The sequence below is a fragment of the Azospirillum sp. P4_B5 genome (assembly GCF_056402275.1).
On sequence record NZ_JBFUHT010000011.1, the window covers coordinates 57672 to 115342 of the forward strand.

Here is a 57671-nt window from a genome sequence, read left to right on the forward strand (position 1 = left end):
CCTCGAGGCGTCTGTGCCGGCTGCTGCGGCGGATCGCCCTGAAGAAGGCGTGCGCCGACAGCCGCTATGTCCTCCTCCTTGCCGGCCGTAACGACGACAGTTTCGCGAACGCCTCCTACCTGGAAATGGAAACCATCCTTGCGTCGACCGGCGCCACTGTCTGTCGGGTCGAGGCGCTGAAAGACCATGAGCCGGGCGAGTTGGTGCGGACCCTGATCGAGGGAATCGACGAGACCGCCACCGCCCGCATCCTCGCGCTTTCAGGCACTACGCCGAACGCCATCATCCAATGCATGGAGTATCTGCTGGATGCCACCCTCATCAGCATCGCGTCCAGCGGAACCCTGTCGATAACCCACCCGCCCTCGTTCCTGGCACGGCTCCAGGAACTTCCAACCTCGATGAAGCGGCTCTACGCAAAGCGCTTCCAGCTGCTGGGCCACTGGACCCATGGCAGGGAGGCCCAGGAGGCGCTGCTGGCGGCGACCTTCTTTGGGACCAATCCACCGGCCGAGGTCTGCGGACCGTCCACATCCCCCCAAGCGGCGGCCGTGCGAGAGGAGCTGAAACGTCGGCGGCTGCTGGCGGAGCCGCCGATGGCAAGCCGCGAATCGGCCCCGGCCCCCGGACCGGCGCTGGCATGGAGCCATGAGTCGATCCTGCTGTTCTTCAGCAACCTGTTGCGCGACACCATCCAGGAGGTTCCCGCATCCTCATCCGAGATCGCGGCCATCCTCGCGCGTTTTCCGGCAACCGCACGACGGCTCCGCCACGATCGGCCGCTGTTCGATGCGCTTCCACCGCTGGTCCAGGGAGCCGTGGCGGTGTTGGCTGACGACCGCGAGACGGCCTACCAGCGCTTTGCCCCGATGCTGGATACCGTGCGCCGGATAGAAAGCTTCTCCACCATAACCATCCCCACCGACTACTACGATGCGATCGATTACGCGATCCGGCTGGTGCGGACCGGGTCCGACCCCGTCCCCCGGCTTCTCTCCCGGCTGATCCCCGCGAAGGCCTACATCGGCGCATTCCACAAGGCGTTGCCCTATGCTCTGCTCGCGGATCGGTTCGGGAAGCGGCTGCTCGACGGCAATTGCCTCACCGGTCCCGAAGGGGAATGGTGCCGGTTCTGGCTCGACACCCTGACCGCGCACGTCCTGATGGACGCGGGCCAGTCGGGCGAGGCGCTTCGACGGTATCATGAGCTTCAGATCCTGGTGCGCGTTCTTCCCGAGATACGGAGTGACCAGCGGCTGTCGTTCGAGATCCACAACGCATTGCGGCTCCTCCACACCTACACCAACTTTCGCAACCTGGCCGAGCTGCATGGCCGCATAGCCGAAGAGGCGGCGTTGGCATGCGATGCCGAGGCTATTGGCACGTCCGCCGGCCGGGCGGAGGCGGAGCGGGGCCGCGCCCAGGAACTGTTTGGCATGGGCTTGGGCGACGAGGCATTGCGGTTCTTCCTTCCCAACCCCGACCACTGCCTCGAGCTCAACCGCATGGGGTTCCGGGCCAGTTGCAAGGGCCGCACGGAGCGGCACAAGCGGCACGGAATCGCCAGTCTCATCGCCTGCAAACTCAAGGCACGGGGCCTCGGCGGAGCCGGTCGCAACGCCGGGGATCACCGGAAGTGGCTGCGTTGCCAGGCAACGGTCATTGCCCGGCTGGTGGAGCAATGCAGAAATGCGAGATATCGTTCGATCCTGCCGCGCCTTCACTTGTTGCAAGCCACCATCGCCTATCTGCAGGGCGTGGCGGCGGAAGCGCCGGGCACCACCAACGCCAACGCCACGGCGTTCTTCGATGCCGCGCAGGCTTTCAGTGACGACGGCAAAGCCTCCTGTATCGACAATGCCATCGGCTACATCCATTGGCAGCTCCACAATCTGGACGCCGTGATCGCCAAACGCCGGGGTGAGGACACGCAGGCCGTGAAATCACTGCGTTCGGCGGTGGACAGCATGATGGGAGAAGGCCTCGGCTTCATGGGCGACGACGCCGTGATCAGTCCTGGGCCGGTCATCCTGGCCAATGTCATCAAGGCCCAGTTGGAAGTGGATGCCCGAATCCGGGAGACGCTCGGCAGGCTTCGCGGCTTCCACCCCTACTGCTGGAACCGGGACGAGGACTTTCTTGAAATCCAGAAGCACGCGGAGCGATACCACCACATCATCCGCAGCGTCCCGAGCAAGCCGCCCGGCCTGATCATCGACAAACCGACGAAGCTCGCCGTGGTCTGCTGGTTCTGACCGTGGCGGGTCACACGGCGGTGGGATCGGCGATGCCGCCGCAGGCCTCGCGGAACGTTTGGTTCCATGCGAGAACCGACACCGGCATCCTGTCCTCCATCACGGCTGCAAGTTGAGGAATGAGGTTGTGAAGCGGGTGTCCGCCGTTTCCGAAGGAAGAGGCGGACAAAGCAGCCTTCACATTGTTCTCGTACCGATAGTTGTGCGGCCTCACACCGTTCCTCACGTTCTTGCCGATCCGTCGCAGGAGTTCGGATGCCCTTCTTTTGTCATACAGGTGCGCCAGTTCATAAAAATCGGCCTCCAGGCAATTTACATCCGAAAGAGGGTAACCGCGCGCGCGCTTGAGCCAATAGGTGGCATCCTTTATTCTATCCGCTGAGAACAAATATCCAGAAATATTAACGATGGAATTGTAGTCCATTGGATTGAGCGTGATCGCTCTGTTAAGGTATTCTTCCGGCCCAATGGATTTTATATACTGAGGATGTTGGATCAGGAAAGAAGCGTACATCGCGTTAGCGCGTGCATTTTCTTGATCGAGACGCAGCGCCCATCGATAGTGAAAATTTGCTTTATCAAGGTCGATGTTATGGTCAAAGAAGATGTGTGCACAGTACATTCTGAAAGGACTTATCACCGCGAAAATGTGCATTCTTTTTTCTATTATCAATTTTGCATTATCAAGATCGCCAGCTCGTGCAAATCCAAGCGCCTTATGCAGAACGTGGAACCAATCCTGAAACCGATTCGACAAATGAACGACATCCTCATTTTTTCTCTTTTTGTCTTGCAGCCTCTCGAAAAAATAATCGTGATAGCTGTCAATGTGATCCATCAGGCGGCAAGGTGATGGGTGTCGGACCTCGGTGAACCTGAGAATTTTCGCCATCAGATCGTCAAATGTGACGGAATCGACATGATAGACCGTCGCGCCTTTAAAAGCTGCCTCCATCTCGGGTCCTGGAGGATTCGGATTGATCCAGAAGATGCGAGAGAAATCCCTTTCCTGAATGCATCTGGCGATCAAGGACGCGGCTCCGGAGTCATGGCCGCTGTATCCAATGATTATGAGATCACTGTTGTGTATAATTTTTGAAATACGAGATTGAACATCGGGTGAGAGCGATTTTGTTGAGGGGCCGTCAGTATATGGCAGAAACCGATAATCGCCATGCAGCTTTATGATGCATCGAGACGAGGTCGAATAGTCGATCAGCGCGTCATGCGACACAACCACAGGCACAACCGGCGTGTGGATCAGAAAAGCCCGTTCCAGCAAGTCATCGAAGTTGGTCGTGAGAACGACCGGCGACAGCTGTTCATCCCGGCAACTCCACTGCGTGCTCTTGTGGATGAGTATGGCCAGGGCGATATAACCGAAGCTGGGCCTGGCATCGCGCATGATGCGGGCCAGCTCCTGCTGCTTGAGCATTTCGTTCAAGCCGAACTTGGCCTCGACAATCTTGTTGTAGAACGCGCCTGCGCATTCGTCGGAATAGTCCGGCACCAACTGCCTCTGGTCGTCATCCATGCCGTCCCACCACATGCGCGCCAAGCCGGCTGCCCCCTGGATGCCGGAGCTGATGGAGCAACCAGCCCCCAGGAAAAATGTGAGCTTCGGCGGATGATCGCGGCCGGATTGCTCCGTTTTGCAGATATGCCTGAGGAAGCTTTCGACGCTCATCTTCTGCAGCGGCATGAGGGACTCCTCCTCGATTCAGGGTCTTTCGAGACGCGCAATGAAGTCTTCGCAACGCTCCCGGGCGACGGCATCCGGGAGCTGCACGGGCGGAGATTTCATCAAGTAGGCGCTCACCTCCTCCAGCGGACCGGCAATGCCACGGCGCAATGCGAGGGCGGCGCAACGGACGGCGTCGATCACCACCCCGGCGCTGTTCGGCGAGTCCTGCACCGACAGGCGCAGTTCGACCTCGACAGGTTGACCACCGAAGCCGCGCCCTTCCATGCGCAGAAAGCACACCTTGTTGTCCTTCTGCCACGGCACATAATCCGAGGGGCCGATGTGCACGTCCTCCGGCGCAAGGGGAACGTCAAGTTGCGATTGGACCGCCTGGGTTTTCGAACGCTTTTTCGAGGTCAGGCGGTCGCGCGCCAACATGTTCAGAAAGTCAGTGTTGCCGCCGGTGTTCAACTGATAGGTGTGAGCCAGCACGATGCCCCGGTCGGCGAACAGGCGTGTCAGGACGCGGTGGACGATGGTGGCTCCCAACTGGCTTTTGACGTCGTCGCCGATGACCGGAAGTCCGGCGGCCTGGAAGCGCCCGGCCCAATTGGGATCGCTCGCGATAAAGGACGGGACGCAGTTGACCAGGGCGCATCCGGCATCCAGACAAGCCTGGGCATAGGCGGCGGTGGCACGGTCTGCCCCCACCGGCAGATAGCTGACCAGCACCTCCGTTCCGGTATCGCGCAGTGTCCGCGCGAGATCGGCGGGTTCGGCCTGCGCCTCGCGGACGGCGAGATGGTCCGGATAGTCCATCATGTGCGGGGCCACCCCGTCGAGCACCGGCCCCATGCTCACGGTCACGCCACCCGGCAGCGGACCGGACCAGAAGCGTGCGGCACAGTTGGGCAGCGCCAGCAGCGCCTCGCCGAGTGGACGGCCAACCTTCCTCGCATCGACGTCGAAGGCGGCGACCACCTCTATGTCGGCGCAGGAGATTCCGCCGATGCGCTCATGCATGAGGCCCTCCGCGGCGGCACCGTCATGCCCATAGGCGCACAGGCCCTGCACCAGTGCGCTCGCGCAATTGCCGATCCCCGCGATTGCCAGGCGCACGGGCGCCTCGGGGATAAGGGAAGTCATGGCGTTATCTCCGGAAAGGAAATCATGAGACGCCGAACTCTGCCGGGACGACAAGGGATCGGGATGGTGCCGCGATGGAAAGTACGCCTTCCACCACCGGCACCACATGGGTGTGCAGGCGGCGTTTGTATTCGAAGTCTTCCTTGCCGAGGTCGATCTCGTGGAGGCCCAGCCCCGGTGCCGCCTTGATCATCTCGACCAGCATCACGTTGCCCGGCGAATAGCGGGCGAAGCCATCGTCATAGACCGTCGTCCAGTAATGCCACACCGCGCGCGAGCGCATCCCGATGTGCATGGCGAGCGGCCGTCCGGCAGCACGGAGCACCGACAGCATGCCGGCAAATCCCGGCGTCTGCGTGTCGAGCAGCCGGTGCATCAGCCGGTGCTCCCAACAGGTGGAGAAACGACCCGGCCAGCCGCTGCGCGCCCACTGGGCGGATTTGCGGGCCAGCAGGCCGTCCAACAGATCATGGTCGCCGACATGGGCGTCGAAGGTCACCGGGCCGAGTTCACGCTCCATCATACGCAGCTTTCGGCGCGTCTCGGCGACCGGACGATGCTTTCCATCGCGCAGCCAAGTGTCGTAAACGGCGAAACCCTGCGACAGGTCGATGGACCAGGATACGTCGCGCCGTTGTATGTAAGGCGCAAATGGAGTTTGCACGGCCAAGAGATGATCAAAGCGCCATTGCTCCAGACCCAGCCCTGCCAGCAGCCCCTCCACCGTCCAGTCCACCCCGCGCCGGGCGATGACGGCCTGATAGTCGCAGAAGACGGACCCCACTGGCCGCGCCTTCCCGGGACCCTCCAACTCGTAGGGGAACACGCCGACGAGCGCGCCGTTCTCCCAAATCAGGCCGACCATCACTCCATCCACGCATTGCGCCACGAGGCGGACATATCCCGGCGTGAAGAACGGGCTGGCGTAGACCGGTTCGTCGGCAAGAATGGCTTCCCAGCCGGCGAGTTCCTCGGGGCTGAGGTCGAGAGCGGAGCGGACGGTGATGGTGAGCGGTGCCGATGGACTGCGGGACTTGGTCATGGCCCCTCCGTCAGATGCCCGTATCGGGAAGGGGATGCAGGCGATTGTCGCACGCGGTGCAGATGCCCCCGGCTCCGGCCCGGTCGCCCGCCTCAAGCCGGCGGCGGACATCCTGGAAGCCTCGCGAAAACCAGACATCGGCGAGACGGGTGTCGCGCAGATCGCCCATCACATGGCGCGACGCGGCATCCTCGTGACACAGCACGACCTGCCCCGTGTAGCGGATCGTCATCATCTCGCCGGGGGCATAGCATGGCAGGGTCCAGGCGCGGTCGTTGCCGTCGACGATTCCGCCACGCCCTGAAAGCATGAAATCCCCAGGGCGTTGCACCGTCTGGAAGGGCCGCTCGGGGAAGTCGCCACCATCGTGGCGTGTGACCAGGAAATGATCAATGCCGGCGGAAAGCAGCCTTCCATGGCGACGGTCGTCGAGCAGGTCACCGTTGGTGTAGAGAACGAAGTAGGCGAACGGCAGACGCCCGCGCGCATGCTCCACCAGGACATCGAGGTCCTTGCGCAGCAATGGCTCGTTGTAGAGATGGAAGCCGAGACGCCCGGAAAAGCCGACCTCCGCAAGCTGCCCGATGATGGAGTCGAAGAGGGCGCGCTCCATCCGCTGCTCCGGACCACGATACCAATCGAATGCCTGTGGGCAATAGCCGCAGCGCCGATTGCAGCGTCGGCTCACCTCGATCTCGACGACCGAGAACCAGGCGTCCGTCTCCCGCGCTCCGCAGCGGTCCGTCATGGCGACGCTCACGTGCGGAACGCCTGGGCGCCGTGGCTCGGTCGCCGGGACAGGTCTTCGAGGGCATCGGCATTGCGGTGGATCTTGCGCAGTGCGGTGGCGATGGTCTGCACGTCGATTTCCCCGCCCATCAGGCAGGGGTGCGGCAGGGCCACGGAAGAACGCCAGACGGCTTCGGCCTGGGGCAGCGAGAAGCGTCCTGGTCGGAAAAGCTCGACCGCATCGGCATTGCGCGCCACCAGGGGTGAGGTTTCCGGCCGGTAGAGCGGCGACCGGTTCAGGGGCCAGTCGAGCGGTTCCACCGGCAGCCTGAGTTCGGCGGTCAACGCCCGCGCAAGCAACTCCGGGCCGATCCTCAGGAGGCGCTCTTCTTCGATGCGCAACGGGATCTTATAAAATGTCGCGCCGTCGCGAGGGTCCAAACGGTCCCGCACCACGCTGACCCATCCCAACCCGCCGACGGCCTCTTCCAGCACGGTCGCCATCCGGAGCCGGTGCGCATTCTCCACATCGAGCCGCCCCAGTCCCTCCTGCAGCAGGACCGCCTGGAATTCCGACAAGCAGAGGTTGCGACCGAGGATTTCGCCGCAAGCGACCAGTTCGCTGAAGGCCGGGGCCATCGGGGCCGGTCCGGCATAGGCGCGCCCATCCGCTCTCAGTTGCTGCATACGCTGGAAAAGCCGGTCGTCGTCGGTGACGGCGATACCACCCTCGCCGGCGGTCAAGAGTTTCGATTGTTGAAAGCTGAAGATCGAAATGCTGCCGAATGTTCCCGCGCGCCTGTTACCGATCGTCGCTCCATGCGCCTGGGAGGCGTCTTCGATCAACGACAAGTTGTGGCTGGCGCAGAGCGTCTCGAGAGCCGGCAGGTCGGCGCGCGAGGCGTACATATGGACGCCCAGCACGGCCCTGGTCCTGGCACCGAGCCCGGCCTCAATGGCCGCGATGGACGCGCAGAGGGAATCGGGATCGACGTCGACCAGCACTGGGATGCCGCCGAGATTGACCACAGCGGACGCGCAGGCGACCCAGGTTAGCCCGGGCACCACCACCTCGTCGCCCGGTCCGATCCCCAGCGCCTGCAAGGCGATCGTCAGCGCCGCGGTCCCCGAACTGCAGGAAACGCCGTACCGACGCCCTACGAAGCCGGCGAAGCTTTCCGCAAAGAGCCTTTCCTGAGACGGCATGACCGATGACCGTCCAGACAGGGTCCATTTGCCCGAATGCAGAACATTCAACAGGCCCCGCTGGGCGATACGCCCTGCCCTTGGCCAAGTCGGCCATTGACCGACATGGACCGGCGGTCCGCCAAGAATGGCGAGCGGCTCCCGATCCTGATCGACACAACCATCCGCGAGCCGTTCCATGACACCGATAATTAGTAGTTATCGACCTCCCTTCATGCGGGCAGCGGCCCGACCGATGGCCGCCTTCAGGCTCGTATCGGTGACCGCGGTGTAGATCTCCGTGGTTGAGATGCTCTGGTGCCCGAGCAGCCTCTGGACAAGGCGAATATCGAGGCCGTTCTCCAGCAGGCGCGTTGCCGCGGTGTGGCGCAGCATGTGTGGAGTGATCCGGCGGGAGATGCCGGCTTCTTGCGCCGTGTCGCGCAGGAGGGACCGTACGAACTGCGTCGTGCCAGGGACGCCAGACGCCGTCACGACGAACCCGTCGTGCGCACCGCGCCGTGCAGCGGTGGCAGCGCGGTAGGCCGAAACCAGAGCCGCCGTTTCGTCATCAGGCAGAAAGACCCGGCGTTGCCGGCTGCCCTTGCCCATAATCGTGATAACACGCTCGATCAGATCGATGTCCGCCACGCTGATGCTCACCAGTTCGCCGACGCGCAGGCCCGTGCACAGCAAGACCTCCAGCACGACCAGCGCCGTAAACGCATTGGGATCGGTGCGCTTGGCGACCCGCAACGCCTTGGCTTCGGTGATGCGCCCGGACAGGCCCACCCGCTCCAGGGCGGTGCGGCGCAACCGTCGAACCTCGTCCTCGGTCAGATTGCGCGGTAAGCGCTTGGGCAGGCGGATGCGCACGTCCAACCGATGGAAGGGGCTGATCGGAATCGCCTCGTCCAGCTCCAGCCAGCGGAACATCACCTTCAGGCAAGCCATTCGGCGTTTGACGCTGGTCTCTTTCAGCCGCCGGGTTTCGAACAAGTGGCTCAGGTAACGGCGCAGTTGCTGGCGGTCGATGGCGGCGATATCGGATTCGGGGCTGACAAACCGCTCGAATTCCTTCAGGTCGATGCCATAGGCCCGCAGGCTGTGCGCCGACAGGTTCTTGGCCACCCGGCAATGGGCAAGGAAATCGACACAGGCGCGAGCGACGTTCATGAACGGCCATCCGATGGCACGGGGCATGGCTGTGCGTCCTTGTCCGGCGAGGCGCGCCTCACTCGGCATACGTCCGCGTGCCGTTGACGCCCATGTGATTAGATTACGAATGAATTTTGCGCAAGGCCAAGCTGACGCTTTGAGCCCTCTCATCCTTGACTGTGGTGCAGGGAGGGGTCGCGCCGCCTACCCGGAGGACTGCTCGCTTCGGTCACGCAATCGTTCGCGTGTTCGGTCGGCTTCGGCCGAGAGCCGCACGGCCTTGTCGGCCTGGTGAAGCAGGGCGGAGAGCGCTGGCGACAGCCCTCAAGAATGTTGGACAGGTGGCCCGACCACGTCGGAGGTGCAGCGATTCCGCAAACGCCGCCCCCGCGAGATGGATCGCAAGCGCCTGCGGCAGCACCGTCCGCCAGCCAGCGATCACGTTTCTGAACGAGCTGTCGGAGCCTCGACGCCGCAAGATGCCGATGGAGTTCCGGTACTGTCTGACCGGCCAGTTCCGCCAGAAGCGGAAGCTCGCCCCCCTCCCCTTCCAGAACCTTGCCGTCGAAGGAACAGACAAGCGCACAAGCCTTGGCCGCGTGCAGCAGTGCATGGTCCTTGTCCAGGGCTGCTGGGCGCAGACGGTGGGAGAGCCCACGCTTGGGCAGGCGGGCTTGGGCAGGCGGGCGACGCTTTCGCCGCGCCCGATGGTAACGGCTAGCGCGAGCACCAGCCGGTCGTGGCCGACCAGTCAGTGTAGAGCTGCCAGTCGTTCCGCCGGCTGGCCCTGAGGCACATCACCGTTGGCACCCACCGGAACACAGACCCGGTTGCTCTGATAACGGACGGGGGTCATGCGGCAGGGGGATATGCGCCGCCTCAGCGCTTCCGCCACCTTAGCGGCGGCCTCGGCGTGCTCGGACAGCCCCGTCGAGGACAGGCGCGGACAACGGCCGATTCGGTCGAGCAGAACGGAGCCCACACCGAACAGGCCGCGCAGCTCCGGAACGGAGCTCCACATGGGCATGCCGCTGTGCAGAAGACTGACAAATGGTCGGCCGCACCGCGACATCGAGCGGCGGTTCGGGCATCGGAACCGGCGCGGTGCGATATCGCACCCTACCCTCCTTCTTCAGATTGGAAGTCAACACCCTGGTACCGGCGGCCACGCGAATTCCCGTTTCGTATCGCCGGTATAGGACTGCCCGCCGGCCCATCGTGTTTCGGTGAGGATCAGAGTGACGAAGCGCGGACTGTTCCCGCCCGCCGCGTTGATTTCGATCTGTGGCAGGAAGTCCCAACAGGTCAGCGGCCCGGTGCCGAGCCGTGCGTACGGTGGCCGCCGAGCGGGACGTGGGCCCAACGGGGCCTATGGCGCGTCGGCCACGCGTCGTCCCGCTCCGCCGGCGCTCCCAGCCGGAAACGGGGATACGTACCGGATCCTTCCCCTCCCCTGCCCTCGCCTCCTCATGCCGGCCGCGATAAGCGTCGAGGCGCCAACCTCCACCGCCCCGTTCCTGACGTTCGTCAAACAGGTTTTCCTCGCCGCCTTGAAGCCGGACAAAACCGCCGCCGTGGCTGTCCGCTTCCTGCCGCGCCTCTCACCCGCCCCCTCCCCATCGAGCCGGGCTGGTCCAAGCTCAAGGCCGTCTTGCGAACATAGAGCCTGTTGATCCTTGAGCCATTCAGAGGCAGCGGCGAGACAGAGCACGCCATGACGGAGTTTGCCGTTTTCTCGTAGCGGGCGGCGATGGCCCGCCACCCCTTGATTTTGGCCCACAGGCGCTCGATGATGTTGCGGTTGTTGTAGATCCGGGCCGGAACAGCTGGGCGAGCGCCAAGATCCCAGACGTGTTGGCGCAGCGCATCTGATGCGTACTCGGGTTGGCAACGATCCCGGCGGGAATGTCGGGCTGAACCTCCAGCAGACCCGAGGCGAGCGGCAGTTCGTGGGCTTGCCCCGGTGCCAGGGCAAAGCCGAGCGTGTGTCCAGCGTCTCCACAATCATGCAGGCCTTCGTACCATAGCCGCCACGAGAGCGGCCAAGGCCCCCACGCAGGTCTCGCTGTGCCCCGGATAACTCCCTTTCTGGGCGCCACCGCAACCTTGGGATGTGCCCAGATCGCGGTGCCACCCAGGAGCGTCGTGCCGAGCGCGACGTCGCGCGCGACCGGCGCCCGCCTCTCGCGGGAACAGAGTTCCCGCTGGCGGCAGGCGGATGCCATCGGCATCCGCTGAGAGCCGGCGAATGAGGCGATCTGAGTCTAAAGCGAACAAAAGTTCGCTTTAAGTGCGAGCATCAAGGCTGAGCTGTTTACCGAAAAGAAGGGAAGGGAAGGGCGCCAACACGAGTGGCCCCTGGTGCGATGTCGCACCATCGCGCGTCACTCCGCCAAAAGAGTGTCGATGCGTTCGCGAAGCTCCCTCAGAACGCCTCGCTGATCATCATCCAGGGATGCTCCCTGCTCCCGGACGGCGTCGATGGCCTTGAAGGTCTTCCGGACGCTGGTCACCATGCGGCTCACGACAGGGGCCGAGGTTCGGGAAAGCCCGCCGTCAGCTGCGCTGGCCTCCCCGCTGGCGCCCGCATCGACCGCAATCTCCTTCCGTGCGGACCGGAGCGCCGCAACGGTGGCGCCGCCCTTGGCCATTTCCCACATCCGAAGCTGAAGCGTCGGATCGTCAGCGTCCACCATTTCAAACAGCGCGGATTTGCCGATGCTCCGGCGATGCGCCGGGTATTCCTCAAGGATCGGAGAGGGCAGGGCGAGGATGCCAAGCGTCCGCGTCACTTCGGTTTTCCCAAGTCCGCTAGCGGCGGCAAGCTGCTCATGCGTGTAGCCGTGCTGCTCCCGCAGCGCAGCAAGCCCGGCGGCGGTTTCCACGGCATCGAGATCCTCGCGTTGCAGGTTCTCGACCAGCGCCAGTTCAGCGCCGTTCCCATCCTTGACCAACAGCGCGTAAATCGTGCTTTTGCCCGCCAACCGGGAGGCCCGGACGCGCCGCTCTCCCCAGACCAGCGTACAACGTCCGCCCTCGCCCTTACGGACGCCAATGGGTTGCCGGACGCCAACGCGGTGGATGGACTCGGCGAGCGCCTGCAACGCCACCTCGTCGAAATGCCGGCGCGGCTGGTGCGGGTTCGGGTCGATCCTGTCGAGGTCCAGTTCCACGACCTCGGGGTGATCCGCGGACACCCGGAAACGCGGGTCGCTCGACACGGCTTCGGACGCGCCGGTCACGGCCTTCGTCAGCATTTTCGACTTCGTCGCTTGGGCAAGAAGCTTATTGGACATGGGGCGTCTCCTCACGCTTGGCGCGCAGCGCGATGAGCGCATCCGCGACTTCCTGATAACTTTGGGCGCCGGGCGCCGTGGGGATCGCCTCCAGGGTCGGGCGACCGGCCGCCGATCCTTGCGGGTATTGGGTGGACGAGGGAACCGGGGAGAAAATGCGGGTCTTGGCGCCGTACAGATCGTGCAGTTGCGCCAGAGTCAGCCGGTCCATGGAATGGCGCTCCGCGTACATGGTCGGCAGGATGCCCAGCACTTCCACGCCCGGATTCACGCGACGGCGCACCTTGGTCAGGGTGTTGTCGATCAGCATCGGCACGCCAAGCGCGGCCATCGGTTCCGTCTGGACGGGTACCAGCACATAGTCGGAGCAGTTCAGCGCGTTGATGGTGACCTGCCCCAGGTTCGGAGGGCAATCCACCACGATGGCGTCATAAGCGGTGTCGATGTCGCCCAGTTTCTCGCGCAAGGCAAGATTGCTGTTGGGGTCCCCCGCCATCTCTCCATCGGCCTGGGACAGGGTCAGGCTCGACGGCAGCAGGTCGAACAGCCCACCGCAGACCGCGACGATGGTCTTCTCGATCGGGCGGTCCTTCAACAGCACATGGTAAAGCGTCGCCCCGTCACGGTCGAGCGCGTAGGCGTCGACGCCCAGATGCATGGTCGCGTTCGCCTGCGCGTCGGCATCGATCAGCAGCACCCTCATCCCCGCTTTCGCCAGCAGGAAGGCGAGGTTGACGGCGGTTGTCGTCTTCCCGACGCCGCCTTTCTGATTGGCGACGGATATCTTCGTCGCGGTCCGCGGAGAGCCGGGTCCGCCGCCGCCGACCGTTCCACTGGGAAGGCCCTTCGGTCCGGCGGTCATCTTGTCGCTGACGGATATCAACTGCGCGACGATCTGTGGAATCCGCTCGCTGCCATTCTCCCAGCGGCTGACCCTGTTTCGGTCGTAACGCCGACTGAGCTGGCCGTTCAGCCATTCCGCCATCTCTTGCTGACCCATGTTCCGGCCTTCGCGGAACGCCCGCAGTTGCTCACCCTTGATGGATATTGAAATCACGGCACCAACCCGTTCTGGGACTATCGGGGCCAACTTGTCGGCACGTGACAAAATCGTCAACTCGTCACGGTGACGTTGTTGGTGATTGCCCGCGCTCAAGCATGGAGTGCGCCATAATAGCCACACCCCGGCTTTGCCGACGGCATGGCACCGGATGAGAAGGTGGCGGCCGAGCTTCGCCGAGATGCGGATAATCTGAGATGGCATTTGTGCTGGAAAACGCGGCGTCGCCACTCGCATATTTGGCAAATTTATGAAAGGAAGGCAAAAAATACAGAAACCATACAAAGGTATTATTTTGCGCTATATTGAAATCTCTCTCATAATATTGCCTGTAAAGATTCTATTAAGAGTTAACGATCAGCATTACTCCTGCAACAACAAAAAAGAATTCATTCTCATGCTTGACGACGCCATGCGACCTCGCATGACGGTGGAGGAGTTCGTTCGCAAATGGGAGCGATCCACACTGGGCGAGAGTCAGGGAGCACAACAACACTTTGTCGATCTTTGTCATGTCTTGGGGGAAATGGCTCCGGCCGATGCCGACCCGACCGCCACGGACTATTGCTTCGAAAAGGCCGCGGCCAAGACCGATGGGCGGCCCGGACGCGCCGATGTCTGGAAACGCGGCTGTTTCGCCTGGGAATACAAGGGACCCGGACGCAATCTGGAAACGGCCTACGCGCAGCTCCAGCGCTACGCGCCGGCGCTCGACAACCCGCCTCTGCTGATCGTCAGCGATATGGTCCGGATTCGGGTGCACACGAACTGGACCAACGCCGTCACGGAGAAGCACGAGATCGGCCTGACCGATCTGCGCGATCCCGACCGCCTGAACATCCTGAAATGGGCCTTTGCCGCTCCGGAACGGCTGCGGCCCGGACAGACGCGGGCCATGCTGACCGAGGAGGCGGCTGGGCGCTTCGCCGCCTTGGCCGCCCGGCTGGTAAGGCGCGGGCACGACCGCTGGACGGTGGCGCATTTCCTGATGCGGCTGGTCTTCTGCATGTTTGCGGAGAATGTCGGCCTGCTGGGCGGGCGGATGTTTACCCGGCTGCTGGACGCGGCGGCTCGCGAACCGGTGGAGTTCGTTTCCCTGGCGGAGCAGCTGTTCCGGTCCATGCGCCACGGTGGGCGGGTCGGGTTCGAGAAGGTCGAGTGGTTCAACGGCGGCCTGTTCAACGACGCCGACGCGCTGCCCTTGGAGGCAGGCGACATCGCGATGGTGCGCGAGGCGGCGCGGTTGGACTGGTCGGACATCGACCCGACGATCCTGGGGACCCTGTTCGAACGCGGGCTGAGCCCCGAACGGCGCACGGCTCTGGCGCGCGCGGTGGTGCGCCGCGACCGCGACGGTCTCTCGCAAGGGGCGGTCGGCGTCCACTACACGCCGGAGCCCACCATCCTGAAGCTGGTGGAACCGGTGGTCAGCCGCCCCCTGCGCCGGGAATGGGCGGTGGCGCGCGACCGGATCGTCGCCGTTCTGGACAAAGCCAAGTCCGCCGCGCCCAGGGAACGCGAGCGCCTCCGCCGGCAGGCGAGGGCGCTGTACGACGGCTTTCTCCAGCGGCTGCACCGTTTCCGCGTGCTGGACCCAGCCTGCGGTTCCGGCAACTTCCTGTATCTGGCGTTGCGCGCGCTGAAGGACCTGGAGCACGAGGTGGTGGTCGAGGGCGAGGGCTTCGGCTTCCCCCGCCAGCTGGAGCTGGACCTGAAGGGCAATGAACGGCCGAAGACCATCGGGCCGGAGGCGGTGCTGGGCATCGACGTCAACCCGCTGGGCGTCGAGCTGGCCCGCATCTCCGTCTGGATCGGCGCGATCCAATGGATGCGCCGGCACGGCTACGACGTGCCGCGCAACCCGATTCTGCAAAGCCTGACAACCATCGAGCAGAAGGACGCGCTGATCGACCTGATCGGTGGCGAGACCCGCTGGCCCGACGCCGGGACCCTGGCCGCCGGCGAGGAGACGGGCGGGAAGGACGCGGAGCCGTACCGCGTGGTCATCCTCGGCAACCCGCCCTTCCTCGGCGACAAGTCCATGCTGGGCGAACTGGGCGAGGATTATGTGACGCGCCTGCGCCGCCTGTTCGCCGGGCGGCTTTCCGGGAACGTCGACCTCGTGTGCTACTGGTTCGAGAAGGCCCGCACCTGCCTGGAGGAGGGCAGGGTGGAGCGCGTCGGCTTCGTCGCCACCAACTCGATCCGCGGCGGGGCCAACCGCAGCGTGCTCGACCGCATCCGCGCGAGCGGCACCATCTTCGACGCCTGGTCCGACGAGCCCTGGCAGGTCGAGGACGGCGCGGCCGTCCGCGTGTCGCTGGTCTGCTTCGGCCCCAAGGGCATGGACGAGACGCCCCGGCTGGACGGAGAGGAGGTCCCGGAGATCTTCGCCGACCTGACCGGGGGCGGCGTGGATCTGACGACGGCACGGCGGCTGGTGGAGAATGGCGGAGTGTGTTTTGAAGGCATCAAAAAGTATGGATCGTTCGATGTTCCCGGCGCCACGGCTCGGGATTGGCTGGCTGGGCCGTTGAACCCAAACGGACGTCCGAATTCCGATGTTCTTCGTCCTTGGCTGAACGCGATGGATCTGGTTCGGTGCTCTTCGGATACGTGGGTAATCGATTTCGACGGCTTGGACGAGTTGGAGTCCGCGCTTTATGAGGCGCCCTTCGAGCATGTGCTGCGTCATGTGCAGCCTGAACGGGCCAAGGACCGTAACGCGCGGACCCGGCAACTGTGGTGGCTGCACGAACGCTCCCGTCCGGAACTGCGCGCCAGTCTGTCAGGGCTTGTCCGGTGCATCGTCACGCCGGTGGTCGCCAAGCACAGAGTTTTCGTCTGGCAGCCGGCAAGTGTGCTGCCAGCCAATCTTTTGGACGTTATCGCGCGGGACGACGACACGACGTTCGGCATTCTGCACAGCCGTTTCCATGAGTTGTGGGCATTGCGCTTTTGCACTTGGCTCGGCGTCGGTAACGATCCGCGCTACACGCCGTCCACGACCTTCGAGACCTTCCCCTTTCCGAACGGTCTAACCCCCGACCGTCCGGCGTCGGCCTATGCCGACGATCTCCGCGCCAAGGCCATTGCGGCGGCTGCGGCGCGGCTGAATGAGTTGCGGGAGAACTGGCTGAACCCGCCCGACCTCGTGGTGGAGGTGGAGGAGGTGGTGCCGGGATACCCGAAGCGCCGGTTGCCCCGCGATGAGCGGGCCGCCGCGATCCTGAAGACCCGCACGCTGACCAACCTTTACAACCAGCGTCCGGCGTGGCTCGTGCAGGCCCATGCCGCCCTCGACGCCGCTGTTGCCGACGCCTACGGCTGGCCGGTCGATCTGTCGGACGAGGAGGTGCTGGAGCGTCTCCTCACCCTCAACCACGCAAGGCCGGCGGCGAGCGGGAAGAAGCCCCGGAAGAAGGTGAGCAAGTTGCCCGACCCCCAGGCACCGCAATTCTTCTACTCGTTTCCCAGAGACAAGGCGGAGGCGTCAGTTTCCAGGGAATCCGGCTCGCCCGACGAAGCGGCCCCCCCTTCCGTTCAGTCGGGTCGATCACGGAAGTTGAAAAGGACGGGTTGATCGCAGTTGCAGTGGGCAGAAACAAGAAGGGGCAGGCCATGGCCTGCCCCGCATCTTGTGCCCGCCGGAGCGGGCTTGTTAACGGCTGGACCTCGGTTTCCCATCGGCTAAAACAGGTATCGTTTCCAGCTGCCGAGAGAGTAGCAGAACCCTTCATGCGGTCAAGAGCCGTGATATGATCGACCATGAATGGTGTTCGATAAACCGACCCTAGCCGAACACGCGAGTATTCCTACTTGGGGAGCGGCCCGATCCCATGCAGCCCTATCGCCTGTCCCTTGACCTCGGCACCAATTCCCTTGGCTGGTGCGTGCTCGATCTCGACCATGACGGACAGCCGAAGGGCATCCGGCGCATGGGTGTCCGTATTTTCACCGATGGGCGCAACCCCCAGGACAAGAGTTCTCTCGCCGTGGCGCGGCGAATCGCGCGGCAGATGCGGCGGCGGCGCGACCGGACGCTGGTGCGGCGCAACCGGCTGATGGCGGCGCTGATCCGCTTCGGCCTGATGCCCGGCGACCGGGCGGCGCGCAAGGCGCTGGAAACGCTCGATCCGCTCGACCTGCGCGCGCGCGGGCTGACCGAGCGGCTGGAGCCCCACGAGATCGGCCGGGCGCTGTTCCACATCAACCAGCGCCGGGGCTTCAAGGCGATGCGCGGCGCCGGCGACGAGGAGGAGGCGGGCAAGATCCGCACCGCCATCGACAAGCTGGACGTCCAGATGGCGGAGGCCGGCGCCCCGACCCTCGGCGCCTTCTTCGACTGGCTGCGCGCCAACGGGCGCAGCGTGCGCGCCCGGATGGTGGGGCGGGGCGCCAAGGCCGAATACCCTTTCTACCCGGCCCGCCCGATGCTGGAGGCGGAGTTCGACCGGCTGTGGGCGGCCCAGGCGCGTCACCACCCGGCCTTGCTGACGGAGGACGCGCGCGCCACCCTGCGCCACCGCATCTTCCACCAGCGCCCGCTGAAGCCGCCGGCGGTCGGCAAATGCTCGCTGTTCCCGGACGATCCCCGCGCCCCGCGCGCTCTGCCCTCGGCGCAGCGGTTCCGGTTCTGCACCGAACTCGCCAACCTGCGGATCATCGCGCCGGACCGCAGCGAACGGCCGTTGACCGTCGAAGAGCGCGACCTGATCCTGCGCGCGGCGAAGGCCAAGCCGACCCGGAAAGCCATCACCTTCAAGGACATCCGCAAGGCGCTGAAACTCGGCTCGGATGTGGAGTTCTCCCACGAATCCACCCGCCGGCCGGAACTGGCGACCGACGAGACCTCGGCCCTGTTGTCCGACAAGAAGCGCTTCGGCCCGCGCTGGGCGAGGCTGACCCTGGCCGAGCAGGACGAACTGGTCGAGCGGTTGCTGTCGGAAACCGACGAGGGCGCGCTGATCGACTGGCTGGTCGCCCGCTGGGAGCTGGAGCCCGAAGCCGCCGCCCGCGTCGCCGACGCGCCTCTGCCCGACTTCCACCTGCGCATCGGTCGGAAGGCCCTGGCCGTCCTGTTGCCGGTGCTGGAGCGGGAGTCGCGGGAGGGGCGCCCGATCCGCTACGACGAGGCCGTTCCGGTCGCCGTCCCCGGCGCCCACCATTCCGACCGCCGGCCGGGGGAGCGGCTCAACACGCTGCCCTATTACGGCGCGGTTCTGGAACGCCACGTCGCCTTCGGCACCGGCGACCCGCAGCATGGGGAGGAAAAGCGGCTCGGCCGGCTCGCCAACCCGACGGTGCACATCGGGCTGAACCAGTTGCGGCTGGTGGTGAACGGGCTGATTGAACGCTATGGCCACCCGCACGAGATCGTCGTGGAACTGGCCCGTCCGCTGAAGCAGACCCAGGAGGCCCGTCGCCGCAACGAGAAGGAGCAGGCGGAGAACCAAAGGAAGAACGACGACCGCAAGGCCCTGCTGCGCCGCGTCAACGCGCCGGTCAACGGCCGCAACCTGATGAAGCTGCGCCTGTGGGAAGAGCAGGGGAGCGGCATCAACCGCCGCTGCCCCTACACCGGCGAGACCATCGGGCTGGAGCTTCTGCTGTCGGAGAAGGTGGATATCGACCACATCCTGCCCTTCTCCCGCAGCCTGGACGACAGCGCCGCCAACAAGGTGGTCTGCCTGACCGCCGCCAACCGCGAGAAGGCGAACAGGACGCCGTACGAGCGCTGGCACACGGACGAGGCGCGCTGGTCGCGGATTCTCGGCTGCGTGGAGGACCTGCCGCCCAACAAGCGCTGGCGCTTCGCCGAGAACGCCATGAACCGCTGGGACGAGGAGGGCGGTTTCCTCGCCCGGCAGATCACCGACACGCAATACCTCGCGCGGCTGGCGCGGGAGTATCTGCGCCACGTCTGCCACCCCGACCGGGTGCGCGTCTCGCCGGGGCGGCTGACCGCCCTGCTGCGCCGGCGCTGGGGCGTCGATTCCATCCTGCGCGACCACAACCGCGAGGGCGGCGATCCGCCGATGGACGCGACCCACGCCAAGAACCGCGACGACCACCGGCACCACGCGCTGGACGCCGCGGTGATCGGCTGCATCGACCAGGGCATGGTGCAGAAGGTGGCCCAGGCCGCTTCCCGCGCGGAGGACCGCGGGATCGACCGGCTGATGGACGATCTGGAGGACCCCTGGGACGGCTTCCGCGACGAGCTGGCCGCGCGGGTGCGCGGGCTGACCGTCTCGCACAAGCCGGAACACGGCACCGGCGGCCGCCTGCACGAGGACACCGCCTATGGCCCGACCACCGAGAAAGAGCGGGAGAAGGGCTTCAACCTCGTCTACCGCAAGCCGTTGGACGGCCTGACGGAGAAGGAGATCGCGCGCATCCGCGACCCCGACCTGTGCCGGGCCATGCAGGACCGCGTCGCCTTCCACAAGGCCGGCCCCGACCGGCTGGACGTCAAGCAGGCGGTGGCGAAGGCGGCGGAGGATCTGGCGGCGACCGCGCCCTGGACCGGCATCCGCCGCACCCGCCTGCTGGCCAAGGAGGCCGACCCGATCTGGCTCAACGGGCCGGACGGCGGGCCCTACAAGGGCCTGATCGCCGGCGACGTGCACCACATCGACATCGTGGCCCTGCCCGATGGCCGCTGGACCGGCCGCGCCGCGACCCTGTTCGAGGCGCACCGCACCGCCCTGCCCGACGGCCGCGCCGCCCCTTACGTCCCGGCACAGGGCGAGCGCTTCGTCATGCGCCTGCACAAGGGCGACCTCGTGAAGCTGATGCATGACGGGCGCTTGCGCATCATGCGCGTGGCGCGGCTGGAGCCCGCCAACAACCGCGTCCGCATGGCCGAGCATGTCGAGGCGGGCGAGTTGGACAAGCGCCATGCCGACCCGGACGATCCGTTTCGCTGGCTGATCGTCGCCTTCAGCATGCTGCGCCAGCGCGAAGCGCGACGGGTGACGGTCGATCCGCTGGGCCGGGTGCGCGACCCCGGCTTCCCGAAATGGGCGGTGTTGCCGCCTGATCTGGAGACGGCTTCATGACCGGCCGCATCGTCGAGATCGCCGAGGACGGCCGGCACCTCTCGCTGTCGCGCGGCTTCCTGGTGGTGGAGGCGCGTGGCGCGGAGATCGGGCGGGTCCCGCTGGACGACATCGCCTCCGTGGTGGCGAACGCGCACGGGCTGACCTATTCCAACAATTTGCTTCTGGCCTTGTCCGAACGGGGCGTGCCGGTGGTGCTGTGCGGGCCGAACCATGTGCCGGCGGCCTTCCTTTGGCCGGTTGACGGCCACCATGTGCAGGCCCAGCGCATGCGTGCCCAGCTCGACGTGTCGGTCCCGCAGACGAAAAGGCTGTGGCAGATCCTGGTGCGCGCCAAGATTCGCCAGCAGGGCGCGGTGCTGGAGGCGAGGGGCGCGCCCTCCGGCGCCTTCGAGGCTTTGGCCCGCAAGGTGCGTTCCGGCGACCCGGACAACATCGAGGCGCAGGCCGCACGCCGCTACTGGCCGCTGCTGTTCGGCGACGACTTCCGACGCGACTCGGATGCGGGCGGGGTAAACGGGTTGCTGAACTACGGCTATGCGATCCTGCGTTCCACCGTGGCGCGCGGGGTGATGGGGGCGGGGCTGCATCCCACACTGGGGCTGTTCCACCGCAACCGAGGCAACCCGCTGTGCCTGGTGGATGACCTGATGGAGCCGTTCCGCCCCTTCGTTGACCTTGCCGTGCTGCGGCTGACCGAGGCCGGGCATGAAGCGGTGACTCCGGAGGCCAAGCGCTTCCTGGCTCTCGTGCCGTCGCTCGACCTGCCAACGGCCGAGGGCACGACACCCCTGTCCACCGTGGTGATGCGGGCGGCGACATCACTGGCTCAGGCCTATGAGAGTGGGGAAGCCACACTCGATCTGCCGGCGGGCGAAGGGAGCAAGGCGTGGGCGCCGATGCCGCTGGAGTGGCCGGCGCCTCCGAAGGTGCCGCAACCGGCGTGACGGGGCAGGTTCACAGAGAGGCGATCAAGCGGCGTCGATGCTGAGCGGGTACCGGATCATGTGGATGATGGTTCTGTTCGACTTGCCGGTGCTGACCAAGCGCGAGCGCAAGGCCGCCACGACCTTCCGCAAGTTCCTGCTCGACCAGGGTTTCGAGATGTCGCAGTTTTCCGTCTACCTGCGCCACTGCGTGGGCAAGGAGCAGGCGGAGGCGCTAACCCGGCGAATCGAGAAGGCCATTCCGCCCACCGGAAAGGTACATATCGTCTTCATCACGGACAAGCAGTATGAAACCATCCTGTGCTTCGACGGCCGCGTACGCCAGCCGTCCCGGAAAAATCCGGAGCAATATGTGCTGTTCTGACCCGCGCGAAGAGGGATTCCATACCGAAAAAGGGCGGGATAAAGCTGCCTTTTCAGTGCCTTATCCCGCCCCCTAGTGTAGCCGATGGGAAACTGAAGTCCAGCCGCAACCGCGTCGGCTTCGATGGTCAGGAGATCCGCAGTGTAGCCGATGGGAAACTGAAGTCCAGCCGCAACCTCGAGGCCGACGACTGGCGTTTGGTGAAGAGTGTAGCCGATGGGAAACTGAAGTCCAGCCGCAACCTGTGGGCCAATCGGCCGCTCGTCGTGAAGAGTGTAGCCGATGGGAAACTGAAGTCCAGCCGCAACCAGAACGTGTTGGTCTTCGTCAAGGGCGACAGTGTAGCCGATGGGAAACTGAAGTCCAGCCGCAACCGCCCTGGTGGCGTGGGAGATATCCTTCGTAGTGTAGCCGATGGGAAACTGAAGTCCAGCCGCAACATCTGGCGAGGCGCCGCATTGATTTCGGTGAGTGTAGCCGATGGGAAACTGAAGTCCAGCCGCAACTCGGTGATCGTGCTGGTCGCCTTCGGCTAAGTGTAGCCGATGGGAAACTGAAGTCCAGCCGCAACACGTCGGTGATGCGCACGATGTCGGCAAGCAGTGTAGCCGATGGGAAACTGAAGTCCAGCCGCAACCCCGATGGCGCCAAGGCGTTCGATCACGGCAGTGTAGCCGATGGGAAACTGAAGTCCAGCCGCAACAATGTCGAGGGAAACGACGCCCTTCGCCGAAGTGTAGCCGATGGGAAACTGAAGTCCAGCCGCAACGTCTCGTGCCGCAGGTTGTTGATGGCGTTCAAGTGTAGCCGATGGGAAACTGAAGTCCAGCCGCAACAAGGGATTGTCCCACCCGACAGTGCAGGTCAGTGTAGCCGATGGGAAACTGAAGTCCAGCCGCAACCTGCGCCCGGCGCTGCGCGAGGACCTGATAGTGTAGCCGATGGGAAACTGAAGTCCAGCCGCAACCGGGATCGTGTAGTCGCCATCCTGGTTCCAAGTGTAGCCGATGGGAAACTGAAGTCCAGCCGCAACAAGACCATGCGGATGTTCGTGCGCGGCGGCAGTGTAGCCGATGAGAAGCCGAGGTCCAGCTGCAACGACATCGAAACTGGCTGCTTGGCACCGTCAACTTGTTGGTAGCCGGGCGGAGCGAAGCCTGATTTGGCCGGGAGGCTGATGGCGCTCCGGTGATCACGCCGCCAGCGGCGCGCCGGCGACCTCGGCCCGGACCTGAATCTCAAAGACCTCCSGTTGCGGTGCAATCCACCGCAACCGGAGGCCTCATCGAACCGTGCCAAGCCCCGATGAACGCCCGACACTCAACCCGCCCCGCCGAGCACGAAATTCCGGACACTTCCGTGGCGATCAGCGGGCCTCACCCTCGATCCTGCCGGCAGGCTCACAAACGGAGGCGTCCTTCCCGTCGGGTCCCTGAAGATCGCCGTCGATACGGCGCCACAGGTTCAGCGGGTTGCCATCCTGAACCGCCTCGGGCAGCAGCGCCGCCGGAACATCCTGGTAACAGACGGGCCGCAGGAAGCGGCGGATCGCCAGGGCCCCCACCGAGGTGGTCCGGCTGTCGGAGGTCGCCGGAAAGGGGCCGCCGTGGACGATGGCATGGCACACCTCGACCCCCGTCGGCCAGCCGTTGAACAGCACCCGTCCAGCCTTCCGCTCCAGTGTCGGGAAGAGGTGGCGGGCCAAGTCGGCGTCCGCGTCGTCGGCGTGCACGGTCGCGGTGAGTTGGCCCTCCAGACGCTCGGCCACCGCACGCATCGTCGCCACCTCGGGGCAGCGGATCACCAGAGAGGCGGAGCCGAACACCTCCTCCTGCAAGCCGGGGTCGGACAGGAAGGCCGCGGCGTCGGTGGCGAACAGCGCCGCCTGGCCCTGGTTCGGTCCAGCGCAGGCCTGCCCGCGCGCGACCGTCCGCACATCCGAACGAGCCGTCAGCCGGCGCACGCCTTCGTCATAGGCGGCGTGGATGCCCGATGTCAGCATGGTGGCCGCCGCGCTCTCCCGCAAGGCTGCCGAGGCCGCCTCCAAAAAGCGGTCCAGGCCGGGGCCGTCCACCGCGAGGACGAGCCCCGGATTCGTGCAGAACTGACCGGCGCCCATGGTCAACGAGGCGGCGAACGCCTTGCCAAGCGTTTCCGCGCGCGTCTCCAGAGCGGCAGGCAGCAGGAATATCGGGTTGATGCTGCTCATCTCGGCATAGACGGGGATGGGCTCCCGCCGCGCCGCCGCGACGTTCATCAGCGCAACGCCGCCCCGGCGGGAGCCGGTGAAGCCCACGGCCTTGATGCGCCGGTCGGCGACCAGCGCGGTTCCGACCGCATGCCCGGAATCGAACAGCATGGAGAACACGCCGTCCGGCAGGCGGCACTCGGCAACCGCAGATTGAATGGCGCGTCCGACCAGCTCCGATGTGCCGGGATGGGCGGGATGCGCCTTGACGACCACCGGACAACCGGCGGCCAGCGCCGACGCGGTGTCACCGCCGGCCACGGAAAAGGCCAGCGGGAAATTGCTGGCCCCGAACACCGCCACGGGGCCCAGCGCGATGTGGCGCTGGCGCAGGTCGGGCCGCGGCAGGGGGCTGCGGTCAGGCTGTGCCCGGTCGATGTGGGCGTCGAGCCAACCGCCCTCCCGCACCACTTGGGCGAACAGGCGCAACTGGCCGACCGTCCGGCCGCGCTCGCCCTCGATACGGGGACGCGGCAGGCCGCTCTCGGCAACGGCCCGCTCGAGCAGCGCGTCGCCCAGATCGAGGATGCGCCGGGCCATGGTCTCAAGGAAGCGGGCGCGGGTTTCCAGGCCCGTTTCACGAAAGATGTCGAACGCCTCCCAGGCCAGAGCGCAGGCGCGCTCCACCTCATCCTCGCCGCCGCCGCCGAAGGCCGGCTCCATCTCGCGGCCGGTGGCGGGGTCGACAGCCCGGAAGGCGATGCCCTTGCCATACACGGCGCCGCCGCCGATCAGCATCTCGCCAGTCATCGTCATGGCACGTTCCTGTCAGGGGTTTCTTGAACTGCAGCGCGGAGGGCCCCCGGAGCCCTCCGCGCGTGGTCACGATGAGGAGTGGCCGCGGCGCGTCACGTCAGGACGGGGCGCGCCTTGGCTGCGTCCACGAGTTTCAAGACGCCGGTCAGCGCCCAGGAGCCCAGCGTCACCACCGCGAGGGCGATGGCGAGCGGACGGTCGAAGAACACGGACAACTCTCCGCCGCTCTTCAGCATGGACGTCATGAAGGTCTGCTCGATCACCGGCCCGAGGATCAGGCCGAGCACCGCCGGAGCCATCGGAATGTCGTTGGCTTCCATGAAATAGCCGAGCAAACCGACGATGGCGATGATTCCGACCGCGAACAGCGTGTTCTCGACCGAAAAGGCCCCGACGATGCAGAAGAGCAGGATGATCGGTGTCAGATAGGTCCTCGGCACCTTCAGGATCAGGCCGAAGGTGCGGATGCACAGGATGCCCAGCGGAATCATCAGAAGGTTCGCAACGAAGAAGATCGCGAAGATCGAGTAGATCGCCGTCGGGTTGTTGAGGAAGATGGTTGGGCCGGGGTTGAGGCCCTTCAGGAACATGACGCTGATCACGATGGCGGTGATCGCATCGCCTGGGATTCCGAACACGGTCGCCGGGATGTAGGCTCCCCCCAGGCTGGCGTTGTTCGCCGCGCCGGCGGAGATGAGGCGTTCGACTTTCTGGTCGAGGGCGTTCGGATCCTTGCCCTTTTGCGACCGGCGGGTGACCGCATAGGAGATCCATGCGGCGATGTCCGCGCCGGCCCCCGGCAGAGCGCCGACGAGCGTTCCCAGCGTGCTTCCGCGCAGGACCTCGCGGCGGTGTCGCCACATCAGGCGGCCCATGCCGGCGCTCACCGAACCGACCGCCAACTGCGCCTGCCGTTCGCCGGTTGGCGGAAGCGTCACGGTGCGCAACAGCTCGGAGATCGCGAAGACGCCGATGAGCAGCGGAATCAGGCCGAGGCCGCCGAGCAGATTGGTGACGCCGAAGGTGAAGCGTGGAGTCCCGGAGACCGGATCCATGCCGATGGTCGACAGCCCCAGCCCGAACAGCAGAGCCGCCACCCCCTTGAGAAGTGACGAGCCGCCGACGAACGTCGCGCAGCTGAGGCCCAGAACCGCGAGCCAGAAATATTCCACGCTGCTGAACTGAAGCGCCAGCTCGGCCAGGTTCGGAGCCGCCAGGGTCAGAACCAGGGCGCTCAGCAGGCCCCCCAGAACCGAGGAGAACAGGCCGGCTCCGAGGGACAGCCCGGCCTTGCCTTCGCGCGTCAGGCTGTACGCGTCGTCGGTGTAGGCCGCCGACGCCGGCGTGCCCGGCATGCGCATGAGCGCACCCGGGATGTCGCCGGCAAAGATGGCCATGGCGGAGGAGGTGATGATGGCCGCGATCGCCGGCACGGGTTCCATGAACATGACGACCGGCACCAGCAGGGCCGTGGCCATCAGCGCGGTCAGGCCGGGGATCGCCCCCAGCACCAGCCCGTAGATGGCCGAAGCGACGATCACCAGCAGCAGGTGGACGTCGAGCAGGACGCCGAGAACGTCCGTTAGGATCACCATAGCAGCCACCCCGAAATGTTCTGAAGCGGTCCCCACGGCAGGGGTACGTGGAGCACGGAGGCGAAGATTGCCGTCAGCACGACGGCGGTGACGGCTCCGGCCGGCACGCTGCGGCGCAGGGGCACACCGGATACGGCCAGCACGAGGACCATCACCAGGACGGCGGTGAGCAGGAAGCCAGCCGCGTCGACGATCAGCACGTAGAGGGCGATCGCGGCGGGGATGGAGCAGAACCGCACCCAGCCCCGTCTGGTCCGCGACCACTCCGGTCGGTGCCAGAGGGGTTCGGTGCGCAAGGTGCGGAGGCCGAGCAGCGCGATGACCCCTCCGACGAGGATCAGCCCCGAGCCGATGAGCAGCGGGAAAAATCCAGGGCCGAACTTGAGGTGGCGCGGCGGCTTCAGATCGGCCGCGTATTCGATCATCAGGATGCCGATCGCGATGAAGAACAGGCCGACGAAGACGTCTTGAACTTTCATGGCGGATAGCCTCCACCGTCAGAAGGAATGCATGGGTTGCCCGGCCCCCCGCCGATCACTTGCCGTAACCAAGGGCGTCCATGACGCGGGCGGTGTCCTTCTCGTGCCGCAGCATCAGCTCCTCAAGCTGCTTGCCGTTCAGGTACTTGACCCCGAAGTTCGCCTTCGCCATGGCTTCCTTGTACGCCGCGCTCTCCGTCGCCTTGGCAACCGCGGCGTCCAGCTTCGCGACCACATCGCCCGGCATTCCGGCCGGACCGCCGAGGGCCCGCCACGTTCCGCCGTCGACGGCGGTGCCGATGGACTGCTTGGTGGTGGGCGCATTGGGGAATCCGGGCACCGGCTCGGGGCTCAGAACGGCCAGGGGACGCACGCGGCCGGCCGACATCAGGGCGGACGCCTCGGGAAGGGAGGCGGTCTGGAAATCCACGCCGCCCGCCGCGAGCTCAATGAGGCCGGGTGCGGCGCCCTGGCCCGGCACCCATTTGATCGCGGCAACGTCGATCCCATAGTCGAGCATCATGCCCGCCACCGGGATGTCCCACACGCTGCCGCAGCCGCCGCTGCAATGAACCTTGAAGGATCCCGGAGAGGCCTTGATCGCCTCCAGGGCCGTCTTCAGGTCCTTGAAGCGGGACCCGGAACCGACCAGAAGGGAGGAGGAATCACCGTTGAAGTTGGCGATCGGCGTGAAGTCCTTGGCCGAGAAGTCGGCTTGTCCCGTCGCCTTGTACCCCGCATACGGGAAGAGAAGCCCGATGGTGTAGCCGTCGGGCGTGGCGTTCTTGATCGCCGTCAGGCCGACCACGCCACCGCCCTGGCCCTGGTTGATGATGGTGATCGGCTGCCCGAGGATGTCCTTCAGTTCCCGTGCCAGGATGCGGGTCGTCGTATCGCCGCCGCCGCCGGCCGCCGCCGGAACGATGATCGTCACAGGGCGCTCGGGATATTCGGCCTGCGCCGTGCCGGCCAGCCCGGCGAAAGCCATCAGAACGGATGCAAGAACGCTGAAACGCATGGATTTCCCTCCCGTTGCCGTCCGAGGCGCGCACGCCATCGGATCGATATCTTACTTGTTGTACCCGACGGCGTTGATCGCGCGTGCGGTCTCCTGCTCGTGCTGCTCCATGAAGGCCTTCAGCTCGGTCCGTCCAAGCCAGGCCGCCCCGAACCGGCGCGCCTTCATCTCGTTCTGGAAGCGGTCGCTCTCGAACGCGTCCTTCACCGCGGATTCGATCCGCGCCACGAGCGCGGGGTCCATGCCGGGGGGGCCGGCCAGACCGCGCCAGGTGCCGCCACTGTACGGCTTCCCGACCTGTTCGCCGACGGTGGCGACGTCCGGGTAGCCCTCGATGCGTTTCTCGCTCATCACCGCGATGCTGCGGACCCGGCCTGCGTCGCGCAACGCATCGACCTCGGGAAGCGAGCACAGGACGACATCGACGCCGCCGGAGGCCAGTTCCTGCAGTCCGGCCGCCGATCCGGCGGCGGGAATCAGATTGAGCCGTTTGGCATCGACGCCCTGGTCGAGAAGCAGGGAAATGAAGGGGATGTCCCAACTGGCGTTGCACGTGCCGCCGCACGAGATGCGGAGCGAGCCGGGATCCGCCTTCAGCTTGGCCACGATGTCCGCCACGCTCTTCAGCGGGGAGTTCTGCGCAACGTGCACCGCCGCGGGATCGGCGTTGAACTGGGCGATCGGGGTGTAGCTCGCCGACGTGAAATCGGCCTGTCCCAGCAGCTTGTACTGGGCGAACGGGGCGATCTGGCCAAGCGTGTAGCCGTCGGGCTTGGCCGTCGTGTAGGTCGTCATCCCGACGACGCCCGACGCCTGAGGCTGGTTGACGACGTTGAAGGGGCGGCCGAGCTTGGCTTCGAGTTCCCGGGCGAGCAGGCGCATCGTATAGTCGCTGCCGCCTCCGGCCCCGGCAATGACGATCAGCGTCACCGGCCGCTCGGGCCATTCGGCAAGGGCCGGAGCGGCCCCCGCAAGACACGTCAGCATGGCAACGGTGGCCGCCGTCCCGCGGCCGAGCCTGCCTATGGGCAGTCCCATCATGAGCGTCTCCTCCAAGACATGCCGCAGGGCGGTTCGGCGCCCTGCCTTTCTTGCCATATCCCACGATACGGGATGTTCGTCAAGCGAACATCCAATCATATCCAATTAGAATAGGCTTGTTACGCGTTGACAGGCGATGGGCGCCGAATGTAAATACCGCATTGTGGGACACACAAGGAGGAAGCGTCCAAATGTCAACATCGCTGAGCGGCATCATCCCCCCCCTGGTCACGCCGTTCACGGCCGACGGGGAGATCGATGAGGCGGCGTTCCGCGCCCAGGTGCGGTTCATGCTGCAAAAGGGCGTCCACGGCGTCTGTGTCGGAGGAAGCACCGGCGAGGGGCACACCCTCTCGACCGAGGAGCTGACGCGTCTCGTCGCGATTTCCTGCGAGGAGGTCGACGGCGCCGTTCCCGTCGTGGCCGGCATCATCGTCAACAGCACCCGCGACGCCATCGCCAAGGCCAGGGCCATGGCGCACCTGCCGGTGGCGGCCCTGCAGGTGACGCCCGTCCACTACGTCTTCAAACCCGACGAGGACGCGACGCTGGCGCATTTCCGCACGCTCGCGGGCGAGACGCAGGTGCCGATCATCATCTACAACGTGGTGCCGTGGAATTACCTGTCGCCGTCGCTCCTGGTCCGCATCATGAAGGAGATCGACAGCGTCATCGGCGTCAAGCAGAGCGCGGGCGACCTCAAGCTGATGGCCGATCTGCTGAACGAGCAGGTGCCGGGCAAGCTCGTGTTCACGGCGGTCGACGCGCTTCTCTACCCGTCCTTCGCGCTGGGAGCCCACGGCACCATTGCGGCGAATCCGGCCGCGGTGCCCGGCGTGACCGTCGCGCTGTGGAACGCCGTGCAGGCCGGCGACCATCCCCGCGCGCTGGAAATCCACCGGAGTCTTCTGGCCTTCTGGAACACGATCAACGGCGACAACCTGCCGGGGTGCGTCAAGTATTCGCTCAGCCGGCAGGGCTGCGAGGTCGGCGTCCCGCGCCAGCCGATGCCCGCCGCCACCGAGGCGCAGAAGGCGCGCATCGATGTCGCTCTGCGCGAGGTGCTTCGTTACGAGGCCTCGCCGACAAAGGCCGCGGCTGAATAGCGGCGTCAGCCGAAGCGAAGGAATGCCGGCCACCTTCGGAAGCGCGCTTCCGAGGGTGGCGTGCCCTGGGAGGGACGATGAGCGCGTCGACACGACTTGACCCGGGAGGGCCGGTTGGCCGATCTTTGCTCCGCCTTGCGCCTGAAGCAGGCGGAACCGGGCTCCACGACCATGCCCGGTACGCCTGTCCGGCAGGTGAGCAGAAGGGACAGGCATTCTTGAAGACGAACAACATCAAGTCAGCTGGAAAGATGCTCAGCGTCCTTGAATGTTTTTCCACCGTCGACCGCAGGCTGTCGCTTGCCGATGTGGCGCGCCGGACCAAGCTTCCGCGCAGCACGGCACACCGCCTTATTCTCACGCTCAAGGAAATCGGGTTCCTGGAACAGGATCACAGCCGCGACGAGTACCGGCTCGGCATCAAGCTCTTCGAGCTGGGATCGATCGTTCTGGCCAACATGGACGTGCACCGCGTGGCGAAGCCATACGTGGATGCGCTCAGCGCCCTGTCACGTGAGGCCGTCCACCTGTGCGTTTTCGACGGCATGAAGATGGTCTTCATCGAGCGGGGAGCGGGGGGCCGATCCGGCCCGAACAACGCGACGACCACGATGGAAGCGTCGCCCTGCCATTGCACCGGTGTCGGCAAGGCGACCCTGGCTTTCCAATCCGACCTCGTCATCGACCGCGTCCTCGGGATGGGGCTTCCGGCCTACACACGCAACACCCTCACCGACCCCGACCGGCTGAGGGAGGACTTGGCATCGATCCGCAAGCGCGGATACGCCATCGACGACGGTGAGATCGACATCGGCGTGCGCTGCGTCGCCGCACCGATCCGCAACACCAGCGGGCATGTCTTCGCCGCGGTGAGCGTGAGCGGCCCCGCCACGCGCATGACGCACGAACGGGTGCAGAGCCTCGCCCCGGTCGTCATGAGCCACGCGGAATCGATTTCGTTCCAGCTGGGCTACAGCAACGGTGACGACGCCGCGGCGCCGGCGCCGGACACACCCATCACGTAACGGGCGGGACCGGGCTCCAGCGTCCGGTTCCAAGCCCCACAAGCCCGCATCCGACCAGCAAACCCTTCCAGTCACCGAAGCGCCGGAGCGCTTTGGGCGGAGGGCTGCCATGGCGCACGGACGCGGCGCAACGGGAGGAATCCATCGTGAAGAAGCTGATCAACGATCCTGCGCACTATGTGGACGAGATGCTCGACGGGCTTTGCGCGGCCCATCCGTCACTGATGCGGGACGGACCGGCGGGGCGGGTGATCCGCCGGTCCGACGGCGCCCGAGCGGGCAAGGTCGGCATCGTGACCGGCGGCGGATCCGGACACCTGCCCCTGTTCACCGGCTATGTCGGTCCGGGCCTCGTCGACGCCTGCTCGATCGGCAACGTCTTCGAAGGCCCGACCGTGGATTCCTGCATAGCCGCGATCAAGGCGGCGGACGGTGGGCGCGGTGTCCTGCGTCTGTACGGGAACTACGGTGGCGACCGCATGAACTTCGATATGGCGGGGGAGTTCCTGGAGGACGATGGCCTGGAACTGAGCACGGTGCTCGGCACCGACGACATCGCCAGCGCCGCTCCCGAAGAACGCAACAAGAGGCGCGGCGTCGCCGGCATCGTCTACGCCTACAAGATCGCCGGCGCCCGGGCCGACGAGGGCGCCTCGCTGGCCGAGGTGACCGCGGCGGCGGCGAAGGCCGTGGAGCGGACGCGGACCATCGGCTGCGCCCTCTCGTCCTGCCAGATCCCCGGTGCGGCGGAGCCGTCGTTCCGCATCGCCCCAAGCGAAATGGAAATGGGCATCGGCATCCACGGCGAGCCCGGCATCTGGCGCGACACGCTCAAGCCGGCGGATGCCGTCGCGGACGAGATGGTCGACCGCCTCCTGGCGGAACGCCCCGAGGGAAGCGGAAACCGGGTGTCGGTCCTGGTCAACAGCCTCGGGGCCACCCCCCTGGAAGAGCTCTTCATCCTGTACCGGCGCATCGCGGAACGGCTGGACAAGGCCGGGCTGGCGGTCGTCCAACCCCTGGTCGGGCCTTATGTGACCTCGATGGAAATGGCCGGCGTGTCGCTCAGCCTTTGCTTCCTCGACGACGAGCTGGAACGGCTTCTTGCCGCTCCGGCGTCCTGCCCCTTCTGGAAGGTTGGTTGACCATGGGCCTGACCGTCACGCACATTGCCGCCGGTGTCGCCCTCGCACACGCGCGCATGACAACTCTCGAACAGGAACTCAACGCGGCCGACTCCCGGCTCGGCGATGGCGACACCGGCGGCATGTTGCGCCGGGTGCTGGATCTCATGGCCGAGCAGCGGATGGATGGGATTGACGATGTCGGGGTGAGCTTGGGCATCCTTGCCAAGGCCGCGGCCGCCGCCACGGGATCGAGCCTCGGCACCTTGTTCGCGACCGGGCTCCTGACGATGTCGAAGAGGACGAAGGGACGGACCGAAATCCCCTGGAGCGAACTGGCCCCCCTTCTCGAACAGGCGCGCGATGCCGTCATGGCGCGAGGCGGCGCGAAGCTTGGGGACAAGACCGTGGTCGATGCGCTCGATGCGGTTTCCTCGGCCCTGGCCGGTGCCGGGGATCAAGCTGCGATCCGCGCAAAAGCGGTCGTAGCCTGTGACGAGGCGCTCGTCCGCTTCCGGAATGAACCTTGCCGCATGGGACGTGCCCGCATGTATGCCGACAAGAGCATCGGCATGGATGATCCCGGCATGCTCGCTTTCGCGCGTCTCACCGAGAGTCTCTGTCGGCATGACGGGTGAGGCTCCGTCAGCTCGTTGATCCCGACAGTGGGCCCGCTCCGGATCGGTGGACGGCTCTGTTAAGCTCGCGCCGGAAGCGGAGAGGTGGCATGACGACTACCCGGCTCGGGTGCTCTGCGACGCCCTCGGCGTGTCACCATCGGACTGCTGTGCTTGGCGCACGCGACTTGGGCGGAACCTGTTCGCCTGCATCCGAGGCTGCTGCGATCGCCAACGCTTGCGCTTGGCGATCGGCTGCATCACCCCGGAGCAGGCTGAGCTTCAGGCCGCACAACCCGGCGCCCATCATTCCGGGGGACGCCTAAGCAGGTTTCTCCAGATCGGGCCACAGGCCCGGGCTGGAGAAACCTGCGGACTCTATGGTTTTGCAGGATTTCCGAGCCCGCCCATCCGTGGGCGGAGTTCGGAAATCCTGCCCAGTGTTCGGTTCAGAACGCCGTGCGGAACAATCCTTGGAAATCCTCCTCGCTGGTGTGTCGCGGGTTCCAACGGTTGTAGTCGGCCGCGTAGCTGCGCCGTGCCATCTCCTCCAGCCGGTCTTCGGTCACGCCGACATCGCGCAGGCGCGGTGGAATGCCGAGGTCGGCGCACAGCGTCCGCAGGCCGTCCACGGCGGCTTCCGCCGACTGATCCCGGGTCAGGCCGGTGATGTCCACCCCCAGGATTTCGGCGACCCGGGCCAGGCGTTCGGGCTTGGCCGGCACGTTGAAGGCCGCGGCGTAGGGCAGGCAGACCGCGTTGGCCAGGCCGTGCGGGACGGGGAACAGGGCGCCGACCGACATCGCCATGCAATGCACGTTGCCGAGGCCGGTGACGCCGAAGGACATCGCCGCCAGCGCCGACCCGCACAGCATGTCCAGCGCCGCCGGAACGTTGGTCCGGTCGGCGACGAAGGGGCGGATGCTGCCGGCGATCAGGGTCATCGCGTGCAGGTTCACGGCGTCGGAAAAGTCCGTCGCCCGCTTGGACAGGTAGGATTCGAAGGCGTGCACGAAGGCGTCGATCCCCGCGTGCGCGGCGACATGGGCCGGCATGGAGCCGACCGCGAGGGGATCGAGGATGGCGACCTGCGCCGGGCTGAAGGCCGCGTGGCGGATGGCCATCTTGGTCTTGCGCGCGGTGTCGGTGATGACGCAGGCACCCGACACCTCCGACCCGGTGCCGGCCGTGGTCGGTACGGCGATCAGCGGCAGCGGGCGGATCGCGAACTTCTCGATCCCCTCATAATCGGCGATCCGGCCGCCGTTGGTCATCAGGATGCCCACGGCCTTCGCCACGTCGATGGTGCTTCCCCCGCCGATGGCCAGCAGCGCCTGGGCGTCCTGCTCGCGGCAGCGTTCGAAGGCGGCCTGCACCGTCCGGTCGCCCGGTTCCGGTTCGATGCCGGTGAAGACGGACAGGGCAACGCCGTTGCCGGTCAGAAGCGCCTCGATCCGGCGGAAGATCGCGCTGTCCGCCAGGGCCGGGTCGAGCAGGACGAACAGGCGCGCGGCGTTCCATTCGCGCAGGACGTCGGAAAGCTGCTCGTGTGCCCCGACTCCGAAGAGAATTTTCGTCGGGCAGGAGAACGATGAGACGGGGAAGGCGGACATGGCGAGGGCCTCGTGATGCGGAAGGAGTCAGGAGCGGCGGGGCAGGGCGATGCGGGTGCAGATGTTCTTCACCTGCGTGTAGGACAGAAGCGCGTCGAGGCCCTTTTCACGCCCGAAGCCGGACTTGCGGTACCCGCCGAAGGGAAGCTCCACGCCGCCCCCGGCGCCGTAGCAATTGATGAAGATCTGCCCCGCCTTGACGGTGCGGGCCAGCCAGTTGGTCGCGCCGACGTCGCGGCCCCAGATGCCGGCAACCAGCCCGTAGTCGGTCGCGTTGGCGAGCGCCGCCGCCTCCTCGACTTCGTCGAAGGGGAGGATGGTCAGAACCGGGCCGAAGATCTCCTCCCGATGGACGCGCATCTCCGGGCGCGCGCCGTCCAGCAGCGTCGGCGACACGAAGTTACCCTGGCCGAGGTCGGCGCCGGGGAGGGGCGTCCCGCCGGTGATGACCTCCGCCCCCTCCTCGCGGGCGATGCCGATGTAATCCAGCACCTTGCCTTGCTGGGCGCGGCTGACCAGCGGGCCGATGTCCGGGTTTTGCAGGCCGGGGCCGACCTTCAGGCCGCGGCAGAGCGCCGCCAGCCGGTCGACCAGCTCGCGGTGCCGGGCGCGCTGGACCAGGACGCGCGACCCGGCCGAACAGGTCTGGCCCGAGTTGGGAAAGGCCGCCTTCAGGAGCACCGGCAGCGCGTCGTCGAGGTCGGCGTCGGCCAGCACGATGTTCGGCGACTTGCCGCCCAGCTCCAGCAGCACCGGGACGATGTTGTCCGCCGCCGTGCGCATCACCTGGGCGCCGGTCGCGACCGATCCGGTGAAGACGACCAGATTGACGCCGGGGTGCGCGGCGAGGGCGGAACCGGCCTCCTGCCCCAGACCCGGAACGACGTTCAGAACACCGGGCGGCAGCCCTTCCTCGTGGCAGATGCGGGTCAGCTCCAGCACGCTGAGGCACGCCAGTTCGGCGGGCTTCAGGACCACCGTGTTGCCAGTCGCCAGCGCCGGCGCTAGCCCGCGGGAGGCGATCTGCAGCGGGTAGTTCCAGGGCACGATCTGCGCCGTCACGCCCAGCGGCTCGCGTACCGTGAAGTCGGCGTAGTCGGGACCGAGCGGGATGGAACTGCCCAGCACCTTGTCGGCGACGCCGGCGTAATATTCGAAGAAGCGCGCTGCGGCGACCGCGTCGGCCTGCGCCTGGGCCAGCGGCTTGCCGGTGTCCTGGCTTTCGATGCGGGCGAGGCGGTCCTTCTCCTCCAGGATGCGCCGGGCGATGGCGTGAAGGACGCGGCCGCGCTGCACCGGCACGCAGTCCGCCCAGCCCGGCAGCGCCGCCTGCGCCGCCCGCACCGCCTCGTCGATGTCCGACGCTCCGCCGCGGGCGATCCGCGCGAGGATGGCGCCGTCGGCGGGATCGAGGATCTCCAGCGTCTCGCGCGAATGGGCCGGGCGCCATTGGCCGTCGATGAAGCAGTCGTAGGAAGGCAGGGACATGGTGGGCATCCGAATCCGAGGTGGGGGCAGGGCCGCCGGTCAGGCGGCCAGTTGGGACAGGTGCCGCCGGTCAGGCGGCCGATCAGGAAGGGAGCCGCCGGTCAGGCGGCGTGGTGGGCGAGGTCGCCGCCGAGATAGGCTTCGCGGATGCGGGGATCGCGGCGCAGCGTGGCGGCGGCGCCCTCCAGCACGATCGACCCGCCTTCCAGCACATAGGCGCGGTCGGCGATGGCCAGCGCCTGGTTGGCCATCTGCTCGACGAGCAGGATGGTCATGCCGTCCCGGCGCAGGCCGACGAGCGTCCTGAAGATGTCGGCGGTGATGATGGGCGCGAGCCCGAGCGAGGGTTCGTCGAGGATCAGCAGCTTGGGTTCCGTCATCAGGGCGCGCGCGATGGCGAGCATCTGCTGCTCGCCGCCGCTCAACGTGCCGGCGATCTGGTCCCGCCGTTCCGACAGCCGGGGGAACAGCGCGTAGAAGCGGTCGATGTTGGCGGCGATCCGATGCGGCTGACCGCGCAGCAGATGCCCGCCGAGCAGCAGATTCTCGTGGACCGTCTGGTCGGTGAAGATCTGCCGCCCCTCCGGGGCCATGGCGACGCCCAGCGCGACGCGCTGCGGGGTGCTCAGCCCGTCGATCGGCCGGCCGTCGAAGGTCACCCGCCCCGCCGCCGGGACGAGACCGGTGATGCCGCGCAGGAGGCTGCTTTTTCCGGCGCCGTTGGCGCCGATCAGGGCGACGATCTCGCCGGCCCCGACCCGGATGGACACCCCGCGCAAGGCGCGGATCGGCCCGTAGGAGACGCTCAGGTCGGCGACGGTCAGCATGGGCGCTCCTCCGCATCGGGGGTCGGCTCGTCCTCGCGGCCCAGATAGGCCTCGATGACGCGGGGGTTGGTCTGGATGTCGCGGGGCGCGCCTTCGGCGATCACCACCCCCCGATCGAGGACGACGATCTCGTCGGAGATCCTCATCACCAGGCCCATGTCGTGCTCCACCATCAGCACCGCGACGCCGAGCTGGCCGATGCGCTTGATGAGCTGCCCAAGCTCGGCGGTCTCCCGCGGGTTCAGGCCGGCGGCGGGCTCGTCCAACAGCAGCAGGACCGGGTCTCCGGCCAGCGCGCGGGCCAGCTCGACGCGACGTTGCAGGCCGTAGGGCAGGCTGCCGGCCAGCGCCCCGGCGTGCTCGCCCAGGCCCACGAAGTCCAGGACGGCCTTCGCCTTGGCGACGGCGTCCTCCTCCCGCCCGGTCACGCCGATCCGCGCATGGGCGCCGATCAGCACGTTGTCCAACACCGTCATGGAGCCGAACAGACGCAGGTTCTGGAAGGTGCGGGCGATGCCGCGGGCGGCGCGGGCGTGGGCCGTGCCGCGGGTGATGTCCTGGCCGGCCAGCCGGATGGTTCCGGAGTCGGCGGAGATCACTCCGGTCAGGATGTTGATGAGGGTGCTCTTGCCGGCGCCGTTGGGACCGATCAGAGCGTGGATCCGGTGGGCGTGAAGCCGCAGCCCGACCTTGTCCGCGGTCACCACGCCGCCGAACGCCTTGCTGACGTCGGCCACGTCCAGCAGGGGGCCGGCGGACGGCTCCGCCCGGCCGCGCTCCATCGCCGTCAGCGGGGGAGTCTCCACCCCATCCAGGACCGCCATCCGGCGGGGCAGGACGCGCGCGATCGCGCCGGCGACGCCCGTCGGCATCAGGTAGAGCGCGAACAGCAGCATCGCTCCGTAGATGAAGTGCTGCACCGACGGCCATTGCGCCAGGAACACCTCGGTCATCGTGAGGATCGCCGCACCCGCGATGGGGCCGTAGATGTTGCCGGCCCCGCCCAGCAGCACCAGCAGAAGGATGAAGACCGACAGGTGGAAGGTCACGAAGTCGGAATTGAAATACTGGTTCTGCTGCGCCACCAGCGCGCCGCCCAGCCCGCACAGCGCGGCGGCCAGCACGAAGGCGAGCGTCTTGTAGCGATAGACCGAGATGCCCGCGCATTCCGCGGCGATCTCGTCGCTTTGCAGCGCCAGCAAGGCACGCCCGAACCGCCCGTTCAGCAGATGCGACAGGACGAGATGGACCGCCACGCCCAGCACGATCACCAGGACCACCCAGTGCTTCAGCGCGAAGGGCTCGTCGCCCAGCGCCAGCGGGGCGATTCCGTAGATGCCCTGGGCGCCGCCGAACAGGTCGGTCCATTCGGTCACCAGCTTCTCCACCACCAGCCCGAAGGCCAGCGTGACCAGGGCGAGGCTGGGTCCCTTCACCCGCAGCGACGGCAGGGCGATCAGCACGCCCACCGCGGCGGCCACCAGCGGTGCGGCGGCCAGCGCCAGCGCCGGCGGAAGCTCCAGCCGGGTCGTCAGCAGGGCCACCGTGTAGGCCCCCGCCGCGAACAGTCCCGCCTGCCCGAGCGACTTCTGCCCGGCATAGCCCGCCAGCACGTTCATGCCGGAGGCGCAGATGTAGTAAACGCCGGCCATGAAGGCGACGTAGAGGTAGAAATCGTTGCTCAGCGTCAGGGCGAGCGCCACCAGCGCCGCGCCGATGCCCAGGGCCGGGGCCGCCCGCAGCAGGGCGAAGCGGCGGGCCGCCGGCCGGAGTACGGAGGCCTCCATCATACCTTTTCCACCAGCTTCCGGCCGAACAGGCCGTTGGGCGCCATGGCCAGCACCAGGATGACCAGGAGAAAGACCATGATTTCCCGCCATTGCGCGCTCCACAGGGCCGTGAGGGACTCCACCAGACCGATCAGCAGGCCGCCGGCCATGCAGCCGCGCGGGTTGGTCAGGCCGCCGATGATCGCCGCGGAGAAGCCCTTCAGGGCGATGATGACCCCCATGAAGAGGGAGGCCGACAGGATCGGCGCGACCAGCACCCCGCTCAGCCCGGCCAGCGCCGAACTGGCGAGAAAGGCCATCGCCATGACGCGGGGCACGTCGATGCCCATCAGCGCCGCGGCGTCGCGGTTCAGCGCCACCGCCCGCATGCAGCGGCCGATGGCCGTGCGCCGCATGGCGAGGTCGAACGCCCCCAGGATCGCGAAGGCGAGGACCAGCACCACCAGCTCCTGCGAGCGGAAGCCGGCCTCGCCGACACGGAACACCTCGTCGCCGAAGGGGGCGGGCAGCATCCGCGCCCCCAGCCCCCACACCGACAGGGCGGCGCTTTGCAGGACGATGCCGAAGCCGATCGTGCTGACCACCCAGGACATGCCCGGCTTGCCGGCGAAGGGCCGGATCGCCGCCAGATACAGCGGCAGCCCCAGCACCCCCATCGCCAGCGCCGCGGCGACCGCCGCCAGCGCGTAGAGCCAGACATAGCCGACCGCGTCGGCTCCGAGCGCCGCGGTGAGCACCCCCACCGTTCCCAGCCCGACGAAGGCGCCGACCGACACGAAGTCACCCTGCGCGAAGTTCAGCGTCCGCGTGGTGGTGTAGGTCAGGTTGAAGCCGAGGGCGATCAGGGCGTAGACGCTGCCCAGCGTCAGCCCACCGATGATGGCTTGCAGCATGGAGTCACCCTCCGTGACGGTTCGCGGGCCGCGTCACTTCTTGAAGTCCGCCGGTTGCAGCCCGGCCAGCACCGGGTCGTTGAAATCGACGACCTTGCCGTCCTTCCAGCGCGACCAGTGATAGTCCGCCGCCGTCAGCCCCTCGTGCTGCGTGGTGGAGAAGGGCTTGTCGTAGGTCTTGACCATGCCGGCGACCGGTTTGTTCAGGGCTTCCAGCGCGGTGCGCACCGCCTCGCCCTTGGTGTCGCCGGCCTGCTCGGCCGCCGCGGCCCACAGCAGCACCGTGTCGTAGGCCTGCGAGGCCGCCCAGAACATCGAGGGGTTGGCCAGCTTCGGCCCGATCCGCGCGAACAGCGATTCCGCCTCCGCCGACTTGCGCTCGCTGGAGGTGGTCAGGAAGACCGGCCATTCCATCAGCTTCGGCCCGGCGACCTCGGGGAAGCCGCTGAAGGACGCCGCCCAGGTGGTGAAGACCTTCGGGAAATAGTCCAGCTTCTCCATGCTGCGCACGAGATGCCCGAGCGGGGCCGCCTGCGCCCAGACCACCAGCGTGTCCGCCCCTGCCGCCTTGGCCTTGGACAGTTGCGAGGTCATGTCGGTGTCGCGGGCGTCGAACTTCTCGATGGACACCGGCTTCATGTCGTGCAGCGCCGCGATCTGCTCCAGATCCTTCAGGCCCGCCTGCCCGTAGCCGGTCGTCTCCACGAAGAAGCCGACCGCCTTCGCCTCGGGGTTCTTCTTCACGTAGGCCAGCAGGGCGGCGGCCTGTTCGCGGTCCACCATGGAGACGCGGAACAGGTAGTTGCCGTTGGACGGCCCCTCGGTGATGGCCGTGCTCGACGCGCTGGAGACCAGCACCGGCATGCGCTTCTGGTTGGCGATGTGCTTCCAGGCCAGGGCGTTGCCGGAATTGGTCGGGCCGAAGACGACCGAGACCTTCTCGCGGTCGATCAGGTCGGTCATGTTCTGGATCGCCTTGGGCGGCTGGCCCAGGTCGTCGCGGACCAGAAATTCCAGGGGGCGGCCCAGCACGCCGCCGCGCTTGTTGATGTCCTCCACGGCGGCGCCGATGCCGAGCACGCCGATTTGCCCCGATTCCGCCGACGGCGAGCCGGAGATGTCGCCGTTGTAGGCGATTTTGATCGGGTCGGCGGCCTGGGCCTGGACCGAAGCGGTCATGAGGACGGCGGCGGCGGCGCCCAGGAGCGCCGTCAGGCGCGGGCGCGCGGGCGCCGTGCCGGTGGGCGCCGTGTCGTTGGACGCTGTCTTCTTCTTGGTCATGGGCGTTCCCCTCCATATTGGTTGTTCTGCCGGTTGCGGTTCGGCAGTTCGAGATCGAGCAGGGCGGAACTCAGCGCCTTGCCGTGGGCGTCCAGGGCCAGCGAGCGGGTGACCCCGCCGCCGAGCGCCCCGGTCAGCACGAAGTTGAGCGCCCCCAGGGTCGGCAGCTCGTAGCGGGTCACCGTTCCGGTCACGATTCCCTGGAAATGCGTGGCGACGCTCTGGGCCGTCAGATGCTCCGCCAGGAACGGGTAGTCGGTCTCGTCCAGCGCGATGACCGAGATGTTGGAAATGTTGCCCTTGTCGCCGGAGCGGGTGTGCGCAACGTCCCGGAGTTTCATGGCTTACGCCTCCAGCAGGGTGACCGAGGTGCGCACGGCGCTTTCCGGCAGCAGGGCGGAGGCGACGGCGACGATCTCGCGCGCCGATTTCCAGGCGCCGCCGCCCCCCGCCGGGCCGTTGGTGTAGAGCGTTTCGACCTCATTCCCGATCCGGGCCGCCTCGTCCAGGCTGGCGGTCCGCCCCGCCACCCGCAGGCGGACTTCGTAGGGCGTGTGGCCGCGCGACAGCCGGTCGCCATGCAGCGCGTCGAGGCCGATCAGGTCGAACTGCAACTCCTCGGTCCGCACGCCGGTTAGGGCCAGCCGCTCGCGGACGATGTCCAGCGCGAGCCGCCCGCGCTCGACCGCTCCCGGTCCGGCGTAGGAGATCTGCCCCTCGCCGATGCAGCTGTCGATGTAGCCGATGGACAGCTTCAGAAGCCCGGTCCGCGCGGTGCCGCGCCCGCCACGGACGCGCACCCGGTCCGGCCCGTCGCCCTCGACGCGGGCAACCGAGAAGTCGGCGACCACGTCCGGCTGGTAATAGCGCGCCGGGTCGTGGATCTCGTAGAGAAGCTGTTCCTTCACGGTGGCCGGCGTGACGCACCCGCCCGTGCCGGGCAGCTTGGTCACCTCCAGGGTGCCGTCCGCGTGAATTTCGCCGATGGGAAAGCCCAGCCGGGCCAGTTCCGGCACGTCCTTGACACCGGGGTCGGCGAAATAACCGCCGGTCACCTGCCCGGCGCATTCCAGCAGGTGTCCGGCCATGGTGCCGCGCCCCAGCGCGTCCCAATCGTCCATCCGCCAGCCGAATTCATGGACCATCGGAGCGAGAAACAACGCCGGGTCGGCGGCCCGTCCGGTGATGACCACGTCGGCGCCGGCGGCCAACGCCTCGACGATGGGGCCGGCGCCGATGTAGGCGTTGGCCGAAATCACGCGGTCGCCAAGCCCGCGCAGGGTGCCGCCGTCCTCCAGAGCGACGTCGAGCTGCCGCGCGACCGCCAGCACGTCGTCCCCGGTCACGGCGGCGATCCGCAGCCCGCCCAGCCCCAGGGAGCGGGCGACGGCCCGCGTCGCCTCGGCGGCGCCGAGCGGGTTGGCGGCTCCCATGTTGGTGATCAGCCGCACCCCGTTGCGCCGGCAGGCGCCGAGCACGGCGGTCATGCGGACCGTCAGCAGCGGGTCGTAGCCCCCGGCGGGGTCGCGTTGCCGCGCCTGCTGGGCCAGGGCGATCGTCCGCTCGGCAAGGCATTCGAAGACGAGGTAGTCGAGGCCGCCCCGTTCGGCGAGATCGATTGCCGGTTCGATGCGGTCACCGGAATAGCCGGCTCCGGAACCGATCCTGATGCGGTGCATCGACGGCCCTCAGCGCGGCGAAGGGACGGCGTGGGACGCGGCGGCCCCCATGGCGGCGCCCATTGCGGTGCGGCCGCCGCCGGTGATTGAGGCTGGCATGGTCTCCCCCTTGCATTTTTATTCGTTCCGGTTTCCTCCGCTCCGGCGCGTCGCACCGACGGGCGGCTGAATTCCGCTGCATGCAAACCATCCTTGCCGAGATTGTTCGCGCGAACAATTGAATTGATTCAATGTCAGTAATAGAGTTGAGCTATGGATCTCAGCCTCCGCCAGATACGCGCCTTCCTCGCCGCCGCGCAGACCCGCAGTTTCACGCGGGCTGCGGAGTCGCTGCACGTCGCCCAGCCGACCCTGACGGTGCAGATCCGACGGCTGGAGGATGCCTTGGCGGTCAAGCTGTTCGACCGCAACACCCGGTCCGTCGAGTTGACCCGCATCGGCAGTGAACTGCTGCCGGTGTTCCAGCGCATGGTCCATGACCTGGACGCCGTGGTGGTCGACACGCATGAGATCGCCGCGATGCGGCGCGGGGTGGTGCGCGTGGCGGCGCTGCCGACCATCGCGGCGGGTGTGCTGCCCGACGCCATCCAGTCCTTTCGTGATCTTCATCCCGGCGTGACCTTCGTTTTGAAGGACGTCATCGCCAGCCGCGTGCTCGGGCTCGTCCGGTCGGAGGAGGTGGACCTCGGGATCACGGGAGGCGAGGCGAAGGGACAGGACATCGACACGGTGCTGGAAGTCCGCGACCGGATGCACATCGTCTTTCCACAGGGCCATGCCGTCGGCGATCTTCCGCGGGTGACCATCGAGACGCTGGCCGAAGTGCCGCTGGTGCTGATGGACCCAGCGACCAGCGTCCGCGAGATCGTCGACGAGGCATTCCTCTCCGCCGGGCGGATCGCCAAGCCGGTTTGCGAGGCGACCTATATGATGACGGCGATCGCCATGGTGCGGGCCGGGCTGGGCTTGACGATTCTACCGGGCTCCGCGCGCGAGATCGCCGCCGAGCCGGTGCTGCGCTCGCGCCCCATCGATATGTTCGGCTTTTCTCGTCCCGTCAGGGTCATCCGCAAGGCGGGGCGCTCCCTTCCGCCGCTGGCCGAAGCGTTCCTCGATCACCTCTGCTGTGTTCTGAACGATTGCGGGACGTTTCACCGGGAGGGATGAACGGAGCCTACCCTGGAGCGATGGTTGTCCCGCACCGGTGAACGCGATTGCACCTTCCGGAGGCTGCAGCCGCCGGAATCGCCGTATCGGTCGCAGTTCCTTTTCTCATGGCCGTTTCGTTGGATTCTGTTGCGCGGATCACCCGTTGATGGAGTTGGTCGAACAAGGTGTCGCCCTTACGGCACCTCAGTTGGTTGCCTGGGTCGGGTCCAGTGCGTCAGCCCGAACGGCCCGTGTGCGTTAAGTTGACTTAAGCACGCAAAAAGTGCGCACGATCCTGTAGAGCGCAACTTTTTCCCAAAACGCAAAATCGCCCTGTTGAGGCAATCTTGGGAAATTCCATTGACAATGTTGAGGATGCAACGAAGGATGCGGCCGGACAGTCGGACGGGAGACCCCACGAACCATGGCCGGAGAAAGCCTCAAAGGACTGCGCGAGGAACGCGGGTGGAGCCAGACCGAACTGGCGGCTTGGCTCAACGAGAGCCTCGGCCGCAAGTATGACCGGGCTCAGATCTCGCGCTGGGAAAGTGGATCGGAGCGGACACCGAAGACGGTCGTGGACGCTGTCGAGACCGAGCGCAGCACCGACCGGCCGCGCCATGCCACCGTCGTGATGTGCGGATCGGCGAAGGGGGGGGTGTCGAAGACGACTTCGGCTTTGTGCATCGCCTATTGTCTGCTCGCTCAAGGGTCGAAGGTCCTGCTGATCGATTGTGACAGCCAGGGCAGCGCCACCGTCCATCTCGGCTACTCGCCGGCCCAGATGGACCAGATGGAGGTTGAGCGTCGGACCCTGTACTACGCCCTGGCGGACGACAAGCCCTTCACCGACTACATCATCCAAACCCCGGAGCCGCGGCTCGACCTCCTTCCCGCCTTCATGAGCTTGGCCGACGCCGACGTCGAACTCGCCCTTGGGAAGCTGGCTCCCCTCCGGCAGCGCGTCGGCGAGGTCCGGAACCAGTACGACTTCATTGTTCTCGACACCGCTCCGAACCTGGGTGCCGTCACCGTCAGCGCGCTCGAGGCATCGGACCTTCTGCTGGTGCCGTGCCAGACCGAGGCGTTGGCGCTCGTCGGCCTGCGGAACGTGCTGCACTCCCTGGAGAACCTGCGGCGGCGGCGCAATCCCGGGCTGCGCATGCTGGGCATCCTTCCGACGCTGTTCTCCGCCCGCCTGACCCAGGATCAGGCGACGCTGGAGGACTTGCGCCGGGGCTACGGCGACCGCTACCGCATCTTCGATCCCATTCCGAGAGCGACCGTGTTCGCGCAGGCCGCCGCATCCGGCGTGATCCCTCTCGCCGCCGTCAAGAGCATCCCCGGGCGCGCCGTCTTCGAAGAGATCGCCGCCGCCGCCCGCGCTGCCGCCAAGGAGCTGAAGGCCCATGTCGCGTAAGCTCGCCCGCCGCACCGACCTGACCGCATCGGCCGAGGTGACCGGACCGGCGCCGAAGGCGTTCGGCCTCTCCGACGACTTCCCCTCGGTGCTCGAACTGGACATCGACCGCATCGACCGCCGCGCGCACCAACCGCGCGCCGTGCAGGACGATGCCTCGCTCGCCGAACTGCGGCAGTCCATCGAGCGGCACGGCCTGATGTATCCGATCCTGGTGACCCCCGGAGGCGGCAACGGCTACGCCCTGATCGGCGGCGGACGGCGTCTGCGGGCTTTCGAGTTGCTGGGCCGCACCACGATCTTCGCGCGTGTGCTGTCGGGGGACCCCGACGAGTTGGCCCTGGTCGACAATCTGCAACGCAAATCCCTGAACGCGGTCGAGACGGCCCGCTCGCTCGACGGCCTTCGCAACAAGCACGGTTACACCCAGGAAAAGCTGGCCGAGGTGGTTGGCAAAACCCCTGCGGCGATTTCACGGGCGCTCGGCATCCTCTCCCTGCCGCAGGATGTGCTCGACGAGTATATGGTCCTCGTCGATCGCGTCCCGCAGACCACGCTGGAGGAAGTCGCAGCCGCGCCCAGTGAAGAGGGGCGGCGCAAGCTGTGGAGACTCGCCAGAAGGGGCGCAACGGCAAAGGCGATCACCGAACAGCGGCAGGAGATGAAGCGCAAGGAGCCGGATGGTCTTTTGCTTAGAAGACGCGCGGCCGGAGCCGCGGTCCGCGGTTTGATTCAAATGGTCGCCAAGCTTGAGGAGAACCGTGAAGGCATGGGCCCCGCCGAGCGGTCCGCGCTTGAAGCGATTCAGCAGAAGCTGGCGGCCCTCCTCGCCGATTGAGTCGGCTCAACGCACCGCAGGTCTCTTGTCGGCGGGATCCGGCCTGCTTCTGCGGACGGGCGGGCAGGGGAGGGCAGGCGTCCCCAGCTTACTCCACGATGTCCAGCAGAGGCATCTGTCCGTCGCCCCCCTTCGGCAGGGCCGCCCGACGGCGACGGCGGCTTTGGTTGGCCACGTCGGAGGTGACCGGAACGAAACGCTTGGGGCGGCCGCTCTCATCGAGATCGTCGTTGTTGACCACCAGGGTGAGTTCGCGTTCGTTGACGGCGCGCTCCGCCACCGCGCGGCGGATCTGGTCGAGGAAGGATTGGGAGGGATAAAGGTTGTACTCGACGTCGACGTACTTCCGCCCCTCCTTGACCTCCTCGATCTCGATGCGGTCGAGAGCCCCGATCTGCGTATCGGCAAGCGCCTTGACGACGTCGTGGATCCGCAGCCGCATGTCGCGGAACCGCGACCACTCCGACATTCCGGAGTCGCGGATGATGTCGCGGGCGGTGATGCTGACGACCGACTGCGAGGGGTCCTGCCGCAGCGTCTCCGCGATGCGCTTGAACAGCCAGCGCGAGAACGGGTTGCGGATCTTCATCAGGGCTTCGTAGGAGATCGAGTGCCAGTCGACCCGGCGGATCGCCTCGCGGAGCATCATGTTGAACTGGACGAAGGTCTCCGCGTCGCTGCTCTCGTCATCGAGGATCGAGGCGTCGTCGGTGTCGTCCGTCTCGCTGGGACGCTGCCGCAACCCGAGGCCGGCGAAGATGCCGGAGTCCATCATGACCTTGCGGCGGCCACGGCGCTCGATCTGGACCGTGCAGCGCCGCATGATCATCAGCGCTTCCTTGATCTCCGGAATGCTGAGGGTGTGCCGGACGGAGCGAAGCTCCTGCCAGACCTCGTAGAGGGAGAAGCGCAGGATCGCCTCGCCGTTGTCCACCGACAGGCGCGCCGGGTCCGAGGCCAGCTTGCGGATCACGTCCTCGATGATCTGTTCGCGCTCTCCCGGATAGGCGTCGATCTCCTCCACCACCTGAGCCCCGCTGGCGTCGCGGACGAAACGGCCGTCCTTGCCCTTCACCCGGCGCTGGATGCGCGCCGGAACGACCGTGAGGTGGTAGATCTGGTCGGCGAAGGAGAACTGCCGGTGGATCATCGGCAGGCGGTCATCCTGAGCCGCGGGATCACGGGGCTCCAGGCTGTGCGCCGCCTGCCCGTTGGCCTTCGATTCAGGGCTGTCGAAAATGTACTTCGGGGCCAGATCGTACAGAGAGACCATGTTGACGCTGTGGCGCCGGCCCGTGGTGGCATCGATGTGTTCGAACAGCGTGCCCTGGACGGTCTGCCCCTGGGTCTCCATACGGCGCTGCTTGACGACGATCTGCCCCGACATCTGGTGCCTCTCCGAATTCCTGAACACCAAGCCTATGTCTCTTCCGCCGTCCGACGCAACGACATCGCACGTGGAACCATAGGTGACAGGCGCGCATCCAGTAGGTGGCAGGCGCGCTTCCTGTAGGCAACGGGCGCGCAGGCGGTAGGTCACAGGCGCGTTTGCCGAACGACGGGCCGGAGCGGGGCCGAATCGGTGATGTCCTCACTCCCCTGCGGAGACGGCTTGACACCACGATTCGCCGCCGGACCGGCTCCAGGGTGTCACCGACACGTGAGCGCGCCTGAGACCTACCGAGTGGTCCGGGCCGTCGAACGCGCCTGAAACCTAGAGAATCCAGCGAATCGGAGCGCGCCTGCGCCCTATCCGGGGCTCTCGAAACGCGCCTGGAACCTAGAGGATGGGCTGCCCACAAGGCGTCATCGACGCGCCGATAGGTCTCAGGCGCGTTTCGAGGTCCCCGAGTCGCGGCGGTAACCGCGCCTGACACCTTCATATGCGCGTCTGTGGCCTGCCGATGCCGCGCCTGACACCTCCGCAATTGCGCCTGACACCTACCACAAACGCGCCCGCCACCTGTCGATAGGTGACGGGCGCGCTTTGGAGACTCCGAAGCATCCGGGGAATCCTGTCCCGCAAGAACGCCGGCCCATGCCGGTTCCATGACCTCGCGGGAGCGCCGCATGACTACCACGACCGAGACCAACAGCCGCTGGGGCAAGATTCCCGCTTGGTGGCTCGACCACCCCGACCTCGACGCGGACGGATTCGCCGTGCTCGCGGCGCTTGCCACCTTCGCCAACGAGAACGGCGTCTGCTGGCCGTCGCAATCGACCCTGGCGGCGAAACTGAAACGTTCGCGCCCAACCATCAACCGCATCCTGCAGCGTCTTCACGACATCGGTTTGGTCACCATCGAGCATCGTCGCGGCCGCGATGGCTCACGGCTGTCCTGCCTGTACCAGCTGCGCGTCGCCCAGAACGAGGAGGCCGTCGCCCCGACCGTCATCATCCAGGCGGCGCGCCCTGTTTCGGCCGGCGACAGGGATGACTCGCCGGCAAACGCCCCCTGTCCAGCACCGAGTCAGGAACACCATCATCCTGAACAGAATCCGGACTCGCTCGCTTCGGGCGGGCGCGGACCGGTGTGTGAGGTGCCTGCGGATTGGATGCCCAACACCGACGATCTCGCCTGGGCCCGGAGCCGCTTCGGCACGGTCGATCTCAGCCGGCATGTCGAGGGGTTTGTCCTGCGCTGCCAGGCTCACGGCTACCGGTACCGCGACATTTCCGCCGCTTGGCGGGCGTGGCTGGCCCAGGACGCGGCGGCCGGCAAAGCGCCGACGGTGAAAGCCGCCGGGTCTGTCGGGGGTGCCGTCACCGGCGCCAGCCAAAGCGTCGCCGAGCAGCGGGTCAATGCCTGGATGACCGTCGCCGCAAGGCTCAAGGGCGCCCAGCCCGTCGCCCGTCCCCGTTTCTGAGGAGCTGTCGATGTCCGTCGCGATGATGCCGCTGCCCGAGTGGTCCCCGCTGCCCTTCGACCCGGCGATGGCCCCGGCCGAACGTTGCCGCTGTTTGGTCGCCGCCTTTCCGGACGCGTTGCGCGAGATCCTGGCCACCGGCACCCTGGAACACCGCCCGCGCTTCGGCGAGAATGGGTTCGAGGGGCTTCAGGAAAGCTGGTCGCCACCAGCGTCCCTTTCGGCCCGGCAGGTCGCCATGGCGCAGCGGGTGCTGAGGGACCTGGAAAGTTCCATCCTGGCGCCGGCCGAGCCCGACCATCTGCTCGGTCGCGTGCTGGCCTTGCTGTCCCACTTCCCGGCCAAGGGGCTGACGCCCGACGTCGAGCAGCTGGTCGCCATGGACTGGGTCGAGGACTTGGGCGAGTTTCCGGCCTGGGCCATCGACGACGCGGCGCGCGCATGGCGCCGGACGAGGAAGTGGAGGCCAAGCATCGCCGAGATGCGCGCGCTGTGCGAGGAGGCCTGCGCGAAGGAGCGCGTCTTGGCACAGCGTCTCCGGCGGATTGTTCAGACGTTACGGGCCTCGAACGCCGGGCATGGGCTGGCGGAGATCCGCCGGTTTCCATAAGCCCCGGTTTCCATAAGCCTGTGTGGGGTTTGCTGAATGATCATCCGATCCTGCACAGGTCGGCATCGCCGTCTCCCAGCCGGAGCGGCGATGCCGAAACGCACGGAATGGACAATCGCGTCCGTATCGTCACCACGTCAGCGTGGCGTGCCGGTCGAACACGCACGCCCATTCATCGATCAAACCGCCTCTTCGGCCATCTCGTTGTGGTCGGCAGAGATGCCGTCGCGCACCGTGGCGACCGACGCGCGCGGGGTCTCGTCGACGCGCATGCTGAACAGGTCCGGCCGCGCGTAATGGCCCACCGGATCGAAATCGAGCTTGGCGCCGACCAGATCCTCGACGTCCACCTCGGCGGTCAGGATGCCCTCCGCGTCGACCAGCGGGCCGGCGAGGATCTCGCCGAGCGGCCCGACGATGACCGAGCGGCCGTGCATCATCCACTCGTCCGGCCCGGCGTCGATGCGGCTGGCGTAGTCTTCCGGGAAGTCGGAGCGGCGCATCACCTGGCAGGCGCCGATCACGAAGCAGCGCCCCTCCATGGCAACGTGGCGCATGGTGGCGATCCAGCTTTCGCGGTCGTCCGCCGTCGGCGCCGCCCAGAGCTGGACGCCCTTGGCGTAGTAGGCCGCGCGCATCAGCGGCATGTAATGCTCCCAGCAGATGGCGCCACCGACACGGCCGAACGGCGTGTCCATGACGGTGAGGGTCGAGCCGTCGCCAAACCCCCAGACCAGCCGCTCCGACCCGGTCGGCATCACCTTGCGGTGCTTGCCCATCCGGCCGTCCGGCGACAGGTAGAGCACCGTGCAGTAGAGCGTCCCGCCGTCGCGCTCGATGACGCCGACGACCGCGTGGATGCCGTGCCGCGCGCAGGCGGCCGACAGCGTCTCGGTTTCCGGTCCCGGCACCGTGATCGCGCCGCGGACGTAGCGGGCGAAGTCGGCGCGTCCCTCCGGCGTGCGCCGGCCGATCGAGCAGCCGAAATCGAGCCCTTTCGGATAGCCGCCGATGAAGGCTTCCGGGAAGACGGCGAGCGACGCGCCGGTGGACGCCGCCTCGGCGATCAGGTCGACCGTGCGGGCGGTCGCCGCGACGGCGTCGAACGGCACCGTCGCCGCCTGCACCGCGGCCACTTTAACCTTGGTCATGCTTGTCGTTCCTTGCAGTGTGATTCGATGGATTGAGGCGCGGTGTCGGCCCAGACCGGCCTCACCAGATCGAAGACGTCGCGGGTGCGCAGATAGGCCGAGGGGCCGTGCATGCGGGCGACGAGGTCGAGCGCCTCATGGTCGATGCGGGGGCGTTCGGGGTTGCCGGTCAGGACGCGCGTCGCGACATGGGCGTGCAGCACCTCGCCCACGAACAGCCACTGTCCGGGACCGCTTTCGAACTCGTGGATCAGACGGCATTCGAAGGCGACCGGCGAGGCGGCGATGCGCGGCGGCCGGACCGCGACGCTCGGCAGGGTGGCGAGCCCGGCGAGCCGGGTCTCGTCCACCTCGGGCGGCGCCTCGACGCAGGTGAGGTTCATCGCCTCGGCGAGGGCGAAGGGGACGAGGTTGATCACGAACTCGCGCGTCGCCCGGATGTTGACCGCCGTGTCCTTCGGCCGGTCCGGGCGCGCGAGCACGCCGAGACAGACCACCGGCCGGTCGGAGCCGAAGACGTTGAAGAAGGAGTAGGGGGCCGCGTTCACCCGGCCCTCGGCCGAACGGGTGACCGCCCAGGCGATCGGCCGCGGCAGGACCGCGGCGGTCAGAAGGCGATAACGGTCGGGTGCCGGCAGGGTGGCGAAGTCGAAATGGCGCGTTGGAGGGGCGGGGGCGTCGTCAAGTCGTAAGGTCATGAAGTCTCCTTCGGCGCGGCCCGGCACGGCCGCCGCCCCGTCCTGCGCGATGCGTCGGGATCGCCGGCCGCTCAGCCGACGATCTTGACCGTTTTCGGATCGAAGTTTTGGGTGGTGAAGGCGGCGTCGACCTTGCCGGCGATGGACGTGTCGACGAACTTCGAGACGTCCGGCAGGCGCGGCAGAAGCTTCGCCTCGACGCCCCATTCGGCGAGCAGGTTCAGCTTTTTGATCTGCTCTTCCGACAACGCCGCCTTGATGTCGGTGGGCGCCTTGGCGTTCCAGGCGGGGTCATAGCCCGACGCCTTTTCCAGCACGGCCTCGGGGATGTTCTTCGCCGGCTCCAGCGAGCGGAACCAGCCGTTGACGAGGTCGTGGTTCTGGCTGGCGAAATACAGCGCCTGGGAGTTGGCGAGCAGGAAGCGCTCCGCCACCTCGGGCCGGTCCTTGAAGAAGCGGTTGTTCGCGGTCAGCACGATGACCGGGGTCAGGTTCTCCGAAACGACCTGGGCGAAGCCCGCGTTCTCGAAGAAGCTGACGAACGGGTCGTAGGTGAAGAAGGCGTCGATCCGCTGCGCGCCCACCGCGTCGGCCAGCTCCGCCGGCCCGACATTGACGAAGGTCATGTCGCGTCCGGGGGTGAGGCCGGCCTTGGTCATCGCCTCCTGGGCGTTCTGGAAGGCGGTGATGCCGAAGGTGCCGTAGACCTGCTTGCCCTTCAACCCGGCGACGTCGGTGATCCCCGACTTCTTGGTCACCAGCACCGCCGAGCGGAAGCGCGCCTGCGAGGCGATGGTGGTGACCGGCGCCCCGACGGCCATGGTGGTGACGGCGGCGAAGTCGGACAGCGTGCCGACGTCGGCCGCGTTCGACACGATCGCCTCGTTCACCGCCGGCGAGGCGTTGAGCTGGATCATGTTCATCCGCAGGCCGTTGCGGGCCGCGATGTCCGTCCGCATCAGCACATGGGCGATCTGGGCCGACACGGTGGTGGTGTTGAACCAGCCCATCTTGACGACGTCCGCGCCCTGCGCGCGGAGGATCGCCGGCTTGGCGAGGGTTGCGGCGGCGGCGATGCCGGCGGCCAGCTGGCCGAAACGACGGCGAGAGAGTGTCGAGGTCACGTTCATTCCCCTTTTTGCCATTCGGGTTTCAGGGTTTCCCACAGGTCGTTGACCGTGGAGACGAACCAGGGATCGGAGCGCATCTCGGCCGTGCGGGGCCGCGGCAGCGGCACGGCGACCTCCTCGCGCACCCGGCCGGGCCGCGGGCTCATCACCACCACGCGGTCGGCCAGGAACACCGCCTCGTCGATGCCGTGGGTGACGAAGATCACCGTCTTGCCGGCCTCGGACGAAATGCGGGCGATCTCCTCCTGCAGCAGCACGCGGGTCTGCGCGTCCAGCGCGCCGAACGGCTCGTCCATCAGCAGGATGTCGGGGTCCGGGGCGAGCGCGCGGGCGATGGCCGCCCGCTGCTTCATGCCGCCGGAGATCTGGTGCGGGTACTTCTCCTCGAAGCCGGTCAGCCGGACCATGTCGATCAGCGAGCGGGCGATCTCCGCGCGCTGCTTCTTCGCCATGCCCTTGGCCTTCAGGCCGAACTCCACATTCTGCTGCACGGTCATCCAGCCGAACAGAGCGTAGTCCTGGAAGACGACGGTTCGCGACGGGTCCGGCTTGACGATGGGGCGGCCGTTCTGCAGGAGCGTCCCGCTCGACGCCGACTGGAAGCCGGCGACGATGCCGAGCAGGGTCGACTTCCCGCAGCCCGAGGGGCCGAGCAGCGAGATGAACTCGCCGCGGCGGATGCGCAGATCGACCCCGTCGAGGGCGACGACCATGTTGTCGGACGAGGTCCCGCCATAGACCTTGCCCAGATTCCGGATGTCGATCTGGATGTCGGCCGGCTGGGCCTGCGGCGCGCCGTGCGGCGGGGCGGGGGGCTTGAGTGCGGTGTTGGCGGCCATGTTCCTTCGCCTCCTGCTCAATTGCGCTCGGAAGGCGCCCAGGCGTTCACCCGACGCTCGATCCGCTCAAGGACGGCGGACATGGCGAAGCCGACGAGACCGATGGCCACCATGCCCGCAACGACGTTGTTGATCTGGAACAGCATGCGCGACTGCTGGATCAGGTAGCCGAGGCCGGTCTGCGCGGCGATCAGCTCGGCGGTCACCACGCACATCCAGCCCACGCCCAGCGCGATCCGCAGCCCCGGCAGGATGATCGGCAGGGAGGCCGGGATCAGCACGTCGGTGAAGAGCTGCCAGGGCGTCGCGCCGAGGCAGAGCGCCGCGTTCATCTGGTTGCGGTCGAGGCCCCGCACCGCCGTGTAGGTGGCGACGAAGGCCGGGAAGACGGCGCCGAGGAAGACCAGGAAGTAGGACGCGGCGTCGCCGAGCCCGAACCACAGGATGGTGATCGGAATCCAGGCGAGCGGGGGAATGGGGCGAAGCGCCTCGACGACCGGCCGGACGAAGTCCGCGACGCTGCGCCACCATCCGCACATCAGCCCGAGCGCCATGCCGACGACACAGGCGAGCGCGAAGCCGACCGCCACCCGCTGCAGGCTGGCGCCGAGATGGACCCACAGCGAGCCGTCGAGCGCCATGTCCCACAGCGCCCCCGCCACCGCGACCGGCGACGGCAGCAGGAAGGCGTCGATGACGCCGAGCGAGGTCAGCGCCTGCCAGACGGCGAAGAAGGCCGTGAGGCCCAGCGCCGCCCGGAAGGGCCGGTCCGTCAGAATGCGAGGGGTCGCGGCGCGGCGCGGCGCCCTCTGCATGAAAGGCGGTGCCGCCGCATGCGCTTTTGAATTCGCTTCCATCACCTTCCCTCGTTCCACCGTTCGGCGCCGCCTCGCGGGACGTCAACGTCCTTGGACGACGACAAAACGATGACAGTGTCGGAAAAATCCGTCAATTTGAAAAATACGAATGAATGGTGTTTTCTCAGCCTAAACTTGCCGTTTTAAAGGGCATTTGGCGGAGGAAAGGCCCATTTTATCGCCTCAGCGCCACAGTTGTGCCGCGGGATGCCGAGATTTTATCGGCAAAAACCGACGATGGACGGGTGGCGCGGAATCGGGCATGTTGCGACGCGATTCAAAAGGGAGCACGTGGGTGAATCTTGAGGAGAAGCTGTCCCGGATCGGCATATCGGGGACGCTCTACAAGCTCTATCTGACGACGATCCGTCTTGGCGGCGGCTCCGTGACGGAGGTGGCCGCGGGTGCCGGCATGGCCCGCACCACGGCGCACGACGCTCTCGCCAAGCTGGAGGCGGAGGGGCTCGTCCGCTTCGTCGATCACGGCAAGCGCCGCTTCGTGGTCGCCCAGGACCCGGGCATCCTGCTGGAGCGCAGCGAGGCCCGGCGGCAGATGCTCGAGGACGTGATGCCGGTGCTGCGGTCGATGTACCATCACGAGAACGGCCAGCCGAACGTCCGCTTCCACCCCGGTCCCGAAGGCATCCGCACCGTCCTGTGGGAGACGCTGAGCGGCGAGGAGAAGGAACTGCGCGCCACCCTCTCCATGCGGGAACTGATGGTCGAGCCGGGGCTGGAGGAGATGGAGCGTTACCTGAAGGAGCGGGCGCGGCGCGGCATCTGGTTGCGGGTGATCCGTTCGGAGGAGCGCGACATCGCGCCGATCTGGCCATCGAGCCAGGAGGAGCGGCGCGAACTGCGCTACGCGCCCGCCACCTACAACCTTGCGATGACCTGCTTCATCCACGGCAGCAAGGTTTCGGTCATCTCGTCGGCCCGCGAGAGCTACGGCCTGATCCTCGACAGCGCCGATTTCGCGGCCTTCCAGGCGTCCATGTTCGACGCCATGTGGAGCCTGAGCACGCCGGCGCCGACCATTCCTTGAGCGCGCCGGCCGCGGGAAGCGCCGGGTTGGCCCGGCGCCCGCTTTTTCACACAGCCCTCAAATCCGGCCTCAAATCCGGACGACGACCGTCCACTTGACCGCCGTCAAGGATAGTCGCACCAAATCGGTCAACTTTCTCCGTCATGGCGCACGGCCAACGCTGCTCAAGGCCCCTCCGTTCCACGAAGGTCTGCCTCGGGGGCCTGACCCAGGAGAAACGAACGCATGACGGAACGCTTCACCAAAGCGGCCGCCCGAAACATTTTTTACGGCGGATCGCTCTTCTTCTTCGCCGCCTTCGTCTCGCTGACGGCGGCAAGTCACATCTATGTCGTCAACACCGGCACCGACAGCAAGGGGCTGACCGACAGCGTCGCCCGTGGCAAGCATGTGTGGGAGAAGAACTCCTGCATCAATTGCCACACGCTGCTGGGCGAGGGCGCCTATTTCGCGCCGGAACTGGGCAACGTCTGGATCCGCTACGGCGGCGACAAGGACGCGGAGGGCGCGCGCGCCGCGTTGGCCGGCTGGATGGCCGCCCAGCCCAGCGGCATCGAGGGCCGCCGCCAGATGCCGCAGTTCAACCTGACGGAGCAGGAGGTCAACGACCTCGCCGCCTTCCTGGAGTGGACCAGCCGCATCAACACCCAGAACTGGCCGCCCAAGATCTCCGGCTGACGAAGGACGAAAGGCCATGAAATACCAATCGCAAAAGGTCGCGCTGCCCTACTTCTACGGCGCGCTGGCCCTGTTCGGCGTTCAGCTCCTGGTCGGCCTGCTGGCCGGCACGGTCTATGTGCTGCCCAACGTCCTGTCGGAACTGCTTCCCTTCAACATCCTGCGGATGATCCACACGAACGCGCTGATCGTGTGGCTTCTGATGGGCTTCTTCGGCGCCGCCTACTACCTGATTCCCGAGGAGGCGGAGCGCGAACTGCACAGCCCGAAGCTGGCCTACATCCAGTTCGGCCTGTTCATGTTCGGCGCGCTGGCCGCCGTCGTCGGCTACGTCTTCCGCATCCATGAGGGGCGCGAGTTCCTGGAACAGCCGACGTGGATCAAGGTCGCCATCGTCGTCGTCGCGCTGATGTTCCTCTACAACATCTCCATGACGGTGCTGAAGGGCCGGCGCACGGTCATCACCAACATCCTGGTGATGGGGCTGTGGGGCATCGCGATCTTCTTCCTGTTCTCCTTCTACAACCCGACCAACCTCGCGCTGGACAAGATGTACTGGTGGTACGTCGTCCATCTCTGGGTCGAGGGTGTGTGGGAACTGGTGATGGCCTCCATCCTCGCCTTCCTGATGATCAAGATGACCGGCGTCGACCGCGAGATCGTCGAGAAGTGGCTCTACGCCATCGTCGGCCTCGCCCTCTTCTCCGGCCTGCTGGGCACCGGCCACCATTACTACTGGATCGGCACGCCGGGCTACTGGCAGTGGATCGGCTCGCTGTTCTCGACGCTTGAGGTCGCCCCCTTCTTCTTCATGGTCGTCTTCGCCGTGAAAATGGTGCTGAAGGGCGGGCGCGATCACCCGAACAAGGCTGCCCTGCTGTGGTCGGTCGGCTGCGCGGTGACGGCCTTCTTCGGGGCGGGCGTCTGGGGCTTCCTGCACACGCTGTCCTGGGTCAACTACTACACCCACGGCACGCAGGTGACGGCGGCGCACGGGCATCTTGCCTTCTTCGGCGCCTATGTGATGATCAACCTCGCCATCTTCAGCTACGCCATGCCGCATCTGCGCGGCGTCGCGCCCTACCACCAGACCCTCAACAAGGCCAGCTTCTGGCTGATGACCGGCGGCATGACGGTGATGACCTTCGCCCTGACCTTCGCCGGGGTCGTGCAGGTCCACCTGCAGCGCGTGATGGGCATGGACTACATGACCGTCCAGGCGGAGATCGCTCCCTTCTACTGGGTGCGTCTGGCCGCCGGTGCCGCGGTGTTCATCGGCGCCGTCCTCTATCTCTACGCTCTGCTGGGGCCGGTGCCCACGGCTCGCAAGAGCACCGGAATCGGTGCGGCCGTGCAGCCCGCCGAGTGATCAGGACCTTCCCCTCCTCCGCGCGCCGGGGGAGGGGACCTCTCTTTTTTGCCTTCCGTTTTCGAGGAGACACCCATGACCCGCAGCGCCCTGAAGGCCGTCGCGGACGACCTCGACATCCCCTACTACAAGGCCGTCGGCGACGAGTGCGAGCTGTTCGAGCACGCCTTCCGCCACCGCCTGCCTCTGCTGCTGAAGGGGCCGACGGGCTGCGGCAAGACGCGCTTCGTCTCGCACATGGCAGCCCGGCTGGGTCGTCCCCTCTACACCGTGTCCTGCCACGACGACCTGACCGCCGCCGACCTGACCGGGCGTTACCTGCTGAAGGGTGGCGACACGGTGTGGGCGGACGGCCCGCTGACCCGCGCCGTGCGCGAGGGCGCCGTCTGCTACCTCGACGAGGTGGTGGAGGCGCGCAAGGACGTGACCGTCGTGCTCCACCCGCTGACCGACGACCGCCGCCTGCTGCCGCTCGACCGCACGGGCGAACTGCTGGAGGCGCCGGACGA

General features: G+C 66.7%; 45 protein-coding genes and 1 CRISPR repeat array (2 of these 46 cut by a window edge). Of the genes, 18 read left to right on the plus strand and 27 right to left on the minus strand.

The window, feature by feature from the left end; genetic code table 11:
• Positions 1-2255: the 3' portion of an AAA family ATPase gene (locus AC1DVI_RS11235; protein ID WP_476958042.1), read on the plus strand. The gene continues 1339 nt to the left of window position 1, outside the view; the window shows 2255 of its 3594 coding nt (coding positions 1340-3594); the start codon falls outside the window, past its left edge; it ends in the stop codon at positions 2253-2255.
• Positions 2256-2265: 10 nt separating this feature from the next.
• Here the strand turns inward: AC1DVI_RS11235 and AC1DVI_RS11240 are convergent, their stop codons facing one another.
• From AC1DVI_RS11240 to AC1DVI_RS11275, 8 genes are all read right to left on the minus strand, one after another.
• A complete protein-coding gene (locus tag AC1DVI_RS11240) occupies positions 2266-3957 on the minus strand; it encodes an SIR2 family protein (protein ID WP_476958043.1) in 1692 nt (563 codons plus the stop codon).
• 18 nt (positions 3958-3975) lie between these two features.
• Complete coding sequence (locus AC1DVI_RS11245; protein ID WP_476958044.1) at positions 3976-5085, minus strand: inositol-3-phosphate synthase; 1110 nt, start codon at positions 5083-5085, stop codon at positions 3976-3978.
• A gap of 22 nt (positions 5086-5107) precedes the next feature.
• Positions 5108-6127, minus strand: a complete 1020-nt coding sequence (locus AC1DVI_RS11250) for a GNAT family N-acetyltransferase (protein WP_476958045.1) — start codon at positions 6125-6127, stop codon at positions 5108-5110.
• Between the two features lie 10 nt (positions 6128-6137).
• Positions 6138-6887 (minus strand): radical SAM/SPASM domain-containing protein, encoded by a 750-nt coding sequence (locus tag AC1DVI_RS11255; RefSeq protein WP_476958046.1) that lies wholly within the window; start codon positions 6885-6887, stop codon positions 6138-6140.
• A complete protein-coding gene (locus AC1DVI_RS11260; protein ID WP_476958047.1) occupies positions 6884-8242 on the minus strand; it encodes a DegT/DnrJ/EryC1/StrS family aminotransferase in 1359 nt (452 codons plus the stop codon). The genes AC1DVI_RS11255 and AC1DVI_RS11260 overlap by 4 nt, the downstream gene beginning before the upstream one ends.
• An 18-nt stretch (positions 8243-8260) precedes the next feature.
• Positions 8261-9244, minus strand: a complete 984-nt coding sequence (locus tag AC1DVI_RS11265) for a tyrosine-type recombinase/integrase (RefSeq protein WP_476958048.1) — start codon at positions 9242-9244, stop codon at positions 8261-8263.
• Between the two features lie 2339 nt (positions 9245-11583).
• Positions 11584-12495, minus strand: a complete 912-nt coding sequence (locus AC1DVI_RS11270; protein ID WP_476958049.1) for a ParB/RepB/Spo0J family partition protein — start codon at positions 12493-12495, stop codon at positions 11584-11586.
• Positions 12485-13495 carry a ParA family protein gene (locus tag AC1DVI_RS11275; RefSeq protein WP_476958050.1) on the minus strand — a complete coding sequence of 337 codons (1011 nt, stop codon included), beginning with the start codon at positions 13493-13495 and terminating at the stop codon, positions 12485-12487. The genes AC1DVI_RS11270 and AC1DVI_RS11275 overlap by 11 nt, the downstream gene beginning before the upstream one ends.
• 586 nt (positions 13496-14081) lie before the next feature.
• Here AC1DVI_RS11275 and AC1DVI_RS11280 point away from each other — a divergent pair.
• From AC1DVI_RS11280 to cas2, 4 genes are all read left to right on the plus strand, one after another.
• Positions 14082-17138 carry a class I SAM-dependent DNA methyltransferase gene (locus AC1DVI_RS11280; protein WP_476958051.1) on the plus strand — a complete coding sequence of 1019 codons (3057 nt, stop codon included), beginning with the start codon at positions 14082-14084 and terminating at the stop codon, positions 17136-17138.
• A 256-nt stretch (positions 17139-17394) separates the two neighbouring features.
• Positions 17395-20619: a type II CRISPR RNA-guided endonuclease Cas9 gene (gene cas9, locus AC1DVI_RS11285; RefSeq protein ID WP_476958052.1), complete on the plus strand. Its 3225-nt coding sequence runs from the start codon at positions 17395-17397 to the stop codon at positions 20617-20619.
• Positions 20616-21566, plus strand: coding sequence for a type II CRISPR-associated endonuclease Cas1 (cas1, locus tag AC1DVI_RS11290; protein ID WP_476958053.1), 951 nt, complete (start codon positions 20616-20618; stop codon positions 21564-21566). Before cas9 ends, cas1 begins: the two co-directional genes overlap by 4 nt.
• A gap of 64 nt (positions 21567-21630) precedes the next feature.
• Complete coding sequence (gene cas2, locus AC1DVI_RS11295) at positions 21631-21930, plus strand: CRISPR-associated endonuclease Cas2 (protein ID WP_247889944.1); 300 nt, start codon at positions 21631-21633, stop codon at positions 21928-21930.
• Between the two features lie 74 nt (positions 21931-22004).
• Positions 22005-23029: a CRISPR direct-repeat array (repeat unit 36 nt; unit sequence AGTGTAGCCGATGGGAAACTGAAGTCCAGCCGCAAC).
• Positions 23030-23296: 267 nt separating this feature from the next.
• Here cas2 and AC1DVI_RS11300 read toward each other — a convergent pair.
• The 5 genes from AC1DVI_RS11300 to AC1DVI_RS11320 form a co-directional block, all read right to left on the minus strand.
• A complete protein-coding gene (locus AC1DVI_RS11300; RefSeq protein WP_476958054.1) occupies positions 23297-24934 on the minus strand; it encodes an aldehyde dehydrogenase (NADP(+)) in 1638 nt (545 codons plus the stop codon).
• A gap of 92 nt (positions 24935-25026) precedes the next feature.
• On the minus strand, positions 25027-26529 hold the full coding sequence (locus AC1DVI_RS11305; RefSeq protein ID WP_476958055.1) for a tripartite tricarboxylate transporter permease: 1503 nt from the start codon (positions 26527-26529) through the stop codon (positions 25027-25029).
• Complete coding sequence (locus AC1DVI_RS11310; protein ID WP_476958056.1) at positions 26523-27008, minus strand: tripartite tricarboxylate transporter TctB family protein; 486 nt, start codon at positions 27006-27008, stop codon at positions 26523-26525. Before AC1DVI_RS11310 ends, AC1DVI_RS11305 begins: the two co-directional genes overlap by 7 nt.
• A gap of 55 nt (positions 27009-27063) precedes the next feature.
• The gene (locus tag AC1DVI_RS11315; RefSeq protein ID WP_476958057.1) at positions 27064-28026 is read right to left on the minus strand and encodes a tripartite tricarboxylate transporter substrate binding protein; all 963 of its coding nucleotides are present in this window, start codon (positions 28024-28026) and stop codon (positions 27064-27066) included.
• A gap of 51 nt (positions 28027-28077) precedes the next feature.
• The gene (locus AC1DVI_RS11320) at positions 28078-29067 is read right to left on the minus strand and encodes a Bug family tripartite tricarboxylate transporter substrate binding protein (RefSeq protein WP_476958058.1); all 990 of its coding nucleotides are present in this window, start codon (positions 29065-29067) and stop codon (positions 28078-28080) included.
• Positions 29068-29258: 191 nt separating this feature from the next.
• Here AC1DVI_RS11320 and AC1DVI_RS11325 point away from each other — a divergent pair, with 191 nt between their 5' ends.
• The 4 genes from AC1DVI_RS11325 to AC1DVI_RS11340 all read left to right on the plus strand — a co-directional run bounded on the left by AC1DVI_RS11325 (position 29259) and on the right by AC1DVI_RS11340 (position 32960).
• The gene (locus tag AC1DVI_RS11325; RefSeq protein ID WP_476958059.1) at positions 29259-30173 is read left to right on the plus strand and encodes a dihydrodipicolinate synthase family protein; all 915 of its coding nucleotides are present in this window, start codon (positions 29259-29261) and stop codon (positions 30171-30173) included.
• A gap of 218 nt (positions 30174-30391) precedes the next feature.
• Positions 30392-31198 carry an IclR family transcriptional regulator gene (locus AC1DVI_RS11330; RefSeq protein ID WP_476958060.1) on the plus strand — a complete coding sequence of 269 codons (807 nt, stop codon included), beginning with the start codon at positions 30392-30394 and terminating at the stop codon, positions 31196-31198.
• A gap of 146 nt (positions 31199-31344) precedes the next feature.
• Positions 31345-32343: a dihydroxyacetone kinase subunit DhaK gene (locus tag AC1DVI_RS11335; RefSeq protein WP_476958061.1), complete on the plus strand. Its 999-nt coding sequence runs from the start codon at positions 31345-31347 to the stop codon at positions 32341-32343.
• Positions 32344-32345: 2 nt separating this feature from the next.
• Complete coding sequence (locus AC1DVI_RS11340; protein WP_476958062.1) at positions 32346-32960, plus strand: dihydroxyacetone kinase subunit L; 615 nt, start codon at positions 32346-32348, stop codon at positions 32958-32960.
• 428 nt (positions 32961-33388) lie between these two features.
• On the opposite strand, the gene AC1DVI_RS11345 is transcribed toward AC1DVI_RS11340, so the two are convergent.
• The 8 genes from AC1DVI_RS11345 to AC1DVI_RS11380 all read right to left on the minus strand — a co-directional run bounded on the left by AC1DVI_RS11345 (position 33389) and on the right by AC1DVI_RS11380 (position 42510).
• Positions 33389-34552, minus strand: a complete 1164-nt coding sequence (locus AC1DVI_RS11345) for an iron-containing alcohol dehydrogenase (RefSeq protein ID WP_476958063.1) — start codon at positions 34550-34552, stop codon at positions 33389-33391.
• A gap of 27 nt (positions 34553-34579) precedes the next feature.
• Positions 34580-36040, minus strand: a complete 1461-nt coding sequence (locus tag AC1DVI_RS11350; protein WP_476958064.1) for an aldehyde dehydrogenase family protein — start codon at positions 36038-36040, stop codon at positions 34580-34582.
• 101 nt (positions 36041-36141) lie between these two features.
• Complete coding sequence (locus AC1DVI_RS11355; RefSeq protein ID WP_476958065.1) at positions 36142-36867, minus strand: ABC transporter ATP-binding protein; 726 nt, start codon at positions 36865-36867, stop codon at positions 36142-36144.
• On the minus strand, positions 36861-38654 hold the full coding sequence (locus AC1DVI_RS11360; RefSeq protein WP_476958066.1) for a branched-chain amino acid ABC transporter ATP-binding protein/permease: 1794 nt from the start codon (positions 38652-38654) through the stop codon (positions 36861-36863). The genes AC1DVI_RS11355 and AC1DVI_RS11360 overlap by 7 nt, the downstream gene beginning before the upstream one ends.
• Positions 38654-39550, minus strand: coding sequence for a branched-chain amino acid ABC transporter permease (locus AC1DVI_RS11365; RefSeq protein WP_014199347.1), 897 nt, complete (start codon positions 39548-39550; stop codon positions 38654-38656). The genes AC1DVI_RS11360 and AC1DVI_RS11365 overlap by 1 nt, the downstream gene beginning before the upstream one ends.
• Before the next feature lie 33 nt (positions 39551-39583).
• Positions 39584-40831 carry an ABC transporter substrate-binding protein gene (locus AC1DVI_RS11370; RefSeq protein ID WP_476958067.1) on the minus strand — a complete coding sequence of 416 codons (1248 nt, stop codon included), beginning with the start codon at positions 40829-40831 and terminating at the stop codon, positions 39584-39586.
• On the minus strand, positions 40828-41172 hold the full coding sequence (locus AC1DVI_RS11375) for an AtuA-related protein (RefSeq protein WP_149165566.1): 345 nt from the start codon (positions 41170-41172) through the stop codon (positions 40828-40830). Before AC1DVI_RS11375 ends, AC1DVI_RS11370 begins: the two co-directional genes overlap by 4 nt.
• A 3-nt stretch (positions 41173-41175) precedes the next feature.
• Positions 41176-42510 carry an acyclic terpene utilization AtuA family protein gene (locus AC1DVI_RS11380; protein WP_476958068.1) on the minus strand — a complete coding sequence of 445 codons (1335 nt, stop codon included), beginning with the start codon at positions 42508-42510 and terminating at the stop codon, positions 41176-41178.
• Between the two features lie 252 nt (positions 42511-42762).
• On the opposite strand from AC1DVI_RS11380, the gene AC1DVI_RS11385 reads away from it, so the two are divergent.
• The 3 genes from AC1DVI_RS11385 to AC1DVI_RS11395 all read left to right on the plus strand — a co-directional run bounded on the left by AC1DVI_RS11385 (position 42763) and on the right by AC1DVI_RS11395 (position 45917).
• Positions 42763-43677 carry a LysR family transcriptional regulator gene (locus AC1DVI_RS11385; protein ID WP_149165568.1) on the plus strand — a complete coding sequence of 305 codons (915 nt, stop codon included), beginning with the start codon at positions 42763-42765 and terminating at the stop codon, positions 43675-43677.
• A gap of 406 nt (positions 43678-44083) precedes the next feature.
• On the plus strand, positions 44084-45079 hold the full coding sequence (locus AC1DVI_RS11390) for an AAA family ATPase (protein ID WP_149165569.1): 996 nt from the start codon (positions 44084-44086) through the stop codon (positions 45077-45079).
• Entirely contained in the window at positions 45069-45917 is an 849-nt protein-coding gene (locus tag AC1DVI_RS11395) for a ParB/RepB/Spo0J family partition protein (RefSeq protein WP_149165570.1), read from the plus strand. The genes AC1DVI_RS11390 and AC1DVI_RS11395 overlap by 11 nt, the downstream gene beginning before the upstream one ends.
• Positions 45918-46005: 88 nt before the next feature.
• On the opposite strand, the gene AC1DVI_RS11400 is transcribed toward AC1DVI_RS11395, so the two are convergent.
• Entirely contained in the window at positions 46006-47304 is a 1299-nt protein-coding gene (locus AC1DVI_RS11400; protein ID WP_476958069.1) for a plasmid replication protein, read from the minus strand.
• 683 nt (positions 47305-47987) lie between these two features.
• On the opposite strand from AC1DVI_RS11400, the gene AC1DVI_RS11405 reads away from it, so the two are divergent.
• Both AC1DVI_RS11405 and AC1DVI_RS11410 read left to right on the plus strand, forming a co-directional pair.
• A complete protein-coding gene (locus AC1DVI_RS11405; RefSeq protein ID WP_476958070.1) occupies positions 47988-48785 on the plus strand; it encodes a helix-turn-helix domain-containing protein in 798 nt (265 codons plus the stop codon).
• A 10-nt stretch (positions 48786-48795) separates the two neighbouring features.
• Positions 48796-49395, plus strand: coding sequence for a hypothetical protein (locus AC1DVI_RS11410; protein WP_476958071.1), 600 nt, complete (start codon positions 48796-48798; stop codon positions 49393-49395).
• A gap of 179 nt (positions 49396-49574) precedes the next feature.
• Here the strand turns inward: AC1DVI_RS11410 and AC1DVI_RS11415 are convergent, their stop codons facing one another.
• The 5 genes from AC1DVI_RS11415 to AC1DVI_RS11435 all read right to left on the minus strand — a co-directional run bounded on the left by AC1DVI_RS11415 (position 49575) and on the right by AC1DVI_RS11435 (position 54028).
• Entirely contained in the window at positions 49575-50546 is a 972-nt protein-coding gene (locus tag AC1DVI_RS11415) for a carbon-nitrogen hydrolase family protein (protein WP_476958072.1), read from the minus strand.
• A complete protein-coding gene (locus AC1DVI_RS11420) occupies positions 50543-51244 on the minus strand; it encodes a flavin reductase family protein (protein ID WP_476958073.1) in 702 nt (233 codons plus the stop codon). Before AC1DVI_RS11420 ends, AC1DVI_RS11415 begins: the two co-directional genes overlap by 4 nt.
• 71 nt (positions 51245-51315) lie before the next feature.
• On the minus strand, positions 51316-52374 hold the full coding sequence (locus AC1DVI_RS11425; protein WP_476958074.1) for an ABC transporter substrate-binding protein: 1059 nt from the start codon (positions 52372-52374) through the stop codon (positions 51316-51318).
• Positions 52371-53213: an ABC transporter ATP-binding protein gene (locus AC1DVI_RS11430; RefSeq protein ID WP_476958075.1), complete on the minus strand. Its 843-nt coding sequence runs from the start codon at positions 53211-53213 to the stop codon at positions 52371-52373. The genes AC1DVI_RS11425 and AC1DVI_RS11430 overlap by 4 nt, the downstream gene beginning before the upstream one ends.
• A gap of 17 nt (positions 53214-53230) precedes the next feature.
• Entirely contained in the window at positions 53231-54028 is a 798-nt protein-coding gene (locus tag AC1DVI_RS11435) for an ABC transporter permease (protein WP_476958076.1), read from the minus strand.
• 337 nt (positions 54029-54365) lie between these two features.
• Between AC1DVI_RS11435 and AC1DVI_RS11440 the strand changes: the two genes are divergently transcribed.
• From AC1DVI_RS11440 to AC1DVI_RS11455, 4 genes are all read left to right on the plus strand, one after another.
• The gene (locus AC1DVI_RS11440) at positions 54366-55115 is read left to right on the plus strand and encodes a TrmB family transcriptional regulator (RefSeq protein WP_211102248.1); all 750 of its coding nucleotides are present in this window, start codon (positions 54366-54368) and stop codon (positions 55113-55115) included.
• Between the two features lie 225 nt (positions 55116-55340).
• Positions 55341-55793, plus strand: a complete 453-nt coding sequence (locus AC1DVI_RS11445; protein ID WP_114859234.1) for a c-type cytochrome — start codon at positions 55341-55343, stop codon at positions 55791-55793.
• A 16-nt stretch (positions 55794-55809) separates the two neighbouring features.
• Positions 55810-57162 carry a cbb3-type cytochrome c oxidase subunit I gene (locus AC1DVI_RS11450; protein ID WP_476958077.1) on the plus strand — a complete coding sequence of 451 codons (1353 nt, stop codon included), beginning with the start codon at positions 55810-55812 and terminating at the stop codon, positions 57160-57162.
• A gap of 75 nt (positions 57163-57237) precedes the next feature.
• Positions 57238-57671: the 5' portion of a CbbQ/NirQ/NorQ/GpvN family protein gene (locus AC1DVI_RS11455; RefSeq protein WP_149165580.1), read on the plus strand. 379 nt of this gene lie beyond the right edge of the window; 434 of the gene's 813 nt are visible here — the first part of the coding sequence; the start codon lies at positions 57238-57240; the stop codon falls past the right edge of the window.

Excerpts from the sequence above, each read along its gene's own strand:
- AC1DVI_RS11365 (WP_014199347.1), bottom strand. The coding sequence starts at position 39,550 with ATGCTGCAAGCCATCATCGGTGGGCTGACGCTGGGCAGCGTCTACGCC.
- cas2 (WP_247889944.1), top strand. The coding sequence starts at position 21,631 with ATGATGGTTCTGTTCGACTTGCCGGTGCTGACCAAGCGCGAGCGCAAG.
- AC1DVI_RS11445 (WP_114859234.1), top strand. The coding sequence starts at position 55,341 with ATGACGGAACGCTTCACCAAAGCGGCCGCCCGAAACATTTTTTACGGC.
- AC1DVI_RS11300 (WP_476958054.1), bottom strand. The coding sequence starts at position 24,934 with ATGACGATGACTGGCGAGATGCTGATCGGCGGCGGCGCCGTGTATGGC.
- AC1DVI_RS11280 (WP_476958051.1), top strand. The coding sequence starts at position 14,082 with ATGGCTCCGGCCGATGCCGACCCGACCGCCACGGACTATTGCTTCGAA.
- AC1DVI_RS11430 (WP_476958075.1), bottom strand. The coding sequence starts at position 53,213 with ATGGCCGCCAACACCGCACTCAAGCCCCCCGCCCCGCCGCACGGCGCG.
- AC1DVI_RS11375 (WP_149165566.1), bottom strand. The coding sequence starts at position 41,172 with ATGAAACTCCGGGACGTTGCGCACACCCGCTCCGGCGACAAGGGCAAC.
- AC1DVI_RS11275 (WP_476958050.1), bottom strand. The coding sequence starts at position 13,495 with ATGGGTCAGCAAGAGATGGCGGAATGGCTGAACGGCCAGCTCAGTCGG.
- AC1DVI_RS11240 (WP_476958043.1), bottom strand. The coding sequence starts at position 3,957 with ATGCCGCTGCAGAAGATGAGCGTCGAAAGCTTCCTCAGGCATATCTGC.
- AC1DVI_RS11315 (WP_476958057.1), bottom strand. The coding sequence starts at position 28,026 with ATGCGTTTCAGCGTTCTTGCATCCGTTCTGATGGCTTTCGCCGGGCTG.
- cas1 (WP_476958053.1), top strand. The coding sequence starts at position 20,616 with ATGACCGGCCGCATCGTCGAGATCGCCGAGGACGGCCGGCACCTCTCG.
- AC1DVI_RS11435 (WP_476958076.1), bottom strand. The coding sequence starts at position 54,028 with ATGCAGAGGGCGCCGCGCCGCGCCGCGACCCCTCGCATTCTGACGGAC.
- AC1DVI_RS11250 (WP_476958045.1), bottom strand. The coding sequence starts at position 6,127 with ATGACCAAGTCCCGCAGTCCATCGGCACCGCTCACCATCACCGTCCGC.
- AC1DVI_RS11360 (WP_476958066.1), bottom strand. The coding sequence starts at position 38,654 with ATGGAGGCCTCCGTACTCCGGCCGGCGGCCCGCCGCTTCGCCCTGCTG.
- cas9 (WP_476958052.1), top strand. The coding sequence starts at position 17,395 with ATGCAGCCCTATCGCCTGTCCCTTGACCTCGGCACCAATTCCCTTGGC.
- AC1DVI_RS11355 (WP_476958065.1), bottom strand. The coding sequence starts at position 36,867 with ATGCTGACCGTCGCCGACCTGAGCGTCTCCTACGGGCCGATCCGCGCC.
- AC1DVI_RS11310 (WP_476958056.1), bottom strand. The coding sequence starts at position 27,008 with ATGAAAGTTCAAGACGTCTTCGTCGGCCTGTTCTTCATCGCGATCGGC.
- AC1DVI_RS11345 (WP_476958063.1), bottom strand. The coding sequence starts at position 34,552 with ATGTCCGCCTTCCCCGTCTCATCGTTCTCCTGCCCGACGAAAATTCTC.
- AC1DVI_RS11410 (WP_476958071.1), top strand. The coding sequence starts at position 48,796 with ATGTCCGTCGCGATGATGCCGCTGCCCGAGTGGTCCCCGCTGCCCTTC.
- AC1DVI_RS11265 (WP_476958048.1), bottom strand. The coding sequence starts at position 9,244 with ATGCCCCGTGCCATCGGATGGCCGTTCATGAACGTCGCTCGCGCCTGT.
- AC1DVI_RS11400 (WP_476958069.1), bottom strand. The coding sequence starts at position 47,304 with ATGTCGGGGCAGATCGTCGTCAAGCAGCGCCGTATGGAGACCCAGGGG.
- AC1DVI_RS11390 (WP_149165569.1), top strand. The coding sequence starts at position 44,084 with ATGGCCGGAGAAAGCCTCAAAGGACTGCGCGAGGAACGCGGGTGGAGC.
- AC1DVI_RS11385 (WP_149165568.1), top strand. The coding sequence starts at position 42,763 with ATGGATCTCAGCCTCCGCCAGATACGCGCCTTCCTCGCCGCCGCGCAG.
- AC1DVI_RS11340 (WP_476958062.1), top strand. The coding sequence starts at position 32,346 with ATGGGCCTGACCGTCACGCACATTGCCGCCGGTGTCGCCCTCGCACAC.
- AC1DVI_RS11425 (WP_476958074.1), bottom strand. The coding sequence starts at position 52,374 with ATGAACGTGACCTCGACACTCTCTCGCCGTCGTTTCGGCCAGCTGGCC.
- AC1DVI_RS11305 (WP_476958055.1), bottom strand. The coding sequence starts at position 26,529 with ATGGTGATCCTAACGGACGTTCTCGGCGTCCTGCTCGACGTCCACCTG.
- AC1DVI_RS11260 (WP_476958047.1), bottom strand. The coding sequence starts at position 8,242 with ATGGAACGGCTCGCGGATGGTTGTGTCGATCAGGATCGGGAGCCGCTC.
- AC1DVI_RS11450 (WP_476958077.1), top strand. The coding sequence starts at position 55,810 with ATGAAATACCAATCGCAAAAGGTCGCGCTGCCCTACTTCTACGGCGCG.
- AC1DVI_RS11370 (WP_476958067.1), bottom strand. The coding sequence starts at position 40,831 with ATGACCAAGAAGAAGACAGCGTCCAACGACACGGCGCCCACCGGCACG.
- AC1DVI_RS11420 (WP_476958073.1), bottom strand. The coding sequence starts at position 51,244 with ATGACCTTACGACTTGACGACGCCCCCGCCCCTCCAACGCGCCATTTC.
- AC1DVI_RS11350 (WP_476958064.1), bottom strand. The coding sequence starts at position 36,040 with ATGTCCCTGCCTTCCTACGACTGCTTCATCGACGGCCAATGGCGCCCG.
- AC1DVI_RS11270 (WP_476958049.1), bottom strand. The coding sequence starts at position 12,495 with ATGTCCAATAAGCTTCTTGCCCAAGCGACGAAGTCGAAAATGCTGACG.
- AC1DVI_RS11245 (WP_476958044.1), bottom strand. The coding sequence starts at position 5,085 with ATGACTTCCCTTATCCCCGAGGCGCCCGTGCGCCTGGCAATCGCGGGG.
- AC1DVI_RS11320 (WP_476958058.1), bottom strand. The coding sequence starts at position 29,067 with ATGATGGGACTGCCCATAGGCAGGCTCGGCCGCGGGACGGCGGCCACC.
- AC1DVI_RS11395 (WP_149165570.1), top strand. The coding sequence starts at position 45,069 with ATGTCGCGTAAGCTCGCCCGCCGCACCGACCTGACCGCATCGGCCGAG.
- AC1DVI_RS11405 (WP_476958070.1), top strand. The coding sequence starts at position 47,988 with ATGACTACCACGACCGAGACCAACAGCCGCTGGGGCAAGATTCCCGCT.
- AC1DVI_RS11325 (WP_476958059.1), top strand. The coding sequence starts at position 29,259 with ATGTCAACATCGCTGAGCGGCATCATCCCCCCCCTGGTCACGCCGTTC.
- AC1DVI_RS11415 (WP_476958072.1), bottom strand. The coding sequence starts at position 50,546 with ATGACCAAGGTTAAAGTGGCCGCGGTGCAGGCGGCGACGGTGCCGTTC.
- AC1DVI_RS11380 (WP_476958068.1), bottom strand. The coding sequence starts at position 42,510 with ATGCACCGCATCAGGATCGGTTCCGGAGCCGGCTATTCCGGTGACCGC.